This window comes from Paramaledivibacter caminithermalis DSM 15212, from assembly GCF_900142245.1.
GTDB classification, from domain to species: Bacteria; Bacillota; Clostridia; order Peptostreptococcales; family Caminicellaceae; genus Paramaledivibacter; species Paramaledivibacter caminithermalis.
In genome coordinates this window covers 115343-173013 of record NZ_FRAG01000001.1, presented here as the reverse complement: position 1 = coordinate 173013, position 57671 = coordinate 115343, and the positions used below count along the sequence as shown (strand labels likewise).

54 protein-coding genes and 1 other annotated feature (1 of these 55 cut by a window edge) are annotated in these 57671 nt (G+C 29.9%); of the genes, 47 read left to right on the top strand and 7 right to left on the bottom strand.

Going from position 1 to position 57671, the window contains the following annotated elements:
- Positions 1–43: 43 nt before the first annotated feature.
- Positions 44–1297, bottom strand: coding sequence for a hypothetical protein (locus tag BUB36_RS00830; protein ID WP_073146476.1), 1254 nt, complete (start codon positions 1295–1297; stop codon positions 44–46).
- Positions 1298–1422: 125 nt separating this feature from the next.
- Between BUB36_RS00830 and BUB36_RS00825 the strand changes: the two genes are divergently transcribed.
- Positions 1423–2136, top strand: a complete 714-nt coding sequence (locus BUB36_RS00825) for a glycosyltransferase family 2 protein (RefSeq protein WP_073146474.1) — start codon at positions 1423–1425, stop codon at positions 2134–2136.
- A 19-nt stretch (positions 2137–2155) separates the two neighbouring features.
- Here BUB36_RS00825 and BUB36_RS00820 read toward each other — a convergent pair whose 3' ends face one another.
- Together BUB36_RS00820 and BUB36_RS00815 are read right to left on the bottom strand one after the other, a co-directional pair.
- A complete protein-coding gene (locus BUB36_RS00820) occupies positions 2156–3529 on the bottom strand; it encodes a hypothetical protein (protein WP_073146472.1) in 1374 nt (457 codons plus the stop codon).
- A gap of 348 nt (positions 3530–3877) precedes the next feature.
- The gene (locus BUB36_RS00815) at positions 3878–4618 is read right to left on the bottom strand and encodes a sulfotransferase family 2 domain-containing protein (RefSeq protein WP_073146471.1); all 741 of its coding nucleotides are present in this window, start codon (positions 4616–4618) and stop codon (positions 3878–3880) included.
- Positions 4619–4803: 185 nt separating this feature from the next.
- Here BUB36_RS00815 and BUB36_RS00810 point away from each other — a divergent pair, with 185 nt between their 5' ends.
- The 4 genes from BUB36_RS00810 to galE all read left to right on the top strand — a co-directional run bounded on the left by BUB36_RS00810 (position 4804) and on the right by galE (position 9384).
- Positions 4804–5889, top strand: a complete 1086-nt coding sequence (locus BUB36_RS00810; protein ID WP_073146469.1) for a glycosyltransferase family 2 protein — start codon at positions 4804–4806, stop codon at positions 5887–5889.
- 248 nt (positions 5890–6137) lie between these two features.
- The gene (locus tag BUB36_RS00805) at positions 6138–7466 is read left to right on the top strand and encodes a UDP-glucose dehydrogenase family protein (RefSeq protein WP_073146467.1); all 1329 of its coding nucleotides are present in this window, start codon (positions 6138–6140) and stop codon (positions 7464–7466) included.
- On the top strand, positions 7463–8413 hold the full coding sequence (locus BUB36_RS00800) for a UDP-glucuronic acid decarboxylase family protein (RefSeq protein WP_073146466.1): 951 nt from the start codon (positions 7463–7465) through the stop codon (positions 8411–8413). The genes BUB36_RS00805 and BUB36_RS00800 overlap by 4 nt, the downstream gene beginning before the upstream one ends.
- Complete coding sequence (gene galE, locus BUB36_RS00795) at positions 8410–9384, top strand: UDP-glucose 4-epimerase GalE (protein ID WP_073146464.1); 975 nt, start codon at positions 8410–8412, stop codon at positions 9382–9384. Before BUB36_RS00800 ends, galE begins: the two co-directional genes overlap by 4 nt.
- A gap of 88 nt (positions 9385–9472) precedes the next feature.
- Here the strand turns inward: galE and BUB36_RS00790 are convergent, their stop codons facing one another.
- A complete protein-coding gene (locus BUB36_RS00790; protein ID WP_073146463.1) occupies positions 9473–10231 on the bottom strand; it encodes a sulfotransferase family protein in 759 nt (252 codons plus the stop codon).
- A gap of 60 nt (positions 10232–10291) precedes the next feature.
- On the bottom strand, positions 10292–11023 hold the full coding sequence (locus tag BUB36_RS00785; protein WP_073146461.1) for a sulfotransferase family protein: 732 nt from the start codon (positions 11021–11023) through the stop codon (positions 10292–10294).
- A 148-nt stretch (positions 11024–11171) separates the two neighbouring features.
- Here BUB36_RS00785 and cysD point away from each other — a divergent pair, with 148 nt between their 5' ends.
- Positions 11172–12053, top strand: coding sequence for a sulfate adenylyltransferase subunit CysD (gene cysD, locus BUB36_RS00780; RefSeq protein ID WP_073146459.1), 882 nt, complete (start codon positions 11172–11174; stop codon positions 12051–12053).
- A 35-nt stretch (positions 12054–12088) separates the two neighbouring features.
- Positions 12089–13948, top strand: a complete 1860-nt coding sequence (locus BUB36_RS00775; protein WP_242655691.1) for a GTP-binding protein — start codon at positions 12089–12091, stop codon at positions 13946–13948.
- A 298-nt stretch (positions 13949–14246) separates the two neighbouring features.
- Here the strand turns inward: BUB36_RS00775 and BUB36_RS00770 are convergent, their stop codons facing one another.
- Entirely contained in the window at positions 14247–14978 is a 732-nt protein-coding gene (locus BUB36_RS00770) for a glycosyltransferase (protein WP_073146456.1), read from the bottom strand.
- 225 nt (positions 14979–15203) lie between these two features.
- Here BUB36_RS00770 and BUB36_RS00765 point away from each other — a divergent pair, with 225 nt between their 5' ends.
- From BUB36_RS00765 to BUB36_RS00595, 35 genes are all read left to right on the top strand, one after another.
- Positions 15204–16274, top strand: a complete 1071-nt coding sequence (locus BUB36_RS00765; RefSeq protein WP_073146454.1) for a glycosyltransferase family 2 protein — start codon at positions 15204–15206, stop codon at positions 16272–16274.
- Positions 16275–16337: 63 nt separating this feature from the next.
- Complete coding sequence (locus BUB36_RS00760; protein WP_073146452.1) at positions 16338–17270, top strand: beta-1,6-N-acetylglucosaminyltransferase; 933 nt, start codon at positions 16338–16340, stop codon at positions 17268–17270.
- A gap of 51 nt (positions 17271–17321) precedes the next feature.
- Positions 17322–17951, top strand: coding sequence for an adenylyl-sulfate kinase (gene cysC / locus BUB36_RS00755; protein ID WP_073146450.1), 630 nt, complete (start codon positions 17322–17324; stop codon positions 17949–17951).
- Positions 17942–18148 carry a DUF2061 domain-containing protein gene (locus BUB36_RS00750; RefSeq protein WP_073146449.1) on the top strand — a complete coding sequence of 69 codons (207 nt, stop codon included), beginning with the start codon at positions 17942–17944 and terminating at the stop codon, positions 18146–18148. Before cysC ends, BUB36_RS00750 begins: the two co-directional genes overlap by 10 nt.
- A 401-nt stretch (positions 18149–18549) precedes the next feature.
- Entirely contained in the window at positions 18550–19716 is a 1167-nt protein-coding gene (locus BUB36_RS00745; protein ID WP_084111552.1) for a glycosyltransferase family 4 protein, read from the top strand.
- A 405-nt stretch (positions 19717–20121) separates the two neighbouring features.
- Positions 20122–21498 carry a mannose-1-phosphate guanylyltransferase/mannose-6-phosphate isomerase gene (locus BUB36_RS00740; RefSeq protein ID WP_073146447.1) on the top strand — a complete coding sequence of 459 codons (1377 nt, stop codon included), beginning with the start codon at positions 20122–20124 and terminating at the stop codon, positions 21496–21498.
- 102 nt (positions 21499–21600) lie between these two features.
- On the top strand, positions 21601–22629 hold the full coding sequence (gene gmd, locus BUB36_RS00735; RefSeq protein ID WP_073146446.1) for a GDP-mannose 4,6-dehydratase: 1029 nt from the start codon (positions 21601–21603) through the stop codon (positions 22627–22629).
- Positions 22626–23270: an acetyltransferase gene (locus tag BUB36_RS00730; RefSeq protein WP_073146444.1), complete on the top strand. Its 645-nt coding sequence runs from the start codon at positions 22626–22628 to the stop codon at positions 23268–23270. Before gmd ends, BUB36_RS00730 begins: the two co-directional genes overlap by 4 nt.
- Position 23271: 1 nt before the next feature.
- Positions 23272–24375 (top strand): DegT/DnrJ/EryC1/StrS family aminotransferase, encoded by a 1104-nt coding sequence (locus BUB36_RS00725; protein WP_073146442.1) that lies wholly within the window; start codon positions 23272–23274, stop codon positions 24373–24375.
- 409 nt (positions 24376–24784) lie between these two features.
- The gene (locus BUB36_RS00720; RefSeq protein WP_073146440.1) at positions 24785–25531 is read left to right on the top strand and encodes a sulfotransferase family 2 domain-containing protein; all 747 of its coding nucleotides are present in this window, start codon (positions 24785–24787) and stop codon (positions 25529–25531) included.
- 67 nt (positions 25532–25598) lie between these two features.
- Entirely contained in the window at positions 25599–26912 is a 1314-nt protein-coding gene (locus BUB36_RS00715; protein WP_073146439.1) for a glycosyltransferase, read from the top strand.
- A 227-nt stretch (positions 26913–27139) separates the two neighbouring features.
- On the top strand, positions 27140–27589 hold the full coding sequence (locus BUB36_RS00710) for an RrF2 family transcriptional regulator (protein WP_073146437.1): 450 nt from the start codon (positions 27140–27142) through the stop codon (positions 27587–27589).
- A gap of 149 nt (positions 27590–27738) precedes the next feature.
- Entirely contained in the window at positions 27739–28908 is a 1170-nt protein-coding gene (gene nifS / locus BUB36_RS00705) for a cysteine desulfurase NifS (RefSeq protein ID WP_073146435.1), read from the top strand.
- A gap of 15 nt (positions 28909–28923) precedes the next feature.
- On the top strand, positions 28924–29367 hold the full coding sequence (nifU, locus tag BUB36_RS00700; protein WP_073146434.1) for a Fe-S cluster assembly scaffold protein NifU: 444 nt from the start codon (positions 28924–28926) through the stop codon (positions 29365–29367).
- A gap of 142 nt (positions 29368–29509) precedes the next feature.
- Positions 29510–30619: a tRNA 2-thiouridine(34) synthase MnmA gene (gene mnmA, locus BUB36_RS00695; protein ID WP_073146432.1), complete on the top strand. Its 1110-nt coding sequence runs from the start codon at positions 29510–29512 to the stop codon at positions 30617–30619.
- A 270-nt stretch (positions 30620–30889) separates the two neighbouring features.
- Complete coding sequence (locus BUB36_RS00690; protein WP_073146430.1) at positions 30890–31429, top strand: PRC-barrel domain-containing protein; 540 nt, start codon at positions 30890–30892, stop codon at positions 31427–31429.
- 185 nt (positions 31430–31614) lie between these two features.
- Complete coding sequence (locus BUB36_RS00685; protein ID WP_073146429.1) at positions 31615–31797, top strand: hypothetical protein; 183 nt, start codon at positions 31615–31617, stop codon at positions 31795–31797.
- A 272-nt stretch (positions 31798–32069) separates the two neighbouring features.
- Complete coding sequence (locus BUB36_RS00680) at positions 32070–33296, top strand: AI-2E family transporter (protein ID WP_084111548.1); 1227 nt, start codon at positions 32070–32072, stop codon at positions 33294–33296.
- Between the two features lie 56 nt (positions 33297–33352).
- Positions 33353–33717, top strand: a binding site (T-box leader).
- A gap of 335 nt (positions 33718–34052) precedes the next feature.
- Positions 34053–36701: an alanine--tRNA ligase gene (gene alaS / locus BUB36_RS00675; RefSeq protein WP_073146427.1), complete on the top strand. Its 2649-nt coding sequence runs from the start codon at positions 34053–34055 to the stop codon at positions 36699–36701.
- A 176-nt stretch (positions 36702–36877) separates the two neighbouring features.
- The gene (locus BUB36_RS00670; RefSeq protein WP_073146425.1) at positions 36878–37141 is read left to right on the top strand and encodes an IreB family regulatory phosphoprotein; all 264 of its coding nucleotides are present in this window, start codon (positions 36878–36880) and stop codon (positions 37139–37141) included.
- Between the two features lie 131 nt (positions 37142–37272).
- Positions 37273–39432, top strand: a complete 2160-nt coding sequence (locus BUB36_RS00665) for a hypothetical protein (RefSeq protein ID WP_084111546.1) — start codon at positions 37273–37275, stop codon at positions 39430–39432.
- A gap of 2 nt (positions 39433–39434) precedes the next feature.
- Entirely contained in the window at positions 39435–40385 is a 951-nt protein-coding gene (locus BUB36_RS00660) for an aldo/keto reductase (protein WP_073146423.1), read from the top strand.
- Positions 40386–40457: 72 nt separating this feature from the next.
- Entirely contained in the window at positions 40458–40874 is a 417-nt protein-coding gene (ruvX, locus tag BUB36_RS00655) for a Holliday junction resolvase RuvX (RefSeq protein WP_073146421.1), read from the top strand.
- Between the two features lie 39 nt (positions 40875–40913).
- Positions 40914–41162: a DUF1292 domain-containing protein gene (locus BUB36_RS00650; RefSeq protein WP_073146420.1), complete on the top strand. Its 249-nt coding sequence runs from the start codon at positions 40914–40916 to the stop codon at positions 41160–41162.
- Positions 41163–41358: 196 nt separating this feature from the next.
- Positions 41359–42060, top strand: coding sequence for a DNA/RNA nuclease SfsA (gene sfsA, locus BUB36_RS00645; RefSeq protein ID WP_073146418.1), 702 nt, complete (start codon positions 41359–41361; stop codon positions 42058–42060).
- A 415-nt stretch (positions 42061–42475) separates the two neighbouring features.
- Positions 42476–42910 (top strand): Fur family transcriptional regulator, encoded by a 435-nt coding sequence (locus BUB36_RS00640; protein ID WP_073146417.1) that lies wholly within the window; start codon positions 42476–42478, stop codon positions 42908–42910.
- A 566-nt stretch (positions 42911–43476) separates the two neighbouring features.
- Positions 43477–45144 (top strand): ribonuclease J, encoded by a 1668-nt coding sequence (locus BUB36_RS00635; protein ID WP_073146415.1) that lies wholly within the window; start codon positions 43477–43479, stop codon positions 45142–45144.
- 199 nt (positions 45145–45343) lie between these two features.
- On the top strand, positions 45344–45631 hold the full coding sequence (locus BUB36_RS00630) for a LysO family transporter (RefSeq protein WP_073146413.1): 288 nt from the start codon (positions 45344–45346) through the stop codon (positions 45629–45631).
- Positions 45632–45633: 2 nt separating this feature from the next.
- Positions 45634–46230, top strand: coding sequence for a lysine exporter LysO family protein (locus BUB36_RS00625; protein ID WP_073146411.1), 597 nt, complete (start codon positions 45634–45636; stop codon positions 46228–46230).
- A 606-nt stretch (positions 46231–46836) separates the two neighbouring features.
- A complete protein-coding gene (mltG, locus tag BUB36_RS00620; protein ID WP_073146409.1) occupies positions 46837–47877 on the top strand; it encodes an endolytic transglycosylase MltG in 1041 nt (346 codons plus the stop codon).
- A gap of 153 nt (positions 47878–48030) precedes the next feature.
- Positions 48031–48702 carry an O-methyltransferase gene (locus BUB36_RS00615; protein ID WP_334292985.1) on the top strand — a complete coding sequence of 224 codons (672 nt, stop codon included), beginning with the start codon at positions 48031–48033 and terminating at the stop codon, positions 48700–48702.
- The gene (locus tag BUB36_RS00610; protein ID WP_073146406.1) at positions 48695–49930 is read left to right on the top strand and encodes a peptidase U32 family protein; all 1236 of its coding nucleotides are present in this window, start codon (positions 48695–48697) and stop codon (positions 49928–49930) included. The genes BUB36_RS00615 and BUB36_RS00610 overlap by 8 nt, the downstream gene beginning before the upstream one ends.
- Position 49931: 1 nt before the next feature.
- Complete coding sequence (gene udk / locus BUB36_RS00605) at positions 49932–50579, top strand: uridine kinase (RefSeq protein WP_073146404.1); 648 nt, start codon at positions 49932–49934, stop codon at positions 50577–50579.
- 79 nt (positions 50580–50658) lie between these two features.
- On the top strand, positions 50659–52350 hold the full coding sequence (locus BUB36_RS00600; RefSeq protein WP_073146402.1) for a peptidoglycan D,D-transpeptidase FtsI family protein: 1692 nt from the start codon (positions 50659–50661) through the stop codon (positions 52348–52350).
- Positions 52351–52434: 84 nt separating this feature from the next.
- On the top strand, positions 52435–52773 hold the full coding sequence (locus BUB36_RS00595) for a sigma-70 family RNA polymerase sigma factor (RefSeq protein WP_073146401.1): 339 nt from the start codon (positions 52435–52437) through the stop codon (positions 52771–52773).
- Positions 52774–52783: 10 nt separating this feature from the next.
- Here BUB36_RS00595 and BUB36_RS00590 read toward each other — a convergent pair whose 3' ends face one another.
- Positions 52784–54409 carry a recombinase family protein gene (locus tag BUB36_RS00590; RefSeq protein WP_073146399.1) on the bottom strand — a complete coding sequence of 542 codons (1626 nt, stop codon included), beginning with the start codon at positions 54407–54409 and terminating at the stop codon, positions 52784–52786.
- 156 nt (positions 54410–54565) lie between these two features.
- Here BUB36_RS00590 and BUB36_RS00585 point away from each other — a divergent pair, with 156 nt between their 5' ends.
- The 5 genes from BUB36_RS00585 to htpG all read left to right on the top strand — a co-directional run.
- On the top strand, positions 54566–54757 hold the full coding sequence (locus tag BUB36_RS00585) for a hypothetical protein (RefSeq protein ID WP_073146397.1): 192 nt from the start codon (positions 54566–54568) through the stop codon (positions 54755–54757).
- A 72-nt stretch (positions 54758–54829) separates the two neighbouring features.
- Complete coding sequence (locus BUB36_RS00580; protein WP_073146395.1) at positions 54830–55915, top strand: GerAB/ArcD/ProY family transporter; 1086 nt, start codon at positions 54830–54832, stop codon at positions 55913–55915.
- A 47-nt stretch (positions 55916–55962) separates the two neighbouring features.
- Complete coding sequence (locus tag BUB36_RS00575) at positions 55963–56391, top strand: sigma-70 family RNA polymerase sigma factor (RefSeq protein ID WP_330390358.1); 429 nt, start codon at positions 55963–55965, stop codon at positions 56389–56391.
- Positions 56392–56509: 118 nt separating this feature from the next.
- The gene (locus BUB36_RS00570; protein WP_073146392.1) at positions 56510–57022 is read left to right on the top strand and encodes a hypothetical protein; all 513 of its coding nucleotides are present in this window, start codon (positions 56510–56512) and stop codon (positions 57020–57022) included.
- Between the two features lie 531 nt (positions 57023–57553).
- A protein-coding gene (htpG, locus tag BUB36_RS00565; protein WP_073146391.1) for a molecular chaperone HtpG crosses the window boundary here: on the top strand, positions 57554–57671 show its 5' portion. It continues 1763 nt past the right edge of the window; the window shows 118 of its 1881 coding nt (coding positions 1–118); its start codon is at positions 57554–57556; its stop codon lies off the right edge, out of view.

The following is a 57671-nucleotide window of genomic DNA, read 5'->3' as shown; positions in this document are numbered from 1 at the left end:
AATTAAAAAACCTATTTGATTAAGACAAATGGGAATATGAAGGCTAATCTTTCATGGTAAGATAATTAGTTATTTTTCTCCATATAGAGCTTTTATCTTTTTTAGATGCTTTAGGAATATAAGATTCTTCAATAATTATCGAACCTTTGGAGTTGCTTGGATTATTATTGTAGGAAATATCAGATTTAACATCATTTTCCATTACATGTATATTGTCTTCTTCTGTCTTATTATCATCTTCATTATAAGATATTTTTGTTGCTATGGCATTATTCTCTATTTCTTTAGCTTCATTGATTCCAAGTACAAAAGCATTACCATCATTTAGATAACCAAAGGAAGTAATGGTTTTAAATGTTTTTGAGGTATTATATGAATAAAGATATTTTATTTTCTTTAATTTAGCTGAAACTTTTTTTGAGAAATCATTCCAGGTTTCTCCAAAATCATTAGAAGATATGATTATTACAGAGTCTTTGTACTTCCACATTATCCATAGTCTATGATCCTTTTGAAAAAAAATCAGACTAGATATATTTTCTTTAATTGGAGTAATCAAGCTGTATCTATTCCTCGGGTTAAATGAGCTATCTGTACTATTATGATAGATTTCATTACAAGATTTATTATAAAAAATGAAGTGAATATTATTGTTTAAATCAATTAAGAACTCCATTATTGCTATATTAGGATTATCTAATTGAAAATCCTTTGCTTGCTGCCATCTCATTTTATTTTTTGAAAAAATGAGGGAGCAAATATATGATGTTTTGAAATCTGAATATAGATAGCATACTATTATATTCTTATGTGAATCCATATCCACGAAAAATTTAGGATTAATAGGATCATGAAATGCACTTATGTATGCTTGAATCCATTCTCCATTATGCTTGTAAGTATGAATAATGAAGGATTTATAATTATAATTATTATTAAGCTTGGTAGTAATTTTGAAATCATAAAATATATGAATTATATCATCTATTGATATTATTTTTAATTGATCGATACTATTTGCTTCTTTAGGAAAGCTTTGAAAAACTCTATTACTCCAATTGCCTTTATCATAGGCTAAATAAATTAATTTACCTGAATTCAAAACACATACAACATGTATATTTTCTTTATTATCAATACATAAATCAAATATCTTAACATCATCTATTATCTTAGTATCTTTTCTCTGCTCATTACTGCAACAACTCCAGTATAGAGATTCGTCACATAAGAAAAATTCTATTAGATTATTAGACCTTTGATTGTCAATTATATATATGTTATTTTTATTATTCATCCCTATCACCTTCAAATAAATTATTAATATATACATATGTCAGCTTTGATTGTAAAAGAATAGAAAATTAGCTGGAACACTATATTTTTTCATACATAATATAAAATTAAATATCTGTGGAGGTGGTGTTTATTATAAAGGTAAGTGTAATAATCCCTACCTATAATTATGGTGAATTTATAAGCGATAGTATAGAAAGTGTTATTAATCAGACTTATAAAGATTTCGAGGTTATTGTAGTAGATGATGGTTCAACAGATAATACAACTGATATTATAAAAAAGTACAAGAATAGAATTTCATATTTCTATAAAGAGAATGGTGGACCATCTTCTGCTAGAAACTATGGTATAAAGAATTCAAAGGGAGAATACATATGTTTCTTAGATGCCGATGATATTTTTCTACCTAAAAAGCTAGAGTTTCAAGTTGCGTATATGGAAACTAATAAAAATGATGGTATTGGATTACTGTATTCGGATTATTATTGTGCATCAAGGGAGCTTAAGATAATTGACTATTATGAAAGTATAGGTTTTCAAAGGCAGAAGGAAGCTGTTATGTACTTATTGAATTATAATTATATCAATACTTCAACGGTCATGATACCTAGAGCATGTGTAGATGAAGTTGGCTTTTTTAACGAAAATTACAGGTATCTAGAGGATTACGATTTTTGGCTGAGGTTAGGATGTAATTATAAATTTGCATATATTAATAAACCTTTAGTTAAAACAAGAAGCCATTACAAAAATCTTAGAAATAAAATTGATAATAGGGAAATGATAAACAATGCAAAAAAAATAAAAGAAGAAGTTATAAAAAGATTTAGCTTTTAGTAAATGGTGATTCTATATACTATCCATTATACTCATTTATAATTTCTTCAATTTTTCTGTATATCTTATTATTCTTTTTACTTAGCTCCAAAATTGAGTTTAATAATGTAAGCTCTTTGCTTTTTACGTTTTCTATTTCTTTGTATAAGTTATTAAGCTTATCTATGAAACTATTTAAATCATTACTTTGATTTTTACAGTTGTCATTTGCATATATATCAGCTACAATAGTGCTTTTTTCTATGACCTTTCCTATGTCATCTAAAAATATGGAGGGGTCTAATTTTAAGTTTTCCTCAGGACCAGCATAGTTCTTTTTATCGATTGAGATTACACTTTTTTGTTTATCAGTATTTTCAATACTATGTAATTCATTGATACCTATTATTTTTTTATTGTTATCTAATAAATAAAAGTAGGTATTTGGGGCTTTTATAGGATCAATAGTTTTGTATTTGTTTCCAATAATACTGAGAGGGATTAAGAATTTGCTGCTGCTTAGCTTTATTGATGATGACTTTTTCCAATCGTCTTTTTTGATATTTGTTTTGATAATATTATAGAAATTACTTTGCTTCCATCCGAATTTTATATTATCTCCTACTTGCATCAATACAGGATTTGTTAGATTAGATATATTGCTTGGAAGAGTGTTGAATCTTTTCCATTTTACCTTTGTATATAGATCAATTTTTCGTCTAATGAAATTTATATTTATATTCTTATCTATAAGGGAACACCATACTATGTTGATATTGTTATTAGTATCACACAAAAGTAAAGTATTGGTTATATCCTCTGTACTTTCCGTTATTTTCTCAGATAAACTCCATTTATTATGTATGGCATCATATGTTTTGTAATATATTTTGTACTTATTATTTTCCTTTGTTTTAAATATTATATGGAGATTCCCTGTGTTGTCAGTGTCTGACTTAAGTGAAGGGTGATATCTATCATAATTCAAATCAGCGATTTTTTTTACATTCCAGTTTGAATTTTTAATAGAGTAGAGAAAAAGGGGATATAAATTTTTGTTTCTTATATCTTGAGTCAATAATAGTATATATGCTTCAGTTTGATTATTTAAGCCAGCATAAAGTTTAATAGATTTTACTTTATAAAAGCTTTGTATTTCAGTAATTGTATTTTTATTCCATTTTTTTTCATTATTCTTTAAATGAATTATTTTTTTATTATCATTAATACAAGCTATATGGGGGTTTCCATTATGGTCTACGTCTAAGGAAAATTTCAAAATATATTTTCCAATGATTTTCTGCTCTACAATTGAATTTAAATAGCTTTCTTCATATAAAAATTTGTCTTTTATGAAATAATGCTTTAATCCATTTATATCAGCAAGATATTGCTGGATTTTATAGTTTTGCATGACTGTCACCACCTTAAAAACCTCTTTATACATATATATTCATATATTTTATAAATAATATAAAATATATAGGAAATCATAGCGGATTAGAGATAATGATTAATATAAAAATAATGAGTCTAGTTATGGAACATAACTAAATTCATTGATTAAGTAAATTCAAGTAACAGACAGTAAATGCAAAGTGTTACCAGTAAAATTTTAGAAGCAGGAATTAAGATTTTTTAGACCTAAAAGAATGACCTTAAAACTTGGAATATGGAACTTGTAACTTGCAACTAAAATGCGTCGCTAGACGATTTTATCCACCCGTTAAGCTAGTTCTTATCCTAGGAGTTTTAATATTTTTTAACACATTATTTCAGCAAAAAAGCTGTTCTTTAATTGCTTTAATTGATTATCCAGTAATTCATTTGCAAATTTATAAAGTTCTATGTCTTTTTGATTCTTTTCTCTAATTATTTCTATGGTATCATGATCAATTTCATCAATAGATGGTCTGTTTTTGGTTTCGTTTTCTTTTTTATATTTATTTATTTTCCATCCCAATTTTTTTTCAAGCACATAAAGTGTTTCATCGAATCGTTCAGTAATACCTACAATGGAAAAATGCTTTTCAAGGTTATATTTTGCTTTAGCTAAATCATACTGTCCAGCTATCATGAGGGTTTGACGGTTTGATGTAATACCATTGTATTCTTTCTTTGTGACAAATTCATGTAAAGTCATTTTTTTTACAGCTTGAAGTAAGGGACGATTGTTCTTCCATCTTCTAATAAAATAATACTCTGAAACTACCCGTTCCACGGGGGCTCTAAGTAAGGTTATATAATTATAATTCTTTTGTGGTATATGATTATGAGCACCAAAAAATAGATGACCACGCAAAACCTCAAGCTTTTTTATATCTCCAATGCTGTTAATATAATCAGCCAGAGGGATTTGCCAACCATAATCAAAAAAACCCTTTATATCAAAAAAACCTCGATATTGCTTGTCGATAATTGAATTAAGTGTAAAGCCTCCAGTTTTTGGTATGTGAAGGAATATGATAACACTATTAGTTTCTTTTTTTTTATTGAAAATCATATAAATCCTCCTAAATAGTTTCTGTTTTATTCAATACATAATATGATTAAGCCATATCAATGTTACTATTTGGGTTACAAGGTTTAAGGAGGAAGAAATAACAGTTTTAATAGTATAGCATATAATGTATCAGAATAAAAAGTTGTAGTGTGTATTAATATGGTTAAAGGGGAAGATAAAGTATTATGTATAGAAAAAAAGTACAGAAAAGTCCTAATACCATAATTGAATTTGGCGATAGTAATTTAGATAAATCTTTAACTAAAGCTAAAATCATAGAAAACAACAATATAAATGATAGAAAAGTGTTCTCTTTTAGTATGGTGAAGAATGAGGCTGATATAATAGAATCATTTGTTAGATATCATTGTAATATATTTGATGGAATGGTTATCAAGGATAATTGCAGCTCCGATAACACACTTAATATTTTAGAAAAATTAAAATCTGAAGGAAAACCAATATATATTTTGAGGGATAACAATACAGAATATACACAAAGTGTAAAAATGACAAAATTGCTATATTATACAATAAAAAAATATAATCCAGATATTCTTATACCACTAGATGCAGATGAATTTTTAACTACATCAGACAATAGTGGGAACCCTAAGAAGATTCTAAATAAAATTAGTCTTGATGAAGCTTATCGTATTAAGTGGAGGAATTATATTCCAAACTTTGATGATAATAAAGATGAAAAATTTATTCCTAAAAGAATAAGGTATGCACGTTGGAAAAGGGATATACAAGGTATAGTAATTATTCCAAAGGATTTTGCCCATAAAAATCCTGTAAGATTAGTACAAGGAAACCATACTATATTTATTGGGGAAGAAAGAAAATACCCAGATGTAATGGATGAACTTATTGTAGCCCATTATCCTGTTAGATCAGTAAATCAAATTAAGTCAAAGATTTTAGTTGGATGGATTAATGAACTGAGTAGATACGATACGGATAAACCTGATTGCTGGCACTGGGGAATGATGTATAGAGATATTAAAGATGGTAAAGGTGATTTGTCTCAAAGAGATTTAATCAAAATAGCTAAAAATTATAATTTGAAAAAAGAATATGATGGTACTCCCATATATTTTCCAATAGATATTTCTTTCTGTAAATCATTAGAAATAAAATACACAGGGATTGAAGAAATAAAGCCGTTAAAAAATGTACTTGATAATTGTGAAATTTTAGCAAAAGAGTATGCTTTTTTAAAGAAGAAATACATGAATTCAAATGTTAACAAAGGTATAGGAATTTAAGTAAAGACTTTAATTTATACATGTTCAAAACGTCCAGAAACGTTGAGTATTTGTACATGTATAAATTAAGTTTTACTATGTAAATCCTATATAGTAGAAAAATATTAATACTTACAATTGAAATGTGTCCTACTATGGGTGCCTTTGTCTTTAATGGAAACATATCTAATAACTACATAAGCAGCACATAATATTTAGATTTGCATAAAATAAACTAGCTGAAGAATAATTAAAGGAGTGGTAGAAATATGAATATTTCTATTATAGGTACTGGTTATGTAGGATTAGTTACTGGGGCTTGTTTTGCTCATAGGGACAACCATGTAATTTGTGTAGATAATGATGAAAAAAAAATAGATAATCTTAAAAAAGGTATATTACCCATATATGAGCCAGGACTTGAGGAATTGGTTGAAATCAATCACAAAAATAAAAGACTGATGTTTACTATAGATATAATAGAAGCCTTGCATAATAGTGATATATGCTTTATTGCTGTAGGAACTCCAATGGATGAAGATGGAAGTGCAGATTTGAAATATGTATTATCTGTTGCTAAAACTATTGGACAAAATATGAAAAAGCATATGTATATTGTAGATAAATCCACTGTTCCTGTAGGGACTGCAGATATGGTAAGGAAAGTTATTCAAGATGAGCTTAATAAAAGAAAAAGTGATATTAGTTTTGAAGTAATATCAAATCCAGAGTTCTTAAAGGAAGGTACTGCAATTGAGGATTTTATGAAACCCGATAGAGTAGTTGTAGGAACAGACAATGAAGCTTCAAAGGAGGTTATGAGAAACTTATATGCTCCTTTTATCAAGAATGACGGTGACTTTATTACTATGGATATCAGGAGTGCAGAAATGACAAAATATGCAGCTAATGCCATGCTAGCAACGAAGATATCTTTTATAAATGAAATAGCAAATATATGTGAAGTAGTAGGAGCAGATGTCAATAAAGTCCGTAGAGGTATAGGTAGTGATAAAAGAATAGGGTATAGCTTTATTAATCCCGGATGTGGATATGGAGGCAGTTGTTTTCCTAAGGATGTTAAGGCATTGATAAAAACATCAAAGGAAAATAAATATATTCCTAATATATTGGAAGCTGTAGAAAAAGTAAATAATGCACAGAAATACGTCTTAGTAAAAAAAGTGTTAAAAAGGTTCGGACATGATTTGAAGGGCAGAATCTTTGCTGTTTGGGGGTTGGCATTTAAACCAGGGACCGATGATATAAGGGAAGCAAGCTCTATAACCATTATTAGTGAATTAATTAATAGAGGAGCCAAAATAAGGGCATATGATCCAAAGGCAAATTCTAATGCTAAAAATTATTTTTTAAAGGATAAAGAAAATATTGAATTCGTTAATAGCAAATATACAGCTCTATGGGAATCTGACGCATTGATTTTAATAACAGAGTGGAAAGAGTTTCAAAGTCCTGACTTTGAAGAAATATCTAAGCGGCTTAAAGGTAAGATTATTTTCGATGGAAGGAATATATATGATCATATGATTATAAAAGATTGTGGATTTGAATATTTTCAGATAGGTGTTGCAGAATGAGAAAAAAAATATTAGTAACAGGCGGAGCTGGTTTTTTAGGCTCACATTTATGTGAGAGGCTCTTAAAGGAAGGAAATAAAGTTTTATGTGTAGATAATTTATTTACAGGAAGCAAAGATAATATTATGCATTTGTTTACAAATAAAAATTTTGAGTTTATGGAGCATGATATAAGCTATCCATTATATGTAGATGTTGATGAAATCTATAATTTAGCTTGTCCAGCAAGCCCAATTTACTATCAAATAGATCCTATAAAGACCATTAAAACAAGTGTTATAGGATCAATGAATATGTTAGAGCTTGGAAAGAGCCTTGGCAGCAAAATGTTACAGGCTAGTACAAGCGAAGTTTATGGTGATCCAGAAATTCATCCTCAGCCTGAAGACTATAGAGGATGTGTTAATCCTATCGGCCCAAGGGCTTGTTATGATGAAGGTAAAAGATGTGCTGAAACCTTATTTTTTGATTATTATAGGCAATATAATTTAAAAATAAAGATAATTAGAATTTTCAATACCTATGGACCAAGGATGAATCCAAAAGATGGTAGAGTAGTATCCAATTTCATAGTTCAAGCCTTGAAGGGTGAAGACATCACTGTTTATGGAGATGGAAGCCAGACAAGAAGTTTTTGCTATGTAGATGACTTAATTGATGGAATTATAAGCATGATGAATTCAGATGATAATATTTTAGGACCAGTTAATCTAGGTAATCCAGAAGAATATACGATTTTAGAGCTAGCAAATAAGATAGTACAAATGACTAAATCAAAATCAAGTATCATATATAAACCATTACCTAAGGATGATCCTCTGATGAGACAGCCGCAAATTGAACTTGCAAAAAGAATATTGAATTGGGAACCTAAGATAAAGCTTGATGAAGGATTGAAAAAGACAATAGGATACTTTAATGATTTATTGAAGGAGAGTCAATTATGATTCTCATAGTAGGTGGAGCTGGATATATAGGGAGTCATGTGAATAAAAATCTTAATAAAAAAGGCTATAGAACAGTGGTGTTTGATAATCTAAGCTATGGGCATAGAAAATTTGTAAAATGGGGAGATTTTGTTTTAGGTGATTTAGCTAATATTGATCAAATCAGATTAGTGTTTCAAAAATATAAAATAGATGCAGTAATGCACTTTGCAGCCTTTGCATATGTGGATGAGTCCATGAGGAATCCTGAGAAATACTATGTAAATAATGTGATGAATACGATAAATCTATTAAGGGTTATGAAGGAATATGATGTATATAATTTCATTTTTTCATCAACATGTGCCACATATGGTATTCCCTTAGAAATACCCATCACTGAAGAACATCCACAAAATCCCATAAGTCCCTATGGAAAAAGCAAGTTAATGGTTGAAAAAATATTAGATGATTTTAGTAGAGCCTATGGATTGAAATATGCTTCTTTACGCTATTTTAATGCTGCGGGTGCTGATATAGATGGCGAAATAGGAGAGCAGCATAATCCTGAAACCCATTTAATTCCACTGGTATTGGATACAGCTATAGGAAGAAGAGATAGCATACAAATATTTGGAACTGACTATAATACTCCCGATGGTACTTGTATCAGAGATTATATCCATGTAGAGGATTTATCTGCTGCACATATTTTAGCATTAGAGCATCTGATGGTTGGAGGGCAGTCTGATGTATTTAATTTAGGAAATAACGATGGATATTCGGTTAAAGAAGTTATTAAGGCAGTAAAAAAAATTACGAATAGAGATATAAAAACTACAGAAGTGTCAAGAAGAGCTGGGGATCCTGGGATATTGATTGGTAGTGCTAAAAAAGCTAAGGACATACTGGGATGGAAACCTAAGTATCATAGCTTGGATAATATAATAAGAACAGCATGGAATTGGCATAGGAAAATATATAATGTATAAAAGCTAAAAAAAGATTAATTATAGGTTAAGACAATGTTCAAGTTTAAATCTCTTAAATCCCACATACAAATCTTAGCTTTATTTTGTTTTATAAAATAAGCTCTGACCAATAATTAGGAGGTTCATATCCTTCTGGCATTAGTTGATCATCTAAAAGCTTGTTAGCAAATTTATATAATTTTATATCACTTTCATTTTTCCCCTTAATAATGTCAATGGTTTCATTTGATATTTCATTTATATTAGGTCTATTTTTTGTAATGTTCTTATTTTTATAGTAATCAATATTCCAGCCTAGCTTTTTTTTCATTAAAGATAAAGATTCATCAAATCGCTCTGTAATGCCAACTATACTAAAATAATTTTCTAGATTTTTTTTTGCTGTTTCAAAGTCACCTTTCTTATGCTTATTTCCTGATATAAAACGAGTCTGAACATTACTTGTTGTCCAATTGAAATTTTCATTTTTTATATACTCATCAAATGTCATGTTATTCAATACTTTATAGTGACGATGATGTTTTCTAGTGCGTGTATAGTAGAAAAAAGAAATTACTTGTTCAATAGGGTTTCTCAAAAAGGTCATATACCTGCATTTTTTTTGAGGTAGATATTTATGGACCCCAAAATGAAAATGACCCCTTAACACTTCAATTCTTTTAATCTCATCTACATCAAAATTTTCAAGATATTGTGAAAAGCCTTGCTGCATCCAATATGGAGACTTAATATAATAATTATTCTTGTATTGTTTTTCTATAATAGAATGTAATGTTTGACCTCCAGTTTTTAATATGTGAATGAAAATAATCACATCACTTGTATATTTTTCTTTATTTATAATCATAAAAATCCTCCTATAGATTATTAATATTATGAAAATACAGTATATTTTTTTGTATAAAATTTATAATAGCCAGTTTCCTAAATCTTTATTTATTATTGTTTCTAATTCCTTTATGTCATCATAATATAAATTTAATAAGCTTTTTCTAGTAGATATATGAATTGGTGGAACTTTTAAGGGATTGTTGTTAAGCTTAATAAATTTAATTTTATTCATTCTTTTTACCTCTAGAAAGTCATATATTTCATTTGTAACATTATATAAATTATCAACAAATTCTTCAAATATGACAAATTTCATGTTTTTTTTATTAAAGAATTTTAAATATCTTTTGATCTGCTTTGCGTAAAACCCTCTATCTATATAACTGTAATAACGTTTGTTGAATCTACTTTTATTTATTCTTGATTTTTCTGATTTTATTGCATCTTCGAAGGTTTTTGTTTCATATCCATTACGATACCACATCCAATAATTAGAATAAGCCCTATCTATGGGATTTCTAAGCATAAAAACAAACTTTATATTTTTCCCTAAGCATTGATAGATTCTTTTTGGTATATATTCCAAATACATATATATAGGAGTGATATCACCTACGATTTTCTCTTCTTTTACCTTATTAAAAAATTTCTTTTCATAAAAATCTAAACCTTTATAATATTTTTTTGAATCAAAAAAATGAGTTTCTTTACATTCAGGAATATAGATATCTGGATGCTGCTTTAATAAAGCATAAAGACTTGTTGTAGCTGCTTTTTGTGTACCTGGACATATGAAATTTGGAAGCAATTCTAACTATCTCCTTTCTTGTTCTGCAGTATATATTATGAAAGCTTTTGATTCTATGTGATGATAAATATATTGGCATTTTGATGTGAAAAATTAACAAAATCTAAGCTGCAGAATATAATGAGATAGGACAGAAGGAGGGAAGTTAGTGGAATATTTAGATAGATTAGAATCAAAGAGTGTATACATTCTAAGGGAAGCTTACAGCGAATTTAAAAATCTTTGTATGCTATGGTCTATTGGAAAGGATAGTACAGTGTTATTATGGCTAGCTAGAAAGGCTTTTTTTGGCCATGTGCCCTTTCCACTAGTTCATATAGATACAAACTTTAAAATTCCTGAAATGATTAAGCATAGAGACAGATTGGCTTTAGATTGGAAGCTTGATATGATATATGGGCAAAATAAAGAAGCGTTAGAAAAAAAACAAACATTCCCCGATGGAAATACTACAAGAATTAATTGTTGTAAAAAATTAAAGACTGAGGCACTTGCCAATACACTTAATGGTAATTGGACAAGATATAGAATAAATCATGATACTGGTAAATATGAGATAGATAAAAATAATGACCCTTTCACGGGAGTTATTGTAGGTATAAGAGCTGATGAGGAGGGAAGCCGTTCTAAAGAAAGATATTTTTCACCAAGAGATAAGGATAGTAACTGGGGGGTAGAAGACCAGCCTCCAGAGTTTTGGAATCAGTTTAATACAGATTTTGTACCAGGAACTCATATAAGAATTCATCCATTGCTGGATTGGACTGAACTTAATATATGGGAATATATAAAAAGAGAAAATATTCCCATGGTGTCCCTATATTTTAATCAAGGAGATGGTAAGAGATATAGATCATTAGGCTGTTATCCCTGTACTAAACCTGTAGAATCAACAGCTAAAAATGTAGATGAAATAATAGAAGAATTAAAAACGGGAAAATTTTCCAATATAGCTGAAAGAGCAGGAAGAGACCAAGATAAAGAAGATGGTGGAGGATTGGAGGAGCTTAGAACAGGGGGATATATGTAGGTGATTGGCAATTGTAAATGAAAAAATGAAAGAGAGTGAGTGTAGCCATGACTTCAAATATAAAGACTGATAAAGAATTGACAATTGACAATTGTCAATTGTCAATTAAAGAAGACATGAACATTGTAATTGTTGGACATGTAGATCATGGTAAAAGTACTATAATAGGTAGATTGCTAGCAGATACTGGTTCTCTACCAAAGGGTAAGCTAGAACATGTAAAGGAGACATGTAGAAAGAATTCAAAGCCCTTTGAGTATGCATTCCTGTTAGATGCATTAAAAGAGGAACAGGCTCAAGGGATAACTATAGATATAGCAAGATGTTTTTTTAAGACAAAAAAAAGAAATTATATAATACTAGATTCACCAGGACATATCGAATTCTTAAAGAATATGATTACAGGAGCATCAAGGGCAGAAGCCGCTTTGTTAGTAATAGATGCCAGTGAAGGAATAAGAGAAAACTCAAGAAGGCATGGATATATGCTATCTATGCTTGGAATTAAACAGGTAACAGTATTAATTAATAAAATGGATTTGATAAATTATGATTTAGATGTGTATAAGAAAGTCGCTTATAATTTTTCAAAGTTTCTTAAAAAAATAGACATGAATGTAACATCCTTTATTCCAGTAAGTGGGTTAAAGGGTGATAATATAGCTTTTTCATCAAAAAATATGGATTGGTATAAAGGTAAAACTGTTTTGGAAATGTTAGACAACTTTAAAACTGGAAGAAAGCTTACAGATAAGCCCTTTAGAATGCCTGTCCAAGGTGTATACAAATTCACTAAAGATGGAGATACACGAAGGATAATTGCAGGTACAGTTATGTCTGGTAAATTAAAGGTTGGAGATGAAGTTATCTTCTATCCTTCAGGAAAAAAAAGCAAGGTAAAATCTATAGAAGCCTTTAATAAAGACAAACAAATCATGTCAGAAGCTGGGAGTGCCACAGGATTTACTTTGGAAGAACAAATATATATAACAAGAGGAGAAGTAGCTTCTATTTTAAATGAACAAAAGCCTAGAATTACAAGTAGAATAAGAACCAATATATTTTGGCTTGGAAAAGAACCAATGATAAAAAATAAAAAATACTATTTCAAATTAGGCACTGCAAAGGTAAGTGTAAAACTAGAAAAAATAATATCAGTAATGAACTCGTCAACGTTAGAGCATAAAAATAAGGAAAAAATAGAGAAATATGAAGTAGCTGAATGTATTTTGAAGTTAGATAGGGCTATAGCCTTTGATCTGACTCAGGATATAGTTCAAATGAGTAGATTTGTATTAGTTGATGATTATAAAATATCAGGTGGAGGAATTATTTGTGAAGACCTAGAAGATAAGGAGACATGGGTAAGGGACAAAGTTTTGATTAGAGATAATAAATGGGAAAAAAGCTGGATAAGTCCCATGGAAAGGGCGGAAATATATAACCAGACTCCTGCTTTAATACTAATAACAGGAACAAAAAAAGAAGATAAAAAAAGCATTGCTAAGGCACTTGAAAAGAAGCTAGTTAAGGATGGAAAGATAGCTTATTTCCTAGGAATAGGAAATCTACTTTATGGAGTTGATGCAGATAAAAGAAATGAAATAGAAAATAATAAGGTTGAGTCTTTGAGAAAACTGGCAGAGGTGGCAAAAATAATACTAGATGCAGGATTAATACTAATAGTAACTGCAACAGAACTATCTCAAGCTGATTTAAATATAATTAAAACAGCAATAAGTTCAGAAAATATTGAGACTATTTGGATAGGAGAAAGAGTAACTACAGATATCAAATATAATCTACTTATTCCTTCTACCTATAAACTTGAAGGAGCAGCTGCAAAAATAAAAGTGCTTTTACAAGATAAAGGAATAATATTTAAACCATGGTAATACGATAAAGCCTAAAGATTATTTAGGAATATAGAAGTAAAGCTATTATACAAGTAAAGAGAACAAGAACAAAGACGTCTTCGACGCATTTTAGTTGCAAGTTCCATGTTCCAAGTTTTAAGGTCATTCTTTTAGGTACTAAAAACCTTAATTTCTGCTTCTGAAATTTTATTGATAATAGTTTGCATTTGCTCTTTGTTATTTGAATTTACTTAAATTGAAACATGCAATTTCTCACAAAAAAGCTCCTTTCTGCAAAATCCATAATAATAATGTAGGCAGAAAGGAGTTTTTATTTTTACCTATTAACACATTTAGTGTAGTCTGCGATATTCTTCTCCACAATATAACAAGCCTTTAAAATATCCTTTTCTTCAACCTTCCATGTATGCTGTTTAGATGGATTAGGGTGTCTATGTAAAACAAAATTAAACTTATCTATAGAATATATTTTGAATCCGTAATTAATACAGTAACCTTGAAATACTGCATCGGGATCAGTATGAGAATTAGGATAATATCCTATTGTTTCAAAAACCTTACGATTAAAGATCATACTGGGATCTGCTACATGTTCAACATATTGATTTTCTTGATTTATGTGATTGTGATGGAAAATTGCAAGGGTCTTACTTTTTTCAAAGTAGATGTAAAAGGAAGCTTTTCCGATTATATCGGCATTGACCTCATTAAAAACCTTAATAGAGCTTTTTAAGTAGTTTGGACCATAATAATCATCATCATCAAAGATCGCAATATAGTCAAGGCTTGTGTGGCTAATAGCTAAATTTCTACATTGACCTAAAGTGGCGGTTTCATCGAGCTTTAAGACCTTTATGTTTTTATATTTTTTTGCCCTTTTCTTATATTTTTCTATATCCATTTTGTTATTATTTAGAACAATAATTAATTCTTTATTTTTATAGTTTTGTCGAGTGTAATTCTGAAAAACCGAATCCATATAATTAAGTCTACAAGTTGTAGTTATAATTGAAACTCCAGGTTCAAAAACTTCAGATTTTATTGACAACTAAAACATCACTCCTTTATTTGTAAATATATTTCAATATTATGAAATTTCCTTAATTATTATGTATTTTATTTGTTTTTATGGGACTTTTTTAATGAACACAAGTTTAGAAAAAACATATATATAAACTAGGTAGAACTATATAAATCGGAGTAGGTATTTGTGAAGAATTGAAAAAAGATTGAAATAGAATAGGATAGCTTAAGAGAATAAAAGGAGGTTGAGATGATACAAAAATATTTTGGTAACAATAATGTAATTATTGAGTTTTGTAATGAATCAAAGATTAATAAGAAAACAAATATCAAAACAGAAGCTAAAAAGAGGAAAATATTTGCTATTAGTATGGTAAAGAATGAAGCTGATATAATAGAATCCTTTGTAAGATATCATTGTGAAATTTTTGATGGTATAGTGATAAAGGATAATAATAGTTCTGATGCTACTTTGAAAATTTTACAAAAATTAAAGGAGGAAGGTAAAAATTTATATATATTAAAAGACAATAGTATTGAATTTGTTCAAGGTATAAAAATGACAAAATTACTTTATTATACATTAGAAAAATATGATCCTGATATTATAGTTCCCCTTGATGCCGATGAATTTCTTGTAAGAACAGATGGGAAAGGTAATCCAATAGATATTTTAAATGGGATTGACGAAAATAAAGCATATCATGTAATTAGAAAAAATTATATACCAAATTTATCGGACGATAAGAGTGAAAAGTTCATTCCAAAAAGAATAAGGTATGTCCGTTGGGATACAGAGCCTTTAGGTAAGGTCATAATTCCAAAGAAGTTTGCATTAAACAATGACATTAGAATATCACAGGGGAACCATACAGTTTTTATACAAAATAATGGTAATTATTTATATATCAATAACAGTATATATGATTTTTTTCAAAACAAGGATTTGATGATAGCACATTATCCCATTAGATCTTTAGAACAATTAAAATCTAAAGTCCTTTGTGGATGGATAAATGCTTTGACTAGGTATGATGTACAGAAACCTGAAAGTCAGCATTGGGGGGAATTGTATAAAAGAATTAAAAATGGTGAAGATTTTAGCCAAGAAGACCTAATAAATATAGCTAAAAATTATGCTTTGCTAGCTTCTACAAATTGCGATGAAATAATATTCCGCCCTATAGATTTATCCTTTTGTGAACCTTTAAAAATAAAATATACAAAGGATGAAGAAATAGGGGCTTTAAAAAATGTGCTTGAAAATTGTGAATTATTGGCTAAGAAATATGGTGAATTAAAAAAAGAAATGATTGAATGATTTTTATAGAGGTTATATGGATATAGGCTTGAAAAGTATATCCATATATGAAAGGTGGTACTAATGGAATTTGTATTGGACTATGATGTGAAAACCTGCGATAAAAAGCTAAATAATCTTAAGAAAAAAAATAATATCAAGGTAGCTTTTTTAATACTAGCCCATAAAAACCCTTCTCAAATAGTTGATTTTATAAATGCTTTAGATTGTGAACAAACTGCTTTTTTTATTCATATTGATAAAAAAAGTAATATCATTGATGATAGCTGTCTAAATCAAATAAAAGACAAGAAAAATGTTATTTTTACTCAAAAAAGAGAAAGAATAACATGGGGCGGATATGGCGATGTTGCTGCGACACTATTGTTATTAGAAGAAGCCTTGGAAAGAGATGAATTTGATTATATAAGTTTGCATAGTGGTCAAGATTTGCCTATATCAAATAAATATGAAATTCTTGAGTTTTTAAAACAAAATCAGGGAAGAGAATTTATCAAGTTTTTTAGTCATAAAATTCAAGGATGGTGGCCTCCTAAGCCAATGGATAGAATCAATTACTATTGGTTTATTGAAGAACTTGGATTAGAAAAATCATGGAAGATATATGAAATGCAAAAAAAAGCAAAGGACAAGAGAAAATTTTTAAAAGATATTAAGCCCTTTGCAGGATGGCAGTGGTGGACAATAACAAAGGAATGTGGCGAATATATTATAGATTATGTTGATAAAAATGAAAGTTATTGTGATTTTTACAAATATACCCTATTACCCGATGAAGGTTTTTTTCAAACAATTATATTGAACTCATATTTAAAGCATAGGGTAGTAAATGACAACTTAAGATATACTGAAGGAAAATCTGGTGAAATGCATCCCCATATACTAACAAAAAAATGTTTTAATAAAATTATTAATAGTAATAAATTATTTGCTAGAAAGTTTGATATAAATGTTGATAAAGAAATCATTGAGATGATTCTAAATAGAATTATGTAATGAAGCTTTATAAGATAAAATACTGATCAATAGCTGAGAGGTTTTGATTGTATGTGTAGAACAAAAAACAATGTAAAAAAGAATATAGATATATTTTGGCATAAAGGTAAAGTTACCTATGAGGATAGATGTAAGAATTTAGATCAAATAGGGCTTGTTGTATGGTTTACAGGGCTATCTGGAGCTGGAAAATCTACTATAGCAGCAGAAGTAGAAAAAGAGTTGATTAGATTAAATAAAGCTGTATATGTATTGGATGGAGATAATATTAGGCATGGTTTATGTTCAGATTTAGGCTTTTCTAAGAAAGATAGAAATGAGAATGTAAGGAGAATAGCAGAGACAGCAGCTTTGTTTAAAGATGCTGGACTTATTGTTTTAGTAGCATGTATATCCCCTATTGGAAAAATGAGGGATTTTGCAAGGCAAAGGATAGGAGCAGATAATTTTAGGGAAGTATATGTTAAGGCAGATATAAAAGTATGTATTGAGAGAGATCCTAAAGGGCTTTATAAGAAGGTTAAAGGAGGACAAATAAAGGATTTTACAGGAATAACCTCTGAATATGAAACACCAGAAAAACCTGATCTAATAATTGATACTACTATTACAACTATAAAAGAATCGACTTTGATGGTGATAGATATGATTATGAAAGAAGTAGATTTAGTATGTCGTTGAAGAGAAAGCTTTTAAAATCTTTAACATGGCGAGTAATAGCATCTTTAACGACCTTAACAATAGTTTATATAATAAGTGGAGAAATAAAAATAGCGGGATTGATTACTATAATGGAAAGTGTTTTTAAAATGATTATTTATTATTTACATGAAACAGTTTGGGAGAAGATAGAATTGAATAAGGAGGATAATGTATAGAGCTATTTAAGCATAAGAGAGTACTAAAATAATTCATTATTATATTTCAACCATGGAGTTTTAATATTTCCTTTTCATTCATGTAATAAACCTGTTTTTCTATATTATTTTAAAGGTGAAAACAGGTTTATAGAAATCACTCAAATGAAATATTAAAACTCCTTAAAGTAGCTTAGTGGATTAGATTAATATGTAGTAATAGCAATTGCCTTTAAAATGAGGGAATTGCATAATTCTAACTTGGCAGAATTGCATATGCGAATATTGTCCTTAATTTAGTTATTTAGAATAAAATATATTTCGATGGTATGCCTCTGTAGATTCTAAAACTATATATAGTAGATAGTTTTTGCTGAAGGTAATTATGCAATTTGCTCAAATAAGAGGAGATGGTTTAACCTATGGTGAGGAATGATACCAATAAAAAGCTTGGGGGCCTTAGTTTTGAGCTTGAATGGTACTGCGAAAAGAAAGAGGAAAAAGGGGTTAATCTAGTAACCTGCTATAAAAAAGAGACAGGGCTAGGAGAAGCATGTAGATTGACAGCTAAAGCATTGAAGACAGGTGGTATTAATTATAGTCTTAAGAATTCCGATGAGTGGAGGAACGAATTATCATGGGTCTATAGAGATGCAGATGAATCAACTTATAATGTAAATATTTTCCATGTAAATCCTGACCACTTCGAGGGTGTTTATAATTGGCTGGGAAGAAGTTTTTGGGATAAACGTTATAGTATTGGATACTGGTATTGGGAGCTTCCAGACTTCCCAGATGAATGGACTAAAGCCTTTGAGTATGTTGATGAGGTTTGGGCAGCATCGGAATTTACTTTAAATAGCATAAAAGTAAAATCACCAGTGCCTGTTAAGCTTATACCACCTTGTATTAAGGTTGATAGTATTAGTAGGATTTGTCGCAAGGATTTTAACCTGCCTGAAAATAGGTTTTTGTTTTTAACCATGTATGATAGTTGGAGCTTTAAAGACAGAAAAAATCCACAGGGAACCATAGAAGCCTTTAAAGATGCCTTTAGTCCTAAGGACACTAGTGTTGGATTGGTTATAAAGATAAATAATTCAGATTCTAAGCCTGATGAGATAAATAAGTTAACTGAATCAGCGAAGGGATATAATAATATCTATTTTATAAAGAAAAAATTAGAACGCTCAGATGTAAATGCATTAATAAATATGTGTGATTGCTTTGTATCCTTACATCGTTCCGAGGGCTTTGGATTAGTTTTGGCAGAAGCTATGTATTTAGGAATCCCAGTTATTGGAACAAATTGGTCGGGAAATAAGGATTTTATGAATTATGATAATTCTTGTCCTGTTGACTATGAGTTAGTCAAGTTAGGCAAGGATATTGGGCCATATAAGGCATATCAGATTTGGGCAGAGGCTGATAGGGACCAATGTGCTTATTATATGAAGGAATTGATTTCCAACAAAGATTATTATGATAAAATAGCCCAAAATGGAAAAAAAACTATTAGAAGGCTATATAGTCCACAGAGAATTGGAAAGATGATAAGAGAACGATTGGAAAGCTTAAGATTATTGTAATGCTTTAAAATGCCACAAGTAGTAAATATAATTTTCTATTTTGAGGTAACTTAAGGAGTGTTAATATTTCATTTGAGTGATTTTTATAAACCTGTTTTTTTCTTCAAATTTATATAAAAAAACAGGTTTATTACATGAACGAAAAGGAAATATTAACACTCCTGCGGTATAACATAGTACAATAAGCTAATTTATATTCATATTTAATTTAATACTAAAAAATAAAGGAGTGCTTTAAATTTAAGGCGCTCCTTTATTATTAATGGGATAAAAAGTTGAAATCAATGCACATCAAAATACTTTATACATATTGTAATATTAGGAAATCAGGGACTTGCTTATTACAAATAAAGAGTTTTGTATGTTGATATATATAATATCTTATCATAATTGGGAGTGAAAGAAATGATAAATATAGTGCTTTGTGGAGGAAGTGGTAGTAGATTATGGCCTCTTTCAAGAAAGCTTTATCCAAAACAATTTTATGAATTTTTCCAAGGTGAATCATTATTTGAAAAAACCTTAAAGAGGAATAGTAAACTTTGCAGCAAAACCATTATAGTTACAAATAGTGAACAATATGATTTGGCATTAAATCAAATTAATAACATAGATATACAGAATAATAGCTTTATCCTAGAACCAATAGGAAGAAACACAACGGCTGCAGTTACCTTAGCCTGTTTAACATTAGAAGAAGATGACATAGTATTGGTGACTCCTTCAGACCACCTAATAATGAATGAAGAAGAGTATAGTAGAGTACTAAATAAAGCTGAAACATTAGCAAGGAAAGGTTATCTAGTAACCTTCGGAATAAAGCCCGATTCTCCAGATACTAACTATGGATATATAGAAGCCTGTGGAAATGATGCTTTGTCCTTTAAAGAAAAGCCTGATGAAAAAACTGCATGGATGTATTTAGAAAAGGGAAATTACTATTGGAATAGTGGAATGTTTGTTTTTAAGGTAGGTGCATTTATAGATGAGTTAAAAATATATGCTTCCCATATCCATAAACTAGCTGATGAAGCCTTAAAAAATGCTAAAACTCATAAGCCCCTTAGAATAGAGCTTGAAGATATGCTTCAAATTCCTTCTATTAGCTTGGATTATTCAATTATGGAGAAAAGTAAAAAATTAAAGGTTATACCCTCGGATATAGGTTGGGCAGATTTAGGAAGCTTTGAAGTACTGTATGAGAATTTAAAACAGGATAAGGATTCTAACTGTATTTTATCCGATGGAGTTATATTAGAGAACTCTTATAATAATTTGATCATATCGAAGGATAGAACTATTGCAGCAATTGATGTTGATAATTTAATAGTAGTTGATACGGAGGATGCGCTGTTAATAAGCGAGAAGGGAAGATCCTATAAAGTTAAAGAAATTATCGATAAATTAAAGCTGCATAAAGAAAATATAGTAAAAAACCATATTATCACGTATCGTCCATGGGGGCATTTTAAAACATTAGAAGAAGGATATAGATTCAAAGTAAAAAAAATTTCAGTTAAGCCTGGTGGGAGACTATCTTTACAAAAGCATTTTCATAGAAGTGAGCATTGGACCATAGCAAGTGGAATAGCAAGGGTTACACTGGAAGACAAAGAATCTATACTCAGCTCAAATGATTCAATATATATACCACTGGGTAAAATACACAGAGTTGAGAATTGTGGAAAGGTGGAATTAGTGATTATAGAAACCCAAATAGGAGATTATCTTGAGGAGGATGATATAGTTCGGATCGAAGATGATTATGAAAGAGTTAAATGAAAAGCAATTAAAGGCTGTCAAAATAAATATCATAAACATACTATGTAATAAAAGAAAAGAATAAAAAGATTTATATTAATATTCTAAATGGGGATGATGTTTATGAAAACAGCTTTGATTACAGGAATAACAGGTCAGGATGGATCATATTTAACAGAATTACTATTGGAAAAGGGTTATAAGGTGTATGGATTATTTAGAAGGAAAAGCAAAAGGGATTTTGGTAATGTTGAACATTTAAAAAATGAAATTGAGTTAATATATGGCGATATGACGGATTATATATCTTTAGCAAACGCTTTGAAAATATCTAAACCAGATGAAATATATAATTTAGCAGCTCAATCCTTTGTGGCTACGTCTTGGCAACAGCCTATATCAACAACACAGATAAATGCTCTAGGAGTTATGAATATACTAGAAGCTTTACGTATTGTGAAGCCTGATGCAAAGCTTTATCAAGCTTCTACCAGCGAAATGTTTGGATTTGTCAGGGAAATTCCCCAAAGGGAAACAACTCCATTTTATCCAAGAAGTCCTTATGGTGTAGCAAAGCTTTATGGACATTGGATAACCAAAAACTATAGAGAGAGCTATGACATCTTTGCATGCTCAGGAATATTGTTTAATCATGAATCCGAAAGAAGAGGAAAAGAGTTTGTAACTAGAAAAATAACTGAGGCTGCAGCTAAAATCAAGTTGGGAATTCAAGAAAAGCTAGAACTTGGAAATTTGGATGCAAAAAGGGATTGGGGACATGCTAAGGATTATGTCAAAGCTATGTGGCTTATGCTTCAGCAGAAATCTCCAGAGGATTATGTCGTAGCAACTGGAGAAACCCATAAGGTTAGAGAATTTGTTACTATTGCATTCAAGCATGTAGATATAGATATTGAGTGGATAGGTAAGGGTATAGAAGAAAGAGGTATTGATAAGAAAACAGGTAAAGAAATAGTAAAGGTAAATCCCAAATATTTTAGACCAGCAGAGGTGGATATTTTATTGGGAGACCCTTCAAAGGCAGAAAAAGAGCTTGGATGGAAGAGAAAAATATCCTTTGAGGAATTAATAAAAAGAATGGTTGATTGGGATTATAAAATAATCAGCAATGAATTAGGTGTGGGAGCATGAAAAAAAAGATAATCCTAATAGGTGCTGGAGGACACGCAAAGGTAATTATAGATATTTTGAATAAGGATAAAGATTATGAAATTATTGGTTGCCTTGATAAAAACTATAAATATAAACCTAAAATCCTAGGATATGATGTTATGGGAGATGATAGTATCATATCTAGACTATACAATAGTGGGATTAGATATGCCTTTGTTGCTTTGGGTGATAATAGGCTTAGATATAAAATATCAGAGAATCTAATTGCTGAAGGCTTTTCATTAATCAATGTTATTAGTAAAAATGCATATATATCAGACTTTGTTAAATTAGGATATGGTATTGCAATTATGCCTGGAGTAGTAATAAATGCCAATACAATTGTTGGTAATAATACAATAATCAATACAAATGCATCTATAGACCATGACTGTAGTATTGGTGATAATTGTCATGTGGCTCCAGGCTCAAGTCTATCAGGATATGTAAATGTAGAGAATGGAGCTTTTTTAGGAACAGGTTGTAATGTTAGAGATGGAGTAAAGATTGGTAAGTGGAGCATTATAGGGGTGGGCTCTGCAGTAGTTAAGGATATTCCTAGCTATTCTTTAGCCTATGGTGTTCCAGCAAAGATAATAAGAGGAATTAGGGGGATATAAAGTGAAGGATATAATACATGTCGCTAGTCCAATCTTAAATGGGAATGAAAAAAAATATGTTAATGAATGTTTAGATACTACTTGGATTTCTTCCAAGGGAAAATATGTGGAAAAATTCGAAGAGGAATTTAAAAACTTCTGTAACACCAAGCACGCAATAAGCTGCACAAATGGAACGGTAGCATTACACCTTGCTCTTTTAGCATTTGATATAGGACCAGGTGATGAAGTAATAGTTCCTACTTTGACATATATAGCAACTGCAAATGCAGTGACATACTGTGGAGCAAAACCAGTGTTTGTAGATAGTGAACCTGATACATGGAATATTGACCCAAATCGCATCGAAGAAAAAATCAATTCAAATACCAAGGGGATAATTGTAGTCCACCTATACGGTCATCCAGTTGATATGGACCTTGTAATTAAGATAGCTAAAAAGTATAATCTTTTTGTTATTGAAGATGTAGCCGAAGCTCATGGGGCTTTTTATAAAGGTAAAGCTACAGGATCAATGGGGGATATTTCTACCTTTAGCTTTTTTGGAAATAAAATCATTACTACTGGTGAAGGTGGCATGGTAGTGACCAATGATGATAAATTAAATGAGAAAATGAGGATGTTAAAAAGTCAAGGAATGGATACAGTTAAGCGTTATTGGCATCCAGTTGTGGGATATAACTATAGAATGACCAATATACAGGCTGCTATTGGTTTAGGGCAATTGGAAAATATTTCATGGCATCTAAAAAAAAGAAGAGAAATTGTAGATTTATACTATAAATACTTAGAAAACCTTTCAGAATACATTAAATTTCAAGCTGAGAAAAATTGGGCAATTCATTCCTATTGGATGTTTTCAATATTACTAAAGGATACGGTAAAAGTTTCTCGGAATAAATTTATAGAATTATTAAAAATAGATGGAATAGAGACTAGACCAGTGTTTTATCCAGTTCATACTATGCCTCCATATAAAGAGACAGAAGAAAAGTATCCCATTGCAGAAAAGCTTAGTAAAAGAGGAATAAATCTTCCAACACATGCATTACTTAAAGAAGAGGATATAGCTTATATATCAATAAAAATCAAAAAATACTGTTAGTATAAAATTTATAATTAAAAAGATTGAGTATGGTAGATACTTATACTGAATTAATAGATAAATTCAATGTTTTTATAAAAATATTTAACAGGAAAGTTGCTTTGATTAAAACCTAGGAGTTTTTTTAAGAAAATTCAACCATATATTGTACCCCATAGAAAAAGCAATACAATAAATGAGTTTTTTTTTAATATTGTTAAGAAGGATGGTTTCTAAAGGAATTCCATTGAAACGAATTTACCAACGATGACAGGACAAATAGTTACTTTTAGTTTAGAAAGGATTAAATGATTTGGTGAAAAGCTTATATATAATCATCAATGAAGATTTGCAGCTCGTAGAATGAAATAGGGGATGAATTCTACGAGACTGTTTTTATTTAAGTATAAAGAAGGGAGATATTTTTGTAATGACCGATAATAAGTTGAACAACGATCAAAACAAATTACTTATTTTTCTTCATATACCTAAAACTGGAGGAACTACATTAACAAACATTATAAGAAATCAGTATCTTAGAAATATTAGTTATAGTGCTGATAGAAGTGGACTAATACCTAGTGGTGTTTTAGATTATAAGGATGAACTAGAAAAGGCTAGTACACTTTGTGGACATTTTTGGTTTGGTGTGCATAATTATTTTTCACGTTCATCTATCTACATTACAATGTTGCGTAATCCTATTGATCAAGTTATTTCATGGTTTTATTTTAAATACAAAAATCCACAGTATAATCAATTTGATAGTAGTTTTGAAGAATATATAAGTAGTGATGAGTTTAATTATTTTACTGATAACGTACAAACTCATTTTATATGTGGGGATGGAACAGCTGATTTAGAAAGGGCAAAGCAAAATTTAACAAAATATTTTTCAGTTGTAGGAATAACAGAATTATTTGACGAATCTGTATTTATCATGAAAAAGGAATTAGGTTGGAATAATATAGACTATAGTAAAGAAAATTCAAATCCTAGTCGTCCCAATAGAAACCAAATATCTAAATTAACTATAAATAAAATAAAGGAAAAGAACAAGATTGATTTAGAGTTATATAACTTTGCTAGAAAAATATTAGAAAATAAAATTCGAGCATTGGGATTTCAGGATAGGCAAGAACTAGATATTTTTAAGAGCACCCATAAAGGTTTGTGATTAAGAAATTTAACAATTATATCTATTATTTGATTTAATTCATATTTGAAGGGAGGTAAATTCAGAGTTGAGTATAGAAAAATCAATAAAAATAAGAGGTAGTTCAAAGCAGAGCTTTAATAAAGATATATATTATTCGTCAGGAATCATGTGGGAAGAAACCTCAAATTTTTTAAATGAGTTAAGCAGGCAAAAATGGAAATCCAAAAGAATAATAGGTTTTTTTCTTGGGTACTCGATGTATTTAGGGATAGGTGGTTTTGAAGGAGAGGGGATTGGACGATTTGTTATACGCCTTATTGAAGGGCTACTAGACAATGATAAAGAGGCATTGATTATTATTTTGACTAATAATCAAAACTATCATGTTATTGAAGATGCGTTTAAAAAGTGCATATCAAATTTTCCTAACAGATTATTTATTGAGAGTTTTAAAAGCGTGGATTGGATAAATAAGAATATACCAGTAGATATCTGGATTGTGCCCTATATTGGAATGGAATTAGCCCTTTGGCTAAAGAAGCCATTTATAGTTTGCTTACATGATTTGGTTTATATGCATTTTGAGGAAATGTATAAAGCTATGCCAAATTTTTATGATGAATTCACCTGTATTGCCAATAAAGTAGCAAAAAAAGCAGTTAAGGTTGTTTTCAACTCTAATTTTATTAGAAATAACGAAGGTTTGAAATTTTTAAAATTGCCTAAGTGGAAAACACATGTTATTAGACTAGCTCCTCCCAAAAAAGAATATGAAACTATTAATTTATACGATGAAAAAGCATTTAGAGATAAATATAATCTTCATAATAAATATATCGTTTATCCTTCTGTTATTAGATATCACAAAAATCATGATAGACTTATTGAAGCTTTTTTAAAATTTAGGGGAACAAAAGAAGGGTACCATTCAAAACTATCCTTAGTTTTGACTGATAATTATCTGAATAGACCTAAACAAAAAGAAATTATGACTGTACTTAATAAATGTAAGGATATAAATCTTCGTAATAGCATCATTTTTTTAGGTAGACTTCCATCAAATGATGTACCGTTACTATATAAATATGCAGTAGGAACAATTATTCCAACCCTTTTTGAAGGGAGCTGCCCCTTTCAGATATTAGAGTCTTTAACTATGAATACACCTGTAGCAATGAGTAATATTGAGGTTGTCAAAGAAATTATAACTGATATAGATAATCTTATAACATTTAACCCATATTCATCTGAAGAGATTCAGAAGGCAATCGAAGATTTATGGAAGGCAGATGATTTAAAGCTAAAGGAACAAAAAAAAGCAACTTTGGATGTTATGACAAGAACTTGGGCTGATGTTGCACAGGAATATCAAACCTTAATCGAGGAGGTTATTGAATAAGGCAAAGTTAACATAAATACCATAATATCATATAAACTCACTTTAAAATCTTTGATCCTTCGGAAATTTTCCGATGGTCATTTTTTATTGGCTAGAAGCCCATAGATTTATACTTATAAGAAAACAATAAAAAATAATTATTTTGAATGTTGACAAACTTACTTGGGTATAATATACTTAGAATGAATTCCAACTAAAATACTTGGGATTATGGAGGAAGTGATATTATGAAACTCTCAACAAAGGGAAGATATGGTTTGAAAGCGATGTTTGAGTTGGCTTTGAGTTATGGAGAAGGACCAACCCCTTTAAATAATATAGCTCAAAAACAAAATTTATCCCTTCATTATTTAGAGCAGCTCTTTGCTACTTTAAGAAAGGCTGGGCTAGTCAAGAGTATTAGAGGAGCTCAAGGAGGATATATTCTGGCAGACAAGCCTGAAAATATCACTGTGGGAGATGTACTAAGGACTTTAGAAGGTCCTATTGCTCCAGCAGATTGCGTTATTGAAGATGAAGAGAGCGATTGTTCTAGACTTGGGCAGTGTGTTACAAGGACTATATGGGGAAAAATCAAAGACAGCATAGACGAGGTGATTGATTCAATAACCTTGCAGGATATGGTTGATGATCATAAAAAATTGAATAATGCGGATTCCCTTATGTATTATATATAACTAGGAAATTGCATAATACTAATTTGACTAAGTTGCATAATAAATATGGTATAGTTCCAGAACTTTTTATAACTATATATAGTAGTAAATTTTTCAAGACGATAATTATGCAATTTACTCTATATAACTATTGTTGAGGTGATGAGCTTATGAAAAAAAGAATTTACTTAGATTATTCGGCAACAACGCCGATGAAAAAGGAAGTCTTAGATGAAATGATGCCATATTTCAATGAGAAATTTGGCAATGCTTCAAGTATACATTCCTTTGGTAGGGAAGCAAAGGAAGCTCTTGATATTGCAAGAGATAGAATTGCTAAAGCCATAGGTGCAGCATCTAGTGAGATATTTTTTACTGGAGGAGGGTCTGAAGCAGACAATTGGGCTATAAAGGGAATAGCCTTTGCCAATAAAAATAAAGGGAGCCATATAATTACTTCTAAGATTGAGCATCATGCAGTTTTACATGTATGTGAGTATCTTGAAAAAAATGGATTTGAGGTAACCTACCTTGATGTAGATGAGTACGGAATGATTGATTTAGAACAACTAAAGGAAGCCATTACTGATAAAACTATACTTATTTCCATAATGTTTGTAAATAATGAGATAGGAACAATTCAACCTATAAAGGAAATAGCAGAAATAGCTAAGGAAAAGGGAGTATATTTCCATACTGATGCTGTACAGGCACTAGGAAATATTCCTATAGATGTAAAAGAATTAGGTGTTGATCTTATGAATTTTTCATCCCATAAGATTTATGGACCTAAGGGTGTTGGAGCAATTTATATAAAAAAAGGAGTCAAGATTCATCCACTTATTCATGGGGGAGCTCAGGAAAGAAAAAGAAGAGCTGGAACAGAGAATATTCCAGGTATAGTTGGATTTGGAAAGGCTGCTGAGCTTGCTATAGAAAACCTTGACGCTCATATTGCACATATACAAAAGCTTAGAGACAAATTAATCGAGGGGATTAAAAATAATATTGATTATGTAAGGTTAAATGGACATCCAACTAAGAGACATCCTGGAAATGTTAACTTCTGCTTTGAGTTTATCGAGGGAGAATCTCTACTGCTTAGCTTGGATATGGTAGGCATTGCTGGATCAAGTGGCTCGGCATGTACATCGGGTTCTTTAGATCCATCTCACGTTCTTATGGCAATAGGTCTTACCCATGAAATAGCCCATGGATCTTTGAGGCTTACTATTGGGGATTTTACAACTGAAGAGGATATAGATTATGTTATAGAAAATTTGATAACTATTGTTGATAGATTGAGACAAATGTCTCCATTATATGAAAAGGTAAAATAAAGGGAGGACAAGAACATGTATTCAGAAAAGGTAATGGATCATTTTATGAATCCTAGAAATGTTGGTGAAATTGAAAAAGCTGATGGTGTTGGTGAAGTAGGAAATGCAAAATGTGGAGATATAATGAAAATTTATCTAAAAGTTGATGATGGTATTATAACTGATGTTAAGTTTAAGACCTTTGGATGTGGTTCAGCTATAGCTACATCAAGCATGGCTACTGAACTAATTAAGGGTAAAAGTATAGAGGAGGCTGTTAAACTAACAAATAATGCTGTTGTTGAAGCCTTAGATGGACTGCCAAAACCAAAGGTACACTGTTCTGTACTTGCTGAACAGGCAGTCAAAGCGGCATTGTATGATTATGCACAGAAAAACAATATTGTTATACCTGGACTAGAAGATTATGTACCAGCCAAGGATGTGCATGACCATCATGATGGCGATGGTGAAGAATAAATACCCAGGTTATATATGATTTGGGTTATATCCTTTGTAACCTTAAATATTAAAATCTTAGCGATAGAATCTATCATAATAGGTTAAAATAGAGATAAGATTCAGATTTTCATTATATTAAAAAAACATAGCAGGTGAAGAAATGATAGCATTAGATAGAAACAAAGTCGTAATAGGGATGAGTGGTGGAGTGGACAGTTCTGTTGCTGCTTACCTTTTAAAGAAACAAGGGTATGAAGTTATTGGGATTACTATGAAGGTATGGCAGGATGACAATGATAAAGACTATGATAATGATAAAGATGATGGATGTTGTGGATTATCGGCTGTAGATGATGCAAGAAGGGTAGCTAATAAGCTAGGAATTCCTTTTTATGTGATGAATTTCAAGTCAATATTTAAAGAAACAGTTATAGATAATTTTATTGATGAATATATAAATGGAAGGACACCTAATCCTTGTATTGTATGCAACAAACGTATAAAATTTGGAGAATTATTGAGAAAAGCACATTCTCTTGGAGCTTACTATGTAGCTACGGGGCATTATGCCAAGATAATAAAGGATGATAAGACTAGTAGGTATTTGATAAAAAAATCATCTGCCGAATCAAAGGATCAAACCTATATGTTTTATAATCTTACACAAGACCAAATAAAGCATATCCTTATGCCTCTTGGAGAATATTCATCAAAGGAAGAAATACGGAATATCGCAAAGGAAATGGAGTTTGATGTGGCAAATAAGCCCGATAGTCAGGAAATCTGTTTCATACCCGATAATGATTATGGAAAGTTTATTTCCGAAAGAAATGCAAGCTGCATTATTCCAGGAGATTTTATAGATACTGAAGGTAATGTTTTAGGCAAACATAAAGGTATTATTCATTATACTATTGGACAAAGGAAGGGCTTAGGTATTTCCCTAGGGAAACCAGCCTATGTTATAGATATACGTCCTGAAAAAAATCAAGTTGTCCTAGGAGATAATGCAGATGTTTTCAGTCAGAAGTTAATTGCAAAGGATGTAAACTTTATACCCTTTGAAAAACTAGAAGCACCTATTGAGATAAAGGCAAAGATAAGATATTCTGCAAAGCCAGCAGAGGCAACAATATATCCTTTGAAGGAAAATATGGTAAAAGTTGAATTCAATAAGCCACAGAGAGCTATAACACCTGGACAGGCTGTAGTTTTCTATGACGGTGACATTCTTGTTGGAGGAGGAACAATAGTTAAGTCTGGGGAATAAATTTTTAGAAAGTTGCAAGTTCTAGGTTCCCAAAATAGAGTCACTCTTTTGGATGTTTGAAAAATGAATTTTTGATTTTAAATAATGTACTTTTTAGTGCATTATTTTTTTATTTATAAGAAAAAATAATAATGTCTTAAACATACTTTAATCTTTATAAATGCTTCCCCAAAATACTTAAGAGAATGACTTGAATACTTGTAACTTAGAACATGGAACTTGTAAACTAATCAGATTGACCCATAAGAAATAAACATGTGTGGTGATATAATGTTAAAAATAAGTGATATAGTCGGTTATCCCATAGTATGTAATGACCAGAAAAAGTTTCGTGGAGAAGTAAAGGATGCTGTTTTAGATTTGAAGAATTGTACTTTAACTGGGCTAATAATAGATTATGGTAGTTTAATCCATCATACTAGAGTTATACCCTTTAATAGTATTTATAAAATAAATAGAAATAATATTATGGTCAGATTTAAAAAAAATATTCTTGAAATAAAAAATATGGACTTAAATAAATATTTCATTAAAAAAAATGAAAAGATATTAGGCTGTGAGGTTATAGAAGATAATGGAAAATTATTGGGATTTATACAGGATATAATTTTTGAGGAAAAAAGCGGAAATATATTAGGGCTTGTATTAACAAATGGGATGATTGATGATATATTTAATGGAATACAAATTTTGCCTATAAATAATTCTATTATTTTTGAAAAAGAGAAGATAGTTATATTACGAGATACAAAAAATGATATTTTAAAAAATATTGGCGGATTGAAAAAATTACTAGAATTAGAACATTGATTTTTCCACAAAATAAATATATATAACTTAACTCACCAAACTAGTTTATATCTAAGGGAGTTTTAATATTTCCTTTTCCTTAAAATATTAAAATCTTCTAAGGTATCTTAGGAACTAGAAAATATTATTTACTAGCACAGTGAGCTAACTTATTTAAAATAATAAATCAAAAGGAGTGTAAATATATGAATAATAGATTTATGACTGGTGTCATAGCTGGCAGTGTATTAGGAGTTACAGCAGGTATATATGCTTTAAATAAATCAACACCAAGACAAAGACGCAGAATAATGAGAAGAGGTATGAAAATGGCTAGAAATGCGTCTAGGGTAGTAGGGGCAGTAACAAATATGGACATGTTTAGATAGACAAGCTCAAATAGAGCAAAGGTGTCTGGTGACGCATTTTAGTTGCAAGTTACATGTTCCAAGTTGCAAGTACCAGGGTCTTTCTATTAAGTTTTAAAAGAAAATAAATTTCAACAATATTTTGCGGTAATAATTTCAAATTTCCTTCTAGTATTCTATTTTATTCTGTTTTAGCTATGCAATTTCTTGCAAAAAAAGTTTGACTTCCTAAACAATGACAAAAAGCAGCTTTTCATAGCTGCTTTTTAAAAATATAATAGCATGGTGATTATATGTTTACAAATTCACATTACTTAATTTTATTTGCTAGTAAAGAATCTTTAAATAATGCAAACCTATTCACTAAGACAGTAATTAATATTTTGCTTTTTCCATTTTTGATATTTTTAATCTATTATTTAATAAATATTGGGAATAAATATGTTGTTTATAGAAAAAAGATTAAATTGAATAGAAAGTATAATTTAATAATCATTCTATTTATTATAGTAATATTATTAATTACATTAATGTATTTTTTTAGAAATATTATAATATCTATATTAGTGCCAATACTATGGGCTATAGTTATTGCTTATTTAATCAATCCTCTAGTTAATAAACTTTGTGAGCTGAAATTATCTAGATTGTGGAGTGTAATAATAATATACATTGGATTAATTTTACTATTATTTATATTTTCAATAACAATTATCCCTAGAATAACAACAGAGATTAAAGGATTTGCAGAAACTCTGCCTCAATATACCAATGAAGCTATTAAATTTTTCAATAAGATATATTTACAATATCTAAATAGTGTTAGCAATCTTCCACCCGAATTTATTGGTGTGGAAGTAGCTTTTAGCGAATATTTAAACCGAATTCAGATGTATATCATAGATTTGTTTAAGAATATGACTGAAAAAGGATTAAGTATTTTTTCTAATATAGTAGGAATAATTTTAGTACCAATATACACATTCTATTTCTTAAAGGATACTTCCTATTTTAAAAGAAAAGTATTATTATCTATACCTAGAATAATAAGAGGTGAAGTTATAAGTATATTTAAAGATATAAATAAACTTTTGAACAATTTTATTAGAGGACAATTAATTGTTGCAGCTATAGTTGGTATATTAAGTATCATTGCTTTATTGATTCTAAAAGTAGAGTTTGCATTACTTATAGGAGCTATCGCAGGAATATCAAATGTTATACCATATTTTGGACCCATAATGGGAGCTATACCAGGAGTAGCAATAGCATTATTGGATAAGCCTATTAAAGCACTTTGGGTAATAATTGCTTTTTTTATCATACAGCAAATAGAAAGTGCCATTATTCAACCTAAAATAGTTGGCGACAGTGTTGGTCTTCATCCTGTTTTTGTAATAGTATCTTTATTGGTTGGAGGTGAATTATTTGGGATAGCAGGTTTATTATTTGCGGTTCCAATAGCAGCAAGCATAAGAGTAGTATTAAATCATATAGTAAAGATATTAGTTAAAATTTAAGGTATAACATTGACAAACATGGACATATTTTATATAATCTACACAAAAAGTTAAATACACTGGCTATGATGGAGATTAGTAAGTTATACCTAATCCACAGAGAAAAAGTACGCAGGCTGAAAGACTTTTGATTAAGGATAACTGAAGCAGCTTCGGAGCTTTAACTTTGAAAAATATACTTATAGGGATTTAAGTAAAGATTTTAATTTATACATGTCCAAAACGTCCAGAAACATTTGGGATTTGTAAATGCATAAATTAAGTTTTACTATTGGAAATCTATAGTATAAGTATAATTAGAAGTTAACGGGTTGCACTCGTTACAATGCATTTTTAAGAGATTACCTTAAATGACAACTATATTACTTTGTCTATTAGGTAGTAACTAGGGTGGTACCGCGGGCAAACTCTCGTCCCTATATGATTGTATAGGAATGGGGGTTTTTTATTGTTAAAAAAATCAAGTTTTTTTGCAAGAAATTGCATAGCTGAAAGAGATTAAAATACAATACTAGAAGGAAAATTAAAACTATTATCAGTGAAATTTTAGAATCAAGAATTAAGGTTTTTTAGACTTAAAAGAAGGACCTTAAAACTTGCAACTTGGAACATGCAACTTGAAACTAAAATGCGTCGTCAGACGCCTTTGTCCTAGTTAGTTGTTAGCTTACTATAATAAAGCATTTTGTATAATATTTATTTAATGTTTAATATTATAATTATAAATTAGCGATGTGATATAAGGAGGAAAACAATATGGAAAAAATGGGATTAAATGAAATACGAAGTAAATTTTTGAAATTTTTTGAAAGCAAAGGTCATTACGTTAGACCAAGTTATCCTTTAGTACCTGAAAAGGATAAAAGCTTATTGTTAATAAACGCAGGTATGGCACCACTGAAGCCATATTTTATGGGAGTTGAAACACCGCCAGCAAAAAGAATGGCTACTTGTCAAAAGTGTATACGTACAGGAGATATTGAAAATGTAGGGAAAACAGCAAGACATGCAACATTTTTTGAAATGCTGGGGAATTTTTCTTTTGGAGATTATTTTAAAAAGGAATCTATCTCTTGGGGATGGGAATTTTGTACTAAACATTTAATGTTACCTGTGTCTAAATTATGGGTATCAATATACGAGGAAGATGATGAAGCCTTTGAAATATGGAATAAGGAAATAGGTGTTCCTAAAGAAAGAATTGTTAGACTTGGTAAGGAGGATAACTTTTGGGAAATAGGAACAGGACCATGTGGACCTTGCTCAGAGATATATGTTGATAGAGGCGAGGAGTATGGATGTGGCAGTGAAGATTGCAAACCAGGTTGTGAATGTGATAGATATGTGGAAATTTGGAATCATGTGTTTACGCAATTTGAAAAGGATGAAGAAGGAAATTATCATAAACTTCCAAATCCCAATATTGATACAGGGATGGGACTCGAAAGAGTAGCTTGTATAATGCAAGGTGTAGATACAATTTTTGAAATAGATACAATAAAGTATATTTTGGATGCTGTATTAGAGATTTCTAAGAAAAAATATGGAAAAAAGAAAAAGGATGATATTTCTATTAGAATAATCACTGATCATATAAAGGCAGTTACGTTTATGGTAGGTGACGGTATTATTCCTAGCAACGAAGGTAGGGGTTATGTTCTTAGGAGACTTTTAAGAAGAGCTGCTAGACATGGTAAAATTTTAGGAATTGAAGAAAGCTTTTTAGCTGATTTGACAGATAAGGTGATGGATGTATATGGTGAGCCATATCCTGAGCTACTAGAAAGAAAAGAATATATCAAGAAAATTATTTCAGTGGAAGAAGAAAAATTCCATAAAACTATAGATCAAGGTATTGAAAAATTAAAGGACTATATTCATCAGATGATGATATCTAACGAAACAGTTCTTCTTGGAGAAGAAGCCTTTAGGTTATATGATACTTATGGTTTTCCGCTTGATTTGACAAGAGAAATTCTAGAAGAAGAAAACCTAGCTGTAGATGTTCAAGGCTTTAATAGAGAAATGGAAAAGCAAAGAGAAAGAGCAAGGGCTGCTAGAAAAGATATGGAAGAATTAGGATGGGAAACTGGACACGAAATTGAAATTGGAGAAAAGGCTAAATCAGACTTTATAGGGTATGATAATTTCAGTATATATACAACCGTATTAGGTTTAATTAAAGATGGGGAAATGGTAGATGAAGCCCATGAAGGAGATGAAGTAAGTATAATACTTGAATCTACACCTTTATATCCTGAAGGTGGTGGACAGGTTGGAGATACTGGGATTATTTATAATGAGGATGCAAAAATAGAAGTTCTAAATTCTAGCAAATTGAAAAGTGGAGCTGTGGAACATATAGTTCATAAGGGTAAGATTATTAGAGGGAGCTTTAAAAAGGATGAAGAAGTGAAGGTTATAGTGGATATGGAAAGACGTATGAATACCACTAGAAACCATACTGCTACCCACTTGTTACACAAAGCTTTAAAAGAAATATTAGGTAATCACATAGAGCAAGCAGGTTCGTTGGTTACACCAGAAAGACTTAGATTCGATTTTACTCACTTTGAAGCCGTTACAGATGAAGAGTTAATTAAAGTTGAACAGAGAGTCAATGAACAAATATTTGAAGCACTAGATGTGGATATTAGAAACACTACTTTAGAAGAAGCTAAGGAGATAGGTGCAACTGCACTATTTGGTGAAAAATATGGAGAAACAGTCAGAGTAGTAAGTATTGGAGATTATAGTATTGAATTATGTGGGGGTACACATGTACTTAATTCCAGTGAAATTGGAATATTTAAGATATTAAGCGAATCAGGTGTAGCTGCTGGAGTAAGAAGGATAGAAGCTATAACTGGAAAAGAAGTCTATAAGTATATTTCCCGTTTAGATAATAGAATTAAAGGTATATGTCAATTATTAAAGGCTAATATTAATGACATTGAAGGAAAAATAGAAAACCTTAATAATGATGTTAAAAAACTGCAAAAAGAAAATGAAAGCTTAAAAAATAAATTGGCAAGCGGGTCAATGGATGAAATACTAAAATCCAGTAAAGAGATCAATGGAGTGAATGTAGTTGCAAGTAGAGTACCTAATTTAGATATGAATAGCCTAAGAAACTTAGGTGATAAGTTGAAGGATAAGCTAGAATCATGTCTTATTGTATTAGCAAGTGAAAAGGATGGAAAAGTGAACCTAATAGCAATGGCATCAGAAGATGCTGTTAAAAAGGGTATACATGCAGGGAAAATAATTAAAGAAGTAGCTAAAATTACTGGTGGAGGCGGTGGTGGAAGACCTAATATGGCTCAAGCTGGAGGAAGAGATGCTTCAAAAATAGATGCTGCCATTGAAAAGGTAGAAGAATTAGCTAAAGATCTTACTGTATAAAGTTTAGACGAAGACTTTAAGTCTTCGCCTAAAACTTGATTTTCTTCAAAATAGTTTGATTATTAATAAAGTATATGGATATTCTAGAAAATTTTATGTTAGAATATTAATTGGAAATTATAGTAATGATGTATAATAATAGAATAAATAACAAATAAATATTTGGAGGGAGTTAAATGAGTGATAATTTTGATAATTACACCATGATGTATAATGTTGAAAAGGAAAAGAATAACGAAGCAAAAAATATTTTATCCAGTGTATATAAGTCCCTTAAGGAAAAGGGATATAATCCTATTAATCAAATAGTAGGGTATCTTTTATCAGGAGATCCAACATATATAACTAGTTATAATAATGCTAGAAATTTAATTAGAAAGTTAGAGAGAGATGAATTATTGGAAGAACTATTAAAAAATTATTTAGAGACGGAAAGTTAGAAAATAAATTTTTAGAGTTATAATTCATAAGCCGATAGGTTTAAATCGCAAATTTGACATCTTCAAGATGAAAGATAATTTATATCTCTTTGGAACTATAATCCTAAGTCTATTATTGGGAGCGAAATCTATTGAAAAAAGTAACGAAAATTTTAATTATAATAATGTCTTTTTTTGCATTAAGTCCATTTAACGCATATTCTGAAACTTCACAGAAAAAATTCATAGTATTTTTGGTAAATAGAATTAGTCTAGAAGACATTGAAAATATGACATTTACTAAAGGATTAGCTGAGGAATATTCAATTGGTCTTATGAATACAAAGGCCTATTCAAGTAATAATGACTATAGCTCTACACTTACCATTGGTTGTGGAACAAGGGCCCAGGCCAATTATTATACTTCTAGGGCAGTGGACTTAACAGAGGAGAATTTTTCTATTTATCAAAGACGAACAGGATATGACAATAATGGCAAAGAGATAGCTAATCTAGATATAGCCAGATTAAAAAATTTGAATGAAGATAATAATTTCAACCCATTTATAGGAGCATTAGGAAATAATCTAAGCTTGAAGGATATAAAAATCTCTGTATTAGGAAATTCTGATACTGATGAAAGACAAGCTAGATTTGGAGTACTAATGGGTATGGATGAATATGGACTTGTTGATTATGGATTAATTGGAGAAGATATAAATGTTAAGGAGCTTGATTATCCCTATGGTTTGAAAACAAACTACGAATTAATATTTAGAAGTTTAGAAGAACATATTGAAAAATCTGATCTTATTATCTTAGAACTTGGTGATTTATACAGACTTGATAGGTATAAAATAAATATTGGCTCAGACATGTATGAGAAGCATAAATCGAGAATTCTAGAGGATATAGATTCCTTTGTAGAGAAGGTCTATAGATTAGTAGATAAAGATAATACTAGAATTTTATTTTTAAGTGCATTTCCTTCATCCGATGCTTCATTAGCAGGAAAAAAACTAACTCCCATTATTTTGGCAGGAAATGGTATAAAGGAAGGAGTTTTATCTTCAGATACAACTAGAAGAAAGGGAATAATAGGAAATGTTGATATAGCACCTTATATAGCGGTTTATTTCAATAGCTATAGCAATATTTATACAGGAAAACCATTATACATACTAGAGCAGGAGGATAAAGCTTCATATATAGATAAGTTGTATAATAATACAGCATTCGTCTATAAAAACAGACTTAAGGTCTTGTTTTCTTTTGCCATATTTGAAATAATAGTATCTTTTTTAGTCTTTATTGTTATTCAAATTTATGGTAAATATAAAATAAGGGCTTTTAGGGTTTTTGAGTATTTTTTACTTTCCAATATGGCAATTCCAGTAGCATTACTTGTATTACCATTAATGCAAGTTGCTAATACTTATGAAGCCTTTATAAAGATAATAATTTTGACAATATTTATAACATTTATATCTATATACATTAGAAGAAAGCCCCTAGATAGTTTGATATTTTTATCTGGTCTGACATGTCTTTCACTGGCTATTGACATTTCTTTAGGGGCGAAATTGACTAAAATGTCATTTTTAGGATATGATCCTATTATTGGAGCAAGATATTATGGAATAGGCAATGAATTCATGGGAATTTTAGTTGGAGCTACCTTAGTTTTTACTATGGCACTATTAGATAGATACAAGATAAATAAAAACTTTTCCATTATAATATTTGTTATTATAGCCTTTGTAATTGGGTTTCCAAAATTGGGAGCAAATGTGGGAGGGGCTATAACTGCGGTATTTGCATTTATGTTTGTAATACTGAGGCTATATAATTCTAAGCTTAGGGTTATGCATTATGTTTATATTTTAGTATCCATATGTGGATTTATTTTATTAACAGCACTAGTAGACCTATACTTTTTAGAAAGTAATTCTCATTTAGCTAATGCTATTAAACAAATTAATAATGATGGAGTAAATGTAATTTATTCTATAATAGAAAGAAAGATTTTAATGAATCTAAAGGTATTTAGTGTTACAATATGGAGTAAGGTGTTAATATCTTCACTTATATTTTTAAGTATACTATTTTATAGGCCCTTTGGAATTGCAAAGAAAATATTTAATAGATACAAGAACCTTTCTATAGGATTATTAGGAATACTAATTTCTTGTATTGTATCTTTTTTAGTTAACGATTCAGGAGTGGTGGCTTCTGCAACATCGATTATTTTTTTAGCTATGAGTTTAATGTATCTAATCTTTAATGAGATTGTAAATATAGAGAGGTATTAATTATGGATTACAATATATTAGGCAAGACAGAGATGAAGGTCTCAAAGCTTTGCTTTGGGGCTTTGACTATAGGACCGTTACAGGCAAATTTGCCCATAAAAGATGGAGCCAGAGTAATAGAAGAGGCTCTAGATAGAGGGGTTAATTTTATTGATACCGCTGAGTTGTATAAGACATATGGTCATATAAAAGAAGCTCTAAAATCTAAAAATAGTAAAGATATAATTATTGCAACGAAGTCTTATTCATATTCAAGACGGACTGCTGAAGAGAGTTTAAAGAAAGCACTCAAAGAATTAGGAAGGGATTATATTGATATTTTTCTTTTGCATGAACAAGAAAATGAGTATACCCTTAAGGGACACTATGAAGCCTTGGAATACTTTATAAAAATGAAAGAAAAAGGATTTATAAGGGCAGTTGGTATATCTACTCATACCGTAGCAGCTGTTAAAGCAGCAGCAAAAATGGAAGAGATTGAAATAATTCACCCTTTGATTAATAAAAATGGATTGGGAATAATGGATGGAACGGTAGATGATATGATTAAGGCTATAAAGACTGCTAAAGAAAATAATAAAGGTATATATGGTATGAAGCCTTTGGGTGGAGGTAATTTGCTAAATTCCATAGATGATTGTTTCGATTTTGTTTTAAATCTCCCCTTTCTTGATTCTATAGCAGTTGGAATGCAAAGACTTGAGGAGGTTATTGCAAACGTAAATAGATTCGATGGAAAATCCATACCTAAAGATATACTAAAAAAACTATCGAAAAAGAATAGAAAGCTGCATATTGATTTTTGGTGCAAAAGATGTGGAAAATGCGTTGAGGCATGTAAATCAAAGGCACTTTCAATACAAAATGATAAATTAGTAGTTGATACAGAAAAGTGTGTCTTATGTGGATACTGTAGCAGCTATTGTCCAGAGTTCTGTATAAAGGTGGTTTAGTAGAAATAAGAGAAGGGTTTTAAGGTCGTTTTTTAAGCTGTAAGAGAAAGATTAAAGGAGAAAAATATAAATATGAGATTAATGGGTTTAGATGTAGGAGATAAAACTATTGGTGTTGCAGTAAGCGATTTACTAGGTTTAACAGCTCAAGGATTGGAAACAATAAATAGAACAGGAAATAAGGCTGCAATTAATAGACTTAGAAAAATAATATCTGAAAAGGAAGTAAAAAAGATTGTGGTTGGATTACCCAAAAACATGAATGGTACTTTGGGACCTCAAGGAAAAAAGGTTCTAAGTTTTGTGGAAAAGCTTAAAAACAAGGTTGACATAGAAATAGTATTATGGGATGAAAGATTAACAACTGTTGCTGCTGAAAGGATGCTTATATCAGCTGATGTAAGCAGAAAAAAACGAAAAAAGGTTATAGATAAAGTCGCAGCTGTATATATTCTTCAAGGATATTTAGATAGTAATAGGAATAGTTAATGGTTAAAAGCTAAAATAAATTATGAGGTGATGAAGATTATGGAAGATAGAAACATAATAACTTTAAGGGATGAAAATAATAAAGAAACTGAATTTGAGGTAATAGCGACTTTAGAGATAAATGAAACAGAGTATGCTATACTTCTTCCATTGAAGGAAGAAACTGATGAAGGGTTGGTTTTCAAAATTCTTAAAGAAAATGGAGAAGAGATATTAGAATATGTAGATGACGATAAAGAAATTGATATGGTTTCAGCAGCCTATAATGAATTATTAGAAAATGAATAGGCAACAAAGGTTACAGGTTAAGGTTATTAAGTATAAGATGACAATCAAAGTATCAACTAGCGCCTACTAGTTCTTATGAGCATTGACCTTAATTTTCAATCTTAATCTTATACTTAAAAGACCTACTTTAAAAGGAATCTTAATCTCAATCTTGACCATAAGATATACTCTATAGGCAAGAACGGGAGGCTTGAATTTGAAGGTTGAAATAAAGGGAAAATTATTTGAAGGAATTTTTGTAGAAAGAATAAATAGATTTATAGCCCATATTTTGATAGAAGATGAAATAAAAATTGCCCATGTTGCAAATACTGGAAGAATGAAGGAACTTTTGATCGATGGAGCAAGGGTTATTGTAAGAAAGGTTGATAGCCCTAATAGAAAAACAAACTATGATTTAGTTATGGTTTACAAAAACGATATATTAGTACTTATAGATTCTAAAATGCCCAATATACTTCTAGAAAAAGCCTTTAGAGAAGGTGGTATAGAAAATTTTAGTCATTATGATTATATAAAAAGAGAAGTTAACTTTGGCAATAGTAGGTTTGATATAGGTCTTAGCAATGAACATGAAAATATTTTAATTGAATGTAAATGTGTAACACTTGTAAAAAATAATAACTTAGCTACTTTTCCCGATGCACCTACTGAAAGAGGGCGTAAACATATTTTAGAGCTGATTAAAGCCAAGGAAAAAGGATATAGAGCAGCAGTATTTTTTATCATACAAAGAGAAGATGCTGTAGTATTTACTCCAAATAGAGATATGGATAAAGATTTTGCTCGAGCTGTTAAAATGGCTTATGAAGAAGGTGTAGAATTTTATGCATACATATGTAGTGTTACACTTAATGAGATAAGAATAAAGAAGAAAATACCTGTTAGTATTAATTGATAGTATTTGACAAGAAATTGCCTTTATAATAAAAATTATTTACAAATTATTATAAATTTAACATTGAAAAAAAGTAGAATAAATGGTATTATACAATTTATAATAATTATCATTATCAAATGACAAGAAAGGTATGATAATTTGAGATGCAATAGATGTGGCATGGAGATTGATGTCAATTCTTATAAAAGATGTCCAAGATGCAATACAATAGTTCGCAAACTCATTAAATGCTCTGAGTGCAATGGGTGTAGCCTTTACAAAAAGAACAGTAAATCTTCAAGTGATTGCCTGCTAAGAGAAAAGGATAATGATTAATAATTTACTAAATTTTCATATTATTATTGACAATTGATAATTTAATGAGTACACTTATATTTACAGGAGATTATTAATTGATAAGTGAGGTTAAATAATGATTGATTCTGTTGATAAGTTAAAGGATGTCTTAAAGGAAAAAGGATATAAACTTACTCCTCAGAGAAGGGCAATTTTGAATACTATAATTCAAAATCCAAATAAGCACTTATCTAGTGAGGAAATTTATGACTTAGTCAAGAAAGATTGTCCCGAGATTGGGCTAGCAACAGTATATAGAACTTTACAATTATTAGATGATTTACAAGTCATCACAAAAATTAATTTTGATGATGGATGTGCTAGATACGAACTAAATATTAATAGTAATGACCACCAGCATCATCATGTTATATGTACTAAATGTGGGAAGGTAATAGAAGTTGAGGTAGACTTATTGGAACATTTAGAAGAAGAGATAGAGAAAAATTATGGTTTTGAAATAAAGGATCATAAGGTAAAATTTTTTGGTATATGCTCTAAGTGTAAATAGATCCAGTAACTTCAGTTACGGGATTTTTTTTTCTTAGAAAAAAAGAATAATAATGGCATTTTTTAAGACTAATCATAATATATAATAGATTAATATTTTTTGAGCATATTTATTAATGAAAGATTATTATAAGGTAAATAATATAGATATGCTAAAAAGTTAAGGGTTTTTAATATGTATTTGCTAGTAAAATAAAAAGAGCGGAATAACAAAGATAGTTCTTCATTATTGCAAATTATAAAAAGCATTATATTTATAAGAATTTAAGTAAAGACTTTAATTTTTCAATATAAAAAAACAAGTTTATAGCATTATGAAAAAGGAAATATAAAATTTGAGGGATAGAAACTAGCACAATAGGTAAAAGTACGTATTATTACAGTTTTTCAAATATAGGTTTCTTGCTAAATGATACCACATAAAGTATAATTAATTTGATTGTATATCATTTTAAAAGAGAAATCCTATTAAAATACACAAGGATTCAATGTATCTAAGTGTTTGATATAACTTAATATCGACGTAGTAATAAAGTTACATTTCATATAAATCAGGAGAGTGATAACGTGGCGAAAAAAGATGAAAAATTGAAAATTATCCCACTTGGGGGATTAAATGAAATAGGAAAAAATATGACCGTATTTGAGTATAAAAATGAAATCATTGTTGTTGATTGTGGTTTAAGTTTTCCAGAGGATGAGATGCTTGGTATAGATGTTGTAATACCTGATATAACCTATCTATTAAAAAATAGAGAAAAGGTTAAAGCTATTGTTCTTACCCACGGACATGAAGACCATATTGGTGCATTGCCCTATGCACTGAAGAAAATTAATGTACCATTATATGGAACGAAATTAACCTTGGGTTTAGTAGAAAACAAGCTTAGAGAACATAGAATGCTTGGCGATGTAAATATGAATATTGTTAAGCCTGGTGACATTAGAAATTTAGGAGTCTTTAGTGTTGAATTTATAAAGACAAGTCATAGTATACCAGATGCGGTCAGTTTAGCTATAGATACTCCTCTAGGTAAAATTATTCATACTGGAGATTTTAAGATAGATTATACTCCTATAGATGGGGATATAATAAATCTTCATAGGTTTGCACAGCTTGGGAGTGAAGGAGTTTTAGCTTTATTAGCTGATAGTACAAACGTTGAAAGACCAGGGTATACTATGTCTGAAAGAACTGTCGGTGAAACCTTTGAAAATTTATTTAAAAATGTTGACAGCAGAATAATTGTTGCTACCTTTGCATCTAATGTTCATAGAATACAGCAGGTTATAAATGCAGCCTATACCTTTAACAGAAAAGTTGCTTTTTCAGGAAGAAGTATGGTCAATGTAGCTAATGCAGCTATGGAATTGGGATATCTAAATGTTCCAGATGGTATGCATATTGATATAAATGACTTGAATAGGTACCCTGATAACGAAATTGTTGTGATAACAACAGGAAGCCAGGGAGAGCCAATGGCTGCTTTATCAAGGATGGCTTCTTCTGAGCATAGAAAAATGGATATACAGCCTGGAGACATGGTTATAATTTCTGCTACACCAATACCAGGAAATGAGATAAAAGTTTCCAATGTAATCAATCTTTTGTTTGAAAAGGGAGCAAATGTTATTTATGAATCTTTGGCTGATGTACATGTTTCAGGACATGCTTGTCAAGAGGAATTGAAATTGATACATTCCTTAGTTAAACCTAAATATTTTATACCTGTACATGGAGAATACAGGCATCTAAGACACCATGCTTCTTTGGCTGAATCTTTAGGTATGTCAAGGGAGAATATTTTTGTTGCTAATAACGGAAAAATTATTGAAATTACCAGTGATGAAGCAAGAATCTCTGGAAGTGTAGATTCAGGGAATATATTAGTTGATGGTCTTGGAGTAGGAGATGTAGGTAATATTGTACTGAGGGATAGAAAACATCTTTCAGAGGATGGTCTGATGGTTGTAGTTGTTACTATTTCTAAAGAAGATGGTAAAGTTATGTCAGGGCCAGACATAGTATCTCGTGGATTTGTTTATGTTAGAGAATCAGAAGATTTAATTGATGGGGCAAAGATTGTTGTAAGGGAAGCATTAAAGAAATGTGAAGATAATAATATTAAAGAATGGGCAGTATTAAAATCGGCAATAAAGGATTCCTTAAAGGGATACCTATATGAAAGAACAAAAAGGCGTCCAATGATATTACCAATTATTATGGAAGTTTAATTTTATAGTTGACAATTTAGTGAGGACTACTCAGACGTTATTAACACTGGTTACTAGTAGCATGTTTAAAATCTGGAAGATATTACAAATGATAGCTTTCCAGATTTTCTTATGAGTATTTTCAAAACTTAAATCATTTAGTATAATCTATATGTAGATAAAACAGTTCTCTATTATTAAAAGAAAAGGTGATAAAAATATGAGAATATTACTTTATATAGCAATTATTTCTTTAGGTGCTTTATTTGGTTATAAGAACTTAGTATCTCAAAAAATATTTGATAAAATGAATATTATTCAGTATGTTTGTCTTTTATTTTTATTATTTGTTATGGGTGTAAAAATTGGTATAAATAAAGATGTTCTTATGTCCTTTCATAAATTGGGATTTAGTGCAGTAGTCATTGCGGCTTTTTCTGTAGCGTTTAGTGTCTTGGCAGTAAAAATTATATCAAATTTTATAAAGACAGAAAGCAAGGTGGAATAGTTATGAGTATACATATATTACTTTCAGTATTTTTTGGAATCGTATTTGGTTATTTTTTTGCTCCAGAAATAATTATCCAAAAAATTGATGTGATAATTGATTTTGGTTTATGCTTACTGTTATTTTTTGTAGGTATAGACATTGGGAAAAATAAAAATATTATTGATGATGTAAAAAGCTATGGTCTAAAAATATTTTTGATTCCTATCATGATAGTTTTAGGAACTTTATTCGGAAGCATGACAGCCAGTCTATTTTTAAAGCTTTCTTTATTTGAATCTGCAGCTGTGGGAGCAGGACTAGGTTGGTATTCATTATCTGCAATAGAACTTTCCAAGCATAGCGCGGAACTAGGGACAATAGCCTTTCTAGCCAATGTGTCAAGGGAAGTAATTGCACTTATGATTATTCCGATAATTGCTAAGAAAATTGGACATATAGAAACAATTGCAGCAGCAGGTGCAACTTCTATGGATACATCATTACCTGTAATAACAAAGGCTACAAGCAGCAGTATATCTGTCTTATCCTTTTTTTGTGGTGTAATACTTTCATTTTTAGTACCTATTTTAGTGCCTTTAATGATGAGTTTTAATTGAACAATTTCTATAAATTAACCTATTGTGCTAGTTTATATCACTAGAGTTTTAATATTTCCTTTTCGCTCATGTAATAAACCTGTTTTTTTATATTGTTTTGAAGGTGAAAACAGGTTTATAAAAATCACTCAAATGAAATATTAAAACTCTCTAAGGTATTTTATAAACAAAAAATTTAATTAACTAGCACAAGAAGTTAAATTAAGTTTTACTATGTAAAACCTATAAATTTTTTATTTGTAAAACTCCTGTGATAGTAGCAATCTTGGAGGATTAAAGTCAAAATAAATATTGAAATTACCAATGAGTGCAAGATTAATATTTTAGTATTTTTTTAGTCAACATAAAAAGAAAAACTTGTAAATTTTTGACGCTAAATATATAATAATATAAGAAATTTAACAAATGTACAGTAAGAGCTAGCTAATGAATTTATCTAAATATTTTTTTGAAATATATAGATATTCCAGTAAAACATTTAATTTATACATGTCCAAAATGCTCAGAAGCATTGCATATTTGTACATGTATAAATTAAGTTTTACTATGTAAATTCTATATAAAAGCATAAAGATGAAAATTAATATAGACCTTGGAGGTAACATTATGAAAACCTCAACAAAAAAGACTAGGAGAATTATTGGTAAAATTAGGATGAGTTTACTTATTTTTTTAATAATATGTGCCTATAGTGGATATCAATACTTTATTTCTTTAGGATTTCCTGTAGATAAGAATAGTACTGACAATATTCTTATTAATATTCCAAAAGGAGCATCTTCTTCTAAAATAGCAAGCATTTTAAAGGATAAGAATGTTATAAAAAATGAGCTTTACTTCAAATTTATATCAAAGCAAAGGAAAATTGGCGGGAAATATCAAGCGGGTGAGTATGAGTTAAATAAGGCAATGAATATAGATGAGATTATTAATAAATTAATAAAAGGAGATATATATGTTGAAGCTGTAAAGATTACAATACCTGAAGGATTTGAATTGAAGCAAATAGTAGATAGGCTTGTAAATAATGATGAACTTAATATCAATAGGGAGCAGCTTATAGATATAATAGAAAATAAAGATTTTGAATTTAAATTTTTAAAGGAAATTCCAAAGGGTAAGAACAGATTAGAGGGCTTTCTTTTTCCAGATACATATTTATTTAAAAAGGACATAAGTGAAGAGGAAATAGTTTTTAAAATGTTAAATCGCTTTGATGAAATTTTTCAAAATGAATATTATAAAAGAGCAAAGGAGCTTGATATGAGTATAAAGGATGTTATTACACTGGCATCCATTATTGAGAGAGAAGCTCGAGTAGATAAAGAAAGAAAAATAATTTCAAGCGTGTTCCATAATAGATTAAAAAAAGATATGCTTCTTCAGTCCTGTGCTACTGTTCAGTATATATTAGGAGAAAGGAAACAAAATCTAACCTACCAGGATTTAGAGATAGATTCACAATATAATACTTATATATACAAAGGACTTCCGCCAAAGCCTATTGCCTCACCAGGAAAGGCTTCAATTGAGGCAGCTTTATATCCTGATGATACAAGCTATTTATATTTTGTTGCCAAAGGTGATGGATCTCATGTATTTAGTAGAACCTATAGTGAGCATTTAAAAGCAAAGAATAATAATTAATTTACAACATTCTGGAAAAACTAATACGTGGTAAGAACCACGTATTAATTTTTGAAATGATTTATAGAATTTTTCTAATTCAAAACCAATTAGGAATATCCTAATACTTGTAATTTGCAATTTTTAACTACAAAGGTCTTCAGCCACAAAGGAGTGTTTATATTGAGCAATATTGTAGATAAATTAGTTGAAGAATATATAAGGGAACTGCTACCTGAAAATCAAGGGATACTGAAGGAACTTGAAGAATTTGCGGAGGAAAATAATGTTCCCATTATTCATCCAGAGGTAGCAAAATTTTTAGATGTCATAATAAAAACAAGTAGGATTAGCAGTATATTAGAGGTAGGTACAGCAATAGGATATTCGGCATTAGTATTTTCTAAGGCAATGGATGATAAAGGGAGAATAGTGACTATTGAAAAAAGAGAGGATATGCACAAGATAGCTTTTGAAAATATTAAAAAGGCAGGACTTGAATCAAATATTCAAGTTTTATTAGGAGATGCTGTAGATGTTTTTCCTCAGATTAATGGTAAGTTTGATATGATTTTTTTAGATGCAGCTAAAGGTCATTATCAAAAATTTTTATTGTCTTGTATAGAAAAATTAAATGATAATGGTATTATTGTTTCAGATAATGTATTATATAAGGGAATGGTTGCATCCAATGAATATTTAATTAGGCGAAAAATAACAATAGTTAAAAGAATGAGAAAATATCTAAAATATATATCAGATCATCCTGAGTTAACTACAAGTATAATTCCAATAGGTGATGGTGTTGCATTAACTTATAAATCAGGGAGGAATTTTAGTGAATAAAGAGGTTGAATTATTAGCTCCTGCTGGAGACTTGGAAAAGCTTAAATTTGCTTGCATTTATGGAGCAGATGCAGTCTATATTGGGGGACAAATATTTGGTCTTCGTGCCAGTGCAAGAAACTTTTCATTTGAAGATATGGAAGAAGGAATAAAATTTGCCCATGAAAGGGGTAAAAAAGTGTATGTTACATTGAATATCATACCCCATAATGAAGATTTGAATGAATTACCAGGTTATCTTGAGAAATTAAATGAATTAGATGTAGATGCTATTATACTTTCTGATCCAGGAACCCTTATGTATGTCAAGGAGTATGCACCAAACTTAGAAATTCATCTTAGTACCCAAGCTAATAACACAAACTATATGAGTGCTAAATTTTGGTATAAACAAGGTGTAAAAAGAATAGTTTTGGCTAGGGAATTATCATTTGAAGAAATCAGAGAAATAAGAAAAAATACTCCAAAGGATTTACAACTAGAGGGATTTATACATGGTGCTATGTGCATTTCCTATTCAGGAAGATGTCTTTTAAGCAATTATATGGCAAATAGAGATTCTAACAGAGGAGAATGTGCTCATCCTTGCAGATGGAATTATTATCTTGTGGAAGAACAAAGACCGGGAGAATACATTCCAGTTATTGAAGATGAAAAGGGGACATATTTCTTTAATTCTAAGGATTTATGTATGATAAATCATATCCCAGAATTGATTAACTCTGGCATATATAGTTTCAAGATAGAAGGACGAATGAAAAGTATATATTATGTTGCTAATACTGTAAGGGTATATAGAAAGGCTATAGACGAATATTTAAAATCTCCAGAAAGCTTTAAATTCAATTCAGAGTGGATTGAAGAACTTAGCAAAGTAAGTCATAGAAAATTTACTACAGGATTTTATTTGAATAAACCTACTGAGGATGATCAACTATATACTACCAGTTCATATATTAGGAAATATGATTTTATTGGTATTGTTTTAGAATACGATGAAAAAACAGGTATAGCTATAGTTGAGCAAAGAAATAGAATGTTCAAGGGTGACGATATCGAAATAATTGGTCCCAATTATAAAGGTTTTAGTCAAGTTATAACGAAGATGTATAACGATAAGGGCAAAGAAATAGATGTTGCTCCACATGCACAACAAAAAATAAAAATACTTATGGATAAACCCGTAGAGAAATATTATATATTGAGGAGAAAAAGGGAGGAGAATTAGCTTGAATAGACCGATACTAATTGGAATCACTGGTGGGACTGGTTCTGGGAAAACTACTGTAGCAAAGGCTATATATGAGAGTTTGCCTGAGAAGAATATATGTATTATTGAACAAGATTCCTACTATAAAGATCAAAAGCATTTATCCTTTGAAGAAAGAATTAAAACAAATTATGACCATCCCCTAGCTTTCGATACAGATTTACTGCTTCAGCATCTTAAGGCTTTACTTGATGCAAAATTAATCGATAAGCCCATATACGATTTTTCAAAGCATATTAGAAAGCAAGAAACAGTAAAGGTCGAACCAAAGGATATTATAATATTAGAGGGAATAATGATTTTAGAGGATGAAAGGTTAAGAAATTTAATGGATATAAAGATATTTGTCGATACTGATGCTGATGTAAGGGTCATTAGAAGAATAGTAAGAGATATTTCCGATAGAGGAAGAACATTAGAATCTGTAATAACCCAATACCTCAATACTGTAAAACCAGCTCATCAGCAATTTATAGAGCCAACTAAAAAATATGCCGATATAATCATACCAGAGGGTGGATATAATAAAGTTGCAATTGATATAGTTGTGGCAAAGGTAAAATCAATAATATATGAAAAACAAAACGGCAGTGATTTTGCACTATAAAGATTATCAGGGTGTTTTTAGCATATTGTTGTATAACCTTCTTTTTAATGGTAATAATCCATAGGGGAAGGTGTTTTTTATGGATAAATCTAAAAAAGAAGATTTAAGAAAAACTAAAAAACAAGAAAACTTAAAGAAAAAAAGGCTTTTAACAGTTTTTAGTATCATAGCTATAGTCTTATTCATGTTAACTTCAAGATTATTATATATTCAAATTATAAAGAGAGAAGAATATAGTAAAAAAGCCTTTAAACAGTGGTTTTGCATAATGGAGACTATAGTTGATAGGGGCATAATATATGATAGAAATGGAAAATCTCTAACGAGCAATGTTAAGGAAAAATTCTTGGTTTTAGAACCTGGATTTAAATTATATGATAAAGATACAGAGAATATAAGTAAATTAACAGGGACTAAAAGAGAAGATATCATAAATATGCTTTCAAGGGGTAAAAAAATAGAGTTGTTAATTAATAATTATAATGAAAAATTAATTATTGAGATGTTAAGAAATAAAGGTGTAGCCATTATAGAGCGTACAAAGAGGTATACCGATAACGGTATAGCATCCCATGTTATAGGCTATATAAATAAATCAACCAACAATGGCGTATCAGGATTGGAAAAATATTTTAACAAGGAACTTGTTGAGAATCGAGAAAAGAGGGTTGGGGCTATAACTGATGCCCAAAACAGAATTATTCCAGGATTTGGATATATACTTATAGAAAGTGATGAAGATACCAATAAAAATATTATTACCACTTTAGATAGGGAAATTCAACAAATATGTGAGGAAGAATTAGATGAAAAAAATTATACAGGAAGTGTTGTTGTTTTAGATAGTAGGTCAGGAGATATTTTAGCAATGGTTAGCAGACCAAATTTTAGACAGGATGATATTAGTTCACATTTGGAGAGTGATGAAAAGGAATTATATAACAAAGCAGTTCAGATATCATTTCCTCCTGGATCAGTTTTTAAAATTATTGTAGCAGCAGCGTTATTGGAAAATAATACAATTGACTTAAATGATAAATTGATATGTCAAGGGTATGAAATGTTAGGAGTAAATATGATAAAATGTAATAGTTATAATAGAGGTGGTCATGGAGAATTGAGTTTTGAAGAAGCCTTTGCATTATCATGTAATTCAGCATTTATTAAGGCAGCCCAGATGCTAGGGGGAGAAAAGCTTATTGAAATGGCTGATAGATTTGGTATTGGTAGAAAAACTGGAATTAAGCTAGAGGAAGAGACTGGTGGAATTTTGCCATCTATAGATTATGTAAAGGGACCAGGTATAGGAAATGTTGCAATAGGGCAGGGTACTATAGAAGTTACTCCTCTACAAGTTGCTAGATTTACAAATGTCATAGCAAATGACGGAATAGATGTTGGTGTAAGGCTTGTTAAAGGTATAGTAAAAAATAATGGAGAACTTTTAAAGGAATATAATGATAAGGAAAACAATAGAGTTATTTCCAGTGATACTGCAAGTAAAATAAAAAAAATGATGAGGGCAGTTATAGAAGAAGGTACGGGTAAACGAGCTCAGATACAGGGTGTTGAAAGCTATGGGAAAACAGGTTCAGCTGAGGCTGTTGGGAAGTATGGAGAAACTGTCCATGCTTGGTTTACTGGATTTTTTTTGGGAAAAAAATCCGAATATGTAGTTACAGTTATTGTAGAAGATAAGGGAAGTGGTGGGAGAATAGCTACACCTATATTTTCAAATATTGCTAAAAAAATGCTTGAAAAAGGAAATTGAAAAATAATACCTTCAAGACATGCACAAAATCAATATTTTAAACATATAATTTAAAATGACTAATATTATGGAGGTGGCAGTCACATGTGGTTAACTCTTGTATCACTTCCTTTACTTTTTCTATCTGCATTTGTTGCAAATAATACTTCCTTTCCAAAGCCCCTTAATCAAGAAGAAGAAGAAAAATACTTAGAGTTATATTCAAGGGGCGATGAAAATGCTAAAAATATACTTATTGAAAAAAACCTTAGATTAGTTGCCCATGTAGTAAAAAAATACCATAATACAGGATATAATACGGATGATCTTATATCTATTGGTACAATTGGTTTAATAAAAGCAATAACGACATTTGATACAAGTAAAGGTACAAGACTTGCAACATATGCAGCAAGGTGTATAGAAAATGCTATAGGCACATAGTGGCAATATTTTACTGCATGTCTATAGGATTAGCTCCAAATACAACAACATTTAGGTATTCACCATCCCAGGTTACTTCATCAATAAGATTTTTTATATAGTTTCTCTTCTGGTTGGGACTTATTTCATCAACAACTCGAGGAAAGGCTTTTAACATATTCTTTATGTCATCAATACTTTCTTTGCACAAATTATCAGTTTTTTCAGTAAGGGTTTTTAATCTTTCCTCAAAAATAGATGCCTGTTTATCAAGATTATCAATTTCTTTTATTATATATTTAGAAGCAGCTTTATCTTTACCTTGGGAAAGGCTATTAACCAAGTTATTAATAGCCTTTCTATTATTTTTTATACTACTTTCTAATATTTCAATTTCGTAATCTATATTGCTTTGAGTTGGTTGAATATTCATTTTAGTATCATTTATTTTGTTAAATAAATTTAAACTGCTGGTTGATATCTTTTTAATTTCTTCAATTAATAATTTATCGAGCTTGTTCCCGTTTACATTTTTGACATTGCATTTTTGTCTTCTACTCTTTTCTTTAAGTTCACAAATATAATAAAATGCCTTCTCTCCATTTTTCTTTAAACGTCCGTATTTAGGTCTCATAAAACTGCCACAATTGCTACATCTTAATAATCCAGCTAGTAGGCAGTTTGTATTTTTAACTTTTCTAAAAGTTTTAGAGCTATTTAGCTTTAGCAAGTTCTGAACTGCAATCCATTTTTCACTAGAGATAACTCCCTTGTGATCTCCAATTGCAATAATCCATTCAGAAACATCCTTAAGCTTATTTGACTTATTTTTTTTCTGCAATGTCTTATTATATGCCATAATACCGTTGATCCCATTAAAATCTCTCTTAGAGGCATATACTGGGTAATCATTTGATATTAAGTAATCGTATAACTTTTTATCAGCAATAGCATACACAGGATTAGACAAAATTAATTTTAAAGAAAATCGGCTATAATCAACACCATTCTTTGATTTAATATTATTCTGAATACAATATGTCTCTACTTTTGTTAAAGACTTTAATTGTAAGAATTTATCATAAATTAGCTTAACTATTTTTAATTCATCTTCCACGGGTGAAAGTTTATAGTAACTCATATTTTTACCTTCTATAATATTGGTTACTGGTTTGGAAACGAATCCAGTAGGAGTTGTGCCTCCCAGCCATCTACCAGTTTTAGCGAGTTGGAGCATATTATCCCGTATTCTTTCAGCTATTGTTTCTCTTTCTAGCTGGGCAAAAACTGAAGCAATATACATCATGGCACGACCCATAGGGGTTGAGGTATCAAACTGTTCTTTAACAGAAACAAATGCTATCCCTTTATTTTGAAGTGTTTCGATTATTTCAGAAAAATTAGAGATATTCCTACTGATCCTATCGAGTCTATAGCATATTAATATATCGAATCTTTTTTTTTCAGCATCATCTAACATTCTTTGGTATTCAGGTCTATCAATATTTCCACCAGAAAAGCCCTCATCTTCATATATGATAAATTCATCAATATGAAAATGTTTATCTCCATATTCTTTGCAAATTTCTATCTGATTTTGAATTGACTCACCCTTGCCAGTAAATTTAGATTTCCTAGAATATATTGCAGCCTTCATAGTATCACCCTATATATTGTTTATATTACAATATATAATCTTTTGTAAAAATAATGACTAATATTAGTATGGAATTTGCAATTTTATATTAAAATAAATCTACATAGGACATATATTTATTTTCATATATTTGTATCAGTAGAAGGGGGTAGAGATATGAAGATTAGAATTCATTTTCCTACAACTGAAGCAGGAAATAGGGTACTAAAGGAGAAAATAGCAGAAACCCATGCAAAAATGATAAAGGATTACATAGAAAAACTTAGGTGTTCTCCAGAGGATAAGGTGAAGCTTTTTAATGAAATTAAAGAAGATATCAGAATCGAAGCGATGAAAGAAAAATTGTGAAATATTTGTAATGATTTTACAAATACTAATTTAAAATACTAATGTTTTAAAATATTAATGGAGGCTCAAATTGTGAAAAAAGAAGTTGTTTCAGATAAACAAGGTATAGCTCTAATAGTTTTATTTATAGTAGGTTCATCTTCAATATTTGCCCAAGGAATAGAAGCTAAAAAAGATTTATGGTTAGCTTTTATTTTAGGAGTAATTATGGTGTTGCCTATGTTAGGTATATTTGCAAGACTTCACTACATTTTTCCGGGTAAAGATTTATTCTATATTATTGAAGCTTGTTTTGGGAAGTTAATAGGAAAGATAATGATAATGCTATACATTTGGTTTGTATATTTTATGGCTAGTGACATACTTGTGAATTATGGTCAATTTATTAATATAGTCAGTTTTGAAAAAACGCCTCAGATTGTAGTAATAGGTTTTTTGGGTATTCTATGTATTTGGGCAATAAAGGAGGGAATCGAGAATCTAGGAAGAATTAGTGTAGTATTCATGTTTATAGTTATTTTTACTATATTGATACTAATACTCTTTTTAATTCCTAAAATGGAAATAAATAATCTTAGGCCTGTATTTAGTCAAGGGTTTAAACCAATTTTAGATGGCGCTTTTAGCGTATTTACATTTCCATTAATTCAAATAGTAGTATTTACTATGGCTTTTTCTAACTTCAAAAAAAAGAAATCCTCCTATAGAATATACATTATAGGTCTATTGATTGGAGCAAGCTATTTAGCTTTGCTTTCCATAACCAATATTTTAGTGTTAGGAGTGAATACTACAATAACAACAGTATATCCTTCACATGCTACTCTTTCCAAAATAAATATTGCAAATACATTGCAAAGAATAGAAGTAGTTGTAATTACAATATTTATATTAGGAGGCTTTATTAAAATAAGCATATTATTATTATGTGCATGCAAAGGGGTCTCAAAATTATTTAAATTTAGGGATTATAGATTTATTATAATACCAATTTCTTTACTGACAATTAATTTATCTTATTTTCAGTATGAAAGTGTGATGTATTATTTCGAATTTAACAGAGATATATGGCCCTATTATAATTTTCCCTTTCAAGTAATCTTTCCAATAGCAATATGGATTGTTGCAGAAATCAAAAAAAGAAAGTTAAGAAGTTAAATAAAGGGATGAAGCTTCTAATCTGGAATTATTAATTTTGATATTGGATTCTAGCTTTTTATTTTAACATTTTAAGTAGCATTTTAGTAAATATAGCTAATGAAATATTAATGACAATTAGAGCTGGCAAAAAAACAAAAAATGAAGTTTCTATTCAGGAGCCTATAGGAATAGATAAAGAAGGCAATGAAATTTCCTTGATGGACATTCTAGGTACAGATTGTGATTCTGTAATAGATGAAGTAGAACTTAAAATGCAGATAAAAAAACTATATAATAAAATGTCAAAGGTCCTAAAAAAAAGAGAGAAAATAGTAATAGAATTGAGGTATGGCTTGGCTAATGGAGGTTGCAAAACACAAAAAGAAATTGCTAAGTTATTAGGTATCTCACGTTCCTACGTTTCTAGGATTGAGAAAAAAGCTTTATGTAAACTTAAAAAAGCATTTAATGGGCTAAAGGAAGACTCTAAGTAATTAGGGTCTGATTTATTTTTTATAGAAGTCATGCGACAATTGCTTAAAATAATAATTGTATTTAATTTGTATCTAATATAAATTTCCCGATGCATAGTATGGTAGGGGGGTGAAGAGAATGCCTAATATAAAAATTGTTGATCCCGTAAAAGCTAATGTTATAACTTCCTTAGAAACTTTATCTTCACGAGGCAATATTTATATTGTATCTGTAGGGATTATACTTATTCCTAAAGGTGATTATCTAGCTCTTTCTATTAGCAATCCAATAGGTTCTGGTAAAATACTAAGCTTAGGAAATATTTGTGTAAGTTCAGTTGTTCAATCTTCTTTTCTAATATACCGAAATCTCCCATTTGTTGGAGGAACAGATATTATACCTCGAAATGGAAATAACAAGTTTGGTGATAACTGTGCAGCGACAGCTGAGTATAAAATTTTAACAAGTGAACCTACTGGAGGAAGTGAAGTTTTAATAGGGGGATTTATTCAAGAAAGTGGAGTAACTATATACCCTTGCGATGGAAATGTTCAAATAGCGCCTAATACTTCTATTACATGTCTTGCGCATAATATGAGTACAGTAAATGATGGTTATATAGGATTAAATATTGTTTTAATAGAATCCTAAAAAGAGGAATATATAGTATCTAAGAGAATATGTAAGTTATACAAAATAGCTAATATTATTAAAAAATTACTAGACTAGAACAGCTTAGTGGGGTGTCAACAATTTTGAATTTTTTATATAGATAAACGACTTCAAGGGGTAATATATTTCTAGGTTGTTGAATAACTAAATTTTGGGATTGATAATTCGGCTAATTTTCTACATTATAAAATTGGAATCATTTTTATAAAAAATAATTTTGATAGTTAAAATACAGCATTTTACTTTTAGTAAAAATAGTTATTCAACAACCTATATTTCAAATAAAATAATTTATGATTCTATATTTTTTCTATAAAATTTCTAATATTTTAGAGTTGGTTATCTTTAGCTGTACCATGTATAAGATATTATAGGATTTTTTTAATTAATAAAAAATTTCTTAAAAATATTGACACATAAACAAGAATATGTTAAACAATAATTATTAGCACTCATAAAATAAGAGTGCTAACAGAACTTGTAATATCATAAAGAAAGGGGATACTTAAGATGGCAATGAAAGAGTTCAAAGCAGAATCCAAAAGATTACTGGATATGATGATCAATTCAATTTATACGCATAAGGAGATATTTTTAAGAGAATTAATATCTAATGCCAGTGATGCAA

Excerpts from the sequence above, each read along its gene's own strand:
- BUB36_RS00830 (WP_073146476.1), bottom strand. The coding sequence starts at position 1,297 with ATGAATAATAAAAATAACATATATATAATTGACAATCAAAGGTCTAAT.
- BUB36_RS00820 (WP_073146472.1), bottom strand. The coding sequence starts at position 3,529 with ATGCAAAACTATAAAATCCAGCAATATCTTGCTGATATAAATGGATTA.
- BUB36_RS00815 (WP_073146471.1), bottom strand. The coding sequence starts at position 4,618 with ATGATTTTCAATAAAAAAAAAGAAACTAATAGTGTTATCATATTCCTT.
- BUB36_RS00810 (WP_073146469.1), top strand. The coding sequence starts at position 4,804 with ATGTATAGAAAAAAAGTACAGAAAAGTCCTAATACCATAATTGAATTT.
- BUB36_RS00805 (WP_073146467.1), top strand. The coding sequence starts at position 6,138 with ATGAATATTTCTATTATAGGTACTGGTTATGTAGGATTAGTTACTGGG.
- BUB36_RS00800 (WP_073146466.1), top strand. The coding sequence starts at position 7,463 with ATGAGAAAAAAAATATTAGTAACAGGCGGAGCTGGTTTTTTAGGCTCA.
- galE (WP_073146464.1), top strand. The coding sequence starts at position 8,410 with ATGATTCTCATAGTAGGTGGAGCTGGATATATAGGGAGTCATGTGAAT.
- BUB36_RS00790 (WP_073146463.1), bottom strand. The coding sequence starts at position 10,231 with ATGATTATAAATAAAGAAAAATATACAAGTGATGTGATTATTTTCATT.
- BUB36_RS00765 (WP_073146454.1), top strand. The coding sequence starts at position 15,204 with ATGATACAAAAATATTTTGGTAACAATAATGTAATTATTGAGTTTTGT.
- BUB36_RS00760 (WP_073146452.1), top strand. The coding sequence starts at position 16,338 with ATGGAATTTGTATTGGACTATGATGTGAAAACCTGCGATAAAAAGCTA.
- cysC (WP_073146450.1), top strand. The coding sequence starts at position 17,322 with ATGTGTAGAACAAAAAACAATGTAAAAAAGAATATAGATATATTTTGG.
- BUB36_RS00750 (WP_073146449.1), top strand. The coding sequence starts at position 17,942 with ATGTCGTTGAAGAGAAAGCTTTTAAAATCTTTAACATGGCGAGTAATA.
- BUB36_RS00745 (WP_084111552.1), top strand. The coding sequence starts at position 18,550 with ATGGTGAGGAATGATACCAATAAAAAGCTTGGGGGCCTTAGTTTTGAG.
- BUB36_RS00740 (WP_073146447.1), top strand. The coding sequence starts at position 20,122 with ATGATAAATATAGTGCTTTGTGGAGGAAGTGGTAGTAGATTATGGCCT.
- gmd (WP_073146446.1), top strand. The coding sequence starts at position 21,601 with ATGAAAACAGCTTTGATTACAGGAATAACAGGTCAGGATGGATCATAT.
- BUB36_RS00730 (WP_073146444.1), top strand. The coding sequence starts at position 22,626 with ATGAAAAAAAAGATAATCCTAATAGGTGCTGGAGGACACGCAAAGGTA.
- BUB36_RS00720 (WP_073146440.1), top strand. The coding sequence starts at position 24,785 with ATGACCGATAATAAGTTGAACAACGATCAAAACAAATTACTTATTTTT.
- BUB36_RS00710 (WP_073146437.1), top strand. The coding sequence starts at position 27,140 with ATGAAACTCTCAACAAAGGGAAGATATGGTTTGAAAGCGATGTTTGAG.
- nifS (WP_073146435.1), top strand. The coding sequence starts at position 27,739 with ATGAAAAAAAGAATTTACTTAGATTATTCGGCAACAACGCCGATGAAA.
- nifU (WP_073146434.1), top strand. The coding sequence starts at position 28,924 with ATGTATTCAGAAAAGGTAATGGATCATTTTATGAATCCTAGAAATGTT.
- mnmA (WP_073146432.1), top strand. The coding sequence starts at position 29,510 with ATGATAGCATTAGATAGAAACAAAGTCGTAATAGGGATGAGTGGTGGA.
- BUB36_RS00690 (WP_073146430.1), top strand. The coding sequence starts at position 30,890 with ATGTTAAAAATAAGTGATATAGTCGGTTATCCCATAGTATGTAATGAC.
- BUB36_RS00685 (WP_073146429.1), top strand. The coding sequence starts at position 31,615 with ATGAATAATAGATTTATGACTGGTGTCATAGCTGGCAGTGTATTAGGA.
- BUB36_RS00680 (WP_084111548.1), top strand. The coding sequence starts at position 32,070 with ATGTTTACAAATTCACATTACTTAATTTTATTTGCTAGTAAAGAATCT.
- alaS (WP_073146427.1), top strand. The coding sequence starts at position 34,053 with ATGGAAAAAATGGGATTAAATGAAATACGAAGTAAATTTTTGAAATTT.
- BUB36_RS00670 (WP_073146425.1), top strand. The coding sequence starts at position 36,878 with ATGAGTGATAATTTTGATAATTACACCATGATGTATAATGTTGAAAAG.
- BUB36_RS00660 (WP_073146423.1), top strand. The coding sequence starts at position 39,435 with ATGGATTACAATATATTAGGCAAGACAGAGATGAAGGTCTCAAAGCTT.
- ruvX (WP_073146421.1), top strand. The coding sequence starts at position 40,458 with ATGAGATTAATGGGTTTAGATGTAGGAGATAAAACTATTGGTGTTGCA.
- BUB36_RS00650 (WP_073146420.1), top strand. The coding sequence starts at position 40,914 with ATGGAAGATAGAAACATAATAACTTTAAGGGATGAAAATAATAAAGAA.
- BUB36_RS00640 (WP_073146417.1), top strand. The coding sequence starts at position 42,476 with ATGATTGATTCTGTTGATAAGTTAAAGGATGTCTTAAAGGAAAAAGGA.
- BUB36_RS00630 (WP_073146413.1), top strand. The coding sequence starts at position 45,344 with ATGAGAATATTACTTTATATAGCAATTATTTCTTTAGGTGCTTTATTT.
- BUB36_RS00625 (WP_073146411.1), top strand. The coding sequence starts at position 45,634 with ATGAGTATACATATATTACTTTCAGTATTTTTTGGAATCGTATTTGGT.
- mltG (WP_073146409.1), top strand. The coding sequence starts at position 46,837 with ATGAAAACCTCAACAAAAAAGACTAGGAGAATTATTGGTAAAATTAGG.
- BUB36_RS00600 (WP_073146402.1), top strand. The coding sequence starts at position 50,659 with ATGGATAAATCTAAAAAAGAAGATTTAAGAAAAACTAAAAAACAAGAA.
- BUB36_RS00595 (WP_073146401.1), top strand. The coding sequence starts at position 52,435 with ATGTGGTTAACTCTTGTATCACTTCCTTTACTTTTTCTATCTGCATTT.
- BUB36_RS00590 (WP_073146399.1), bottom strand. The coding sequence starts at position 54,409 with ATGAAGGCTGCAATATATTCTAGGAAATCTAAATTTACTGGCAAGGGT.
- BUB36_RS00585 (WP_073146397.1), top strand. The coding sequence starts at position 54,566 with ATGAAGATTAGAATTCATTTTCCTACAACTGAAGCAGGAAATAGGGTA.
- BUB36_RS00570 (WP_073146392.1), top strand. The coding sequence starts at position 56,510 with ATGCCTAATATAAAAATTGTTGATCCCGTAAAAGCTAATGTTATAACT.